Below are 57,671 nucleotides of genomic sequence, written 5' to 3'. Positions count from 1 at the left end.
GGCAGTTCTTAATGCCATCAACAGCCTTTATGCTTTTTCGGCAATGCAAACCGCTGTTGGCGCATTCTATTACGCTCCAGGCGGCACACGAGATAACCAAGGTGTTCTTCCAGTAGGTGAGGTCTCTATTGAAGATAATTTTTCAGTTTTAGCCGGTTTGCAGGTTTTAAAAGGGATATTGGAGAAAACCGAGCATACCGCAGAAGTAACGCATGCTCTGGATATGATTGATACGATGCTTAATGGTGGAATTACTGTAAATGGTTATGAAACATTAGGACTCTTAAGTTTTCTATACAATGGTGCCTTTGATGCCCAAAAAGGTGTCTTTTATACCCATGGGTCCATTGATATTCCTTCTTCTAAAACGGATTGGAATCCGGATACTTCCGAGGAATTAACAGGTATGGCTGTCGATGTTAATCTTTGGGGAATGTCTGCCTTGGGCATTGAAACAATGGATAATTGGTATGGCAATGGGACTGCACTTAACCTATGGCGAATAATTCGTAATCAAGGTGGTTATTTTGACAATGGCCAATTATGGGGTATCGGTTTCACCTTAAATAATCATACCGACATTGAGCCTGAAGACATTATGTCAGCGGAAAATACCGCGAGTGCCATTAATACAGTACGAGCTCTCATTGATCACTATTCTGGATTAGGAATGGATACGACAGAACTCGAAGCTGATTTACGTAGCATGCAAGATAATTTTAGTAACTTAAGAAATGACGAATATTTAAGTGCCAACTTTGTTGGGGCAACGCCAAAAGAATTTTATATTGATTTACCCATTGAAATAGGCAGAGCTTATCTTTACGCCAGTAGACGCTTCCCATTGCCGTTTCTATGGAATGCCAATACCTTGGCCAGCACAACCGCAACATCTTGGGTATTGATCAATCGCTTTGATTTTAATCCATTCCAATATACAGGAAAATTAGAAGGTGAGGATTATTCCATCCCTGTAAAAATAGATATATTCGATCATGATAATGAGCCTGATGGTGGGTCTTTACCAAAAACAGTAAGAGTAAAATATACTCGAGGCGATTTAGGGCCGGTAAAGAAATTGGTTATCAGTTACAATCTTGATGGTTCCCAGGTTAACTGGATTGTTGCTGCAAGTACCGCGCAACGCCAAGGTATTGCTTCCTTACCCAAAGGTGCGGAAGGAATCATGATTAGTTTTTTTGATAGCGGTTGGGTCAATGCTTGCCAAATTATCCCTGCAACTAAAATTTGCAAAGATCCAAGTTGTATGGGTGTTCACACTATTGCCGCACGTTGGAGTTCTAATGGAAAAGGAGAGTGCGATCTTCTTGATTAAGGTTGATGAAATAGTGTCATTTCCGCCTACGCGGAAAAGATATGAATTTAAAGCAACCGGCCAGAATGAGGGTATCAAGACATCAATAACCTGGTTGCCTTACTGGCGGTAACCAGGTTATTGCAAAATTTATTTAGCAGTAACTTCCATCACACTCGCTGCATTGTTGGCCTTCACCCCAGGGTTATACATAGACTCTGCAAAAATAGCTGGGACTTGATATTTTCCAGTATTAGTAGCCTTTATGCGGTAAACAAGTTCTTTGGCTGTGGAATCAACACTGGTAAAAAAGACAACTCTGTCTTCACGTACATCCGCATAATCCACATTTCCTGCATTGACAGAATCACGAACTATTTCAAAACCTCCAGGTAACAGATCGACAATGGCAACGTTTGATAAATATCGATCCTCTAACGCGCGGATTTGAATGTGAACTTCAATTTCATTACCTAAAGTCGTGCTCGTAATCACATTACCTTTCCTATCTCTATATTCACGATAAACTTCCAAGCCTTGACTCGTTGGTTTATCTGTCGGTTTTTTATCAAAACCAGCCTGAGTGAGTTGATAAAAATACAGTTCTTTATTGGGATTATTGAAAATAATCTTTTTGGCATCCTCATCAATTGTAGCTTTAGTAAAATTACTATCTGCTGTTGAGAGAATTTTTTGCGTATTGTCGCTCAATACTTCGCTAATTGAAAAAGCAGTCGTTTCAACTGGGGCAGCCGTTGCCTGACCATAAGCACTTAATGCCAAACTGGTATAGCCTGAGAGAATCGTATTAATTTCATCGCTATTCATTGCTGAAACTAATTGCATCACTAATTTATTACCAACACGTGGCAAGCGCTCGGGGAAATGACGGGCAATCAAATAGAGATACTGTGCATTTGCAATATTGCTATCATAAAAATCCGTAGCATTCATGTTTTGCGTTTGTATTTTATATCTATCAATTAATTGATTAGCATCTGCTAAACTTTTCAATAGTTGATAGGTCGCTGCAATATAAGCACCACTAATATCCTGCTGCCATTTTTGTGCTTGTTCCTTTTCCAAATAAAGCTGCAAATTGGTTAAATAATTCGTAGTGACAATTTCATTGCGTGTCAAAATATAAATAGCATAGGCTTGAATACGAGCCATCTCGAGACTAGAAGCATTTTGTGCTGCTAAATCTCTAAGATATCCCAAACCTGCACTAAACATATCATTCGGCACGTTATAGCCTTGCGCGCGAGCTTCGGTTAAAAAATGCATCGCATAGACGGATGCAAAATTATTGCTGTAACTGTCTCCAGAACCAGGCCAATAGGTAAAACCACCATTCGACATTTGCCTTTGTCCTATAAGCTGAATGGTCGTCGTTATTTTTTCATTAATGTTGTCTAAGTTTTTAGTAAACCAAGGTTGATTAACCATTGCTAATAGTGGCATGACTTTACTAGTCAACTGTTCAGTACAGCCATACGGAAAGTTATCGAGATATTGCTGTAATCCTGTAAGCAAGATCATAGGACTGGTTGAAAGTGCTGCCACAACATGACGATATTCAGGATAAAGTTCACGATCGATAGCAAGTAATTTGCTGGCATCTTTGCTATTTCCGCTGATTATCGATGTTTCAAAAGCACTGGCCGGTCTAACGCTGAGTGTTGTATCCATCGAACTTGATTTGTCACCCAGGCTTGCCACCAACGTTACTTTAGCAGAGCCTAAAGCTGATTTAGCCTTGAGTTTAAAGCGAACGGTTTGTTCATGACCTTCGTTAATAGCTAATGAAGCAGTAGCAGGGCCAACAATTTCAAGGTCAGGAGTCACATTCAATTGCACGTCTACTTTTGCATTCTCTCCTGAGCCCTGAACATTATTGGCGACACTTGCTGTAATTTCAAAAACATCACCTGGTGCGACAAACGTCGGCGCATTGGGATTGATTACAAAATTACCGCGAATGATGGATTCTTTTTCTGTTGACCCAACAGAATCAGTAGCTACGGCAACCGCCATAACCTTCAATGTCCCATTGAAATAATCTGGAATATTATAGGTAAGCTGACGAGGCGTGCTATCTGCATCCACAATGCCGGACCAGTAAGCAATTGGTAAATCCGTTTTGCGTTTAAAAGGATTTAAATGCTTCCCTAATAGTTCCTCACCATCATCTCCACCAACCGCAGAAAGCTCACGTTCTTTGATATACTGCGGTAAAATTTGGTCAACAGTTTGTTGAGTTAACACCTCTAATGCTCTTTTTTGGAAGAAAAAAGAAAGCGGATCGGGTGTCATGTAATTTGCGACTTGTAAAATACCTTCGTCTACAGCAAAAACAATGATCTTTCCAGGTTTATCGGTGCTGTAATTAATAGTAAATGGCTCTCCAGGTCGCCCTAATTCAGGCGTATCTAAAGTGATATGGACATTATGACTATCGTGATCGACATTAAAAGGCGTGACGCTGTAACTTAGTGGACTTATAAAAATGTCCGGAGAATTCCAATCACGAACAAATGCAACATTCACATAACCATTACCTTTAAAATCTTCTGGAATATGGATTTTTTGCACAGAGCTTGTGGTCCCTGTTTTAAACCATTGGATTGAATACACTTTGTCACGTTCAATGGTAATTAATCCAGCTCCGGTATAAGGCGCTGTAATTTGTAATTCGATATCTTCACCAGCTTTAAACTCATCTTTATTGAGTTTTACACTAAGCTCTGCATTTTTCGCTAGTGGTGTTTGGCTTGCTCCTACAATACTAAATTTCAAATGACTTAATTCAACATTATTTTGATCAATAATATTGAGCGCAAAATCACCAATTTCCTGAGTTGGCAAAGTGAAATCAGCACCTTTATCACTTATTGCAAAAGGAGTCGTGCGAACAATTGTTGATTGAATAATTGACTGGTATTGGTAGGTGCCATTGGGATTTTTAACCAAGGTAGTAACGGGATGCAATGACACAAGCTGCAGTTTTAAATCGCCCACTGCCTGCTGCTTTAATTGAGGATCTACTGCAATAAATTTCATGCTACGCTGGCTATTTTGCTTAATATAATTTAAATCGCCATCCGGTTTATAACCAACAAAATAGGGAAGTGGACTAACCAAGGCTGTTGACTGGGTGGCAACACTTCGGCCTCCCTCAGCTTCAAAACCTTCAGCAAAAAAAGTAAGTTGGTAAGTTGCCTTATCGAAACGCTCAAGATTTAAATTAAATTGCGCCTCACCTTTATCGTTTGTTTTTACATCAGCTAAGGTATCGGTAAATACTTTAGCGGGCTTGTCGGCATCCAGAAGTGGATCAAAGAAAATGTAATCAGGATATTTTTTAAATTCCACTCGTTTTGGTGATAGTAAAATTTTAGCTCCAACGCGGCGATTAGCTGCGGGTGCCCCATATAAATTCCATAGTTGAACTTTTGCTGTTAAGTTCACAGGCGAGATCCATCCCTCCGTTTGATTGGCTGAAAAATTGGAATGTATTCTCATGCGATCGGGTTGAAATTCAGCGACTCGAATTGATGTAGAGCCTAATAGGCTATCCGGATGTTGATCTTTCACAATATAAAGATTAACTAGATATTGTCCGGTAGGAGAGGCCGCATTTGTAGGCAGGTCAAACGTGACATAACCGCTTTCATCAAGAGTAAATTTCTCATCTCGGATAGTGGTTCCACGAGGATCGGTTACAGTTGCTTCAACCATTAAACCTGGCGGTTGCGATTGTGCATAGGCTTGTTTGACTATCACCCCAATATGAGCAGTATCTCCAGGACGATAGATCCCTCGATCTGAAAATAAATAGGCACTTAAACTATGTTGATCCTGGTAGTTAGTATAGAGTCCACCAATATCAAAGCGAGAAAAATTTAATTGCCGGTTAGGATTGTTATAGGGAATAAAAGAGACATCGCTCCCTAGGCTCGCCAAATATACAACAGGTTCCCGTTCATCGATAAAATCGGTCAATGTAGGGAAGTTGGCCCGTCCTTGTGCATCTGTCGCATAAGTGAGTAGCGGTAATCCATTTTTCCCTAAAACACTAACGTTGACATTTGCCAGAGGGATACCTTCAGTGATTGATTGCACGAAGATATCATGACTACCATCACGATTATCTTTAACAACCAATCCTAAATCAGTAATCAAAATTAAACGGCTTGCTTTTGCATCAAGAGGGGCATTATTTTGCATATCCCAGCCTGTTGCCTGCAACAAGAATAAGCCTTGCGGCCCTCCTGTATTCGTGGTTGCAGAAAGGTATCTAGAAAAATCCAAAGCGGTGTATTGCTGTTTGGTAAAATCTGACACATTAAACTGTTGAATTTCTGAAAAAATTTGACTGATATTTTGTTGATTGAAACTTTGATTAATAAAATAAGGGTTATTAAAATCACCTTGTGTTTGTGTGACAAGTTGATTCACATTTTCTGGTAATACACGTGCAAAGTTAAATTTAACCGCTGGTAATCCTCGCACCAAAACAGACAGCTTTTGTTCACTGTTTAAAGCAAGCAGTGCTCCTTTATGTAAAAAACTGATTTCCTTTGGGTACTCAGGCACCTTAATGATGGTTGCATAGTCATTGCTTAAAACAAAATCACCAAACCCGCGTGCTCCTTTATCAATTTTTACATAAATATATTGTGGAGTTTGGGCGGTAAATTTATAACTATGCAACGTAGCAAAATTGCGATCTGCTGGGATTGCCTGCAAAGGAAGAGGGGACGATAATTTTAAAATACTGGGCGAAACCTCTCCGGGATTTTGCCATTCATAATTTTTCTTTTCTTCCTCTGTTGCAGTTGCCGGATAATTTTGTGGCAGCAAGTATACGTGAAGGGATTTCTTAAGCTCTGCCTCCGTAACCCCCAATGAGGTATCTATTGTCAGTATTTGCTCTGGTCTATCTCGTTCATTTCGAATAATCGAAGCGCCCACCTCACTTACTTTAAAGTAGTTACTAACATCAGGAATCAACAGGTTTTTAGTAAGCGTTGCACTGGTTTCTCCTGAACCTGATGCCGATTTTAAACCCTCATGAATCGAGAGAATTAGATAACGTGATACCTCCGGTAAGGCGAGTGATTCAGAACGTAAATAAGCAACACGTTTATGGGCATCGTAAGTAACATTAAACTTATAATGCTGCGCATTAAGATCGAGTTTGCCTTTCTGCATCGCTTCAAGCATTAATGACGTTTTATTTTCAAAACTAGCCGGGTCAACTGGAAAATTAAAATTTACCGTAGCAATAGCTTGCCTTAATCTAGGATTAACTGGATCTTGATAAAATGAAAACTCTGTAATTTTTGCTGCAAAGGGTTGCGTCGAAAAGGAATAGTCATAACTCTCCATGGTCGCTTCAGGAGCAAAAAAATCTTTTGCAAAATGAATCTTATAGATCTGACCTGCAGACCAATCTTCTTCAGGCATAAATACTAAACGACTATCACTTTCCCACAACCATTTCCCTTTTATAGCAGGACTTATCTCAATGCCTTCATTGATTTCTTTACCAATTTGTTTGAGTGGTGCTACTGATTTAACAGTAAAATTATTCTCATCTTCATCAGACTCTGAGTCATCGTCTGAATCAGAACTGGCGTTTGCATTAGAATCGGCTTGCTGTTGCGAATTATCAATGCCGAAATCAATTACTAAATTATCTGGTACAAGTTGATCATCTTCTATGGTGCTGATTTTAGGGACGGCAATCGATGCAGTAATTAATTGAGGCTTAGGCAGATTTTTATACCAACAGTAACCATATGCAGCAGTTACAAATAATATTATAATGCCAGCCAGACTCGACCAAAATGTTTTTGGGTGAGATGTCGCTTGACGCCGCAACGAGATAAGCCAAGGTGGACTAGTCCAGTTTGGACGGCCAATTAAAAAAGTAAAAAAAGCGCCGACTGCAGCAAAAAATCGAGAAAATGAGTTTTTGTTCATATAATATCCAACTAGACATGGATGGCGGGGTGCCATAAGGAAGCAGTACTATTTTAAACAGGCTAAGGCCTCTTGACAATTGCTTTTATTAGGTAGCAGGGCAAAATTTGAGTCATTTCCACACCGGTGGGAATCTATCAGGCAAAGCTTAAACAAAGGGACTCAGCCTGCGCCGGAATGGCAGGATATAAGCAATTTACTCTGTTAAAGAGAATTAACTTTGAAACCATCAACAATGAAACGATTTTTTAAGTTACTCAGCATCATTCTTATAACGCTGTTTATCAGTGGATGGGCCGCAGTGTTTTTCTCTCCTAAACCACCACTTTTAGATGACATCAGTTTCTCAACAGCTATTTATGATAATAATAATCACTTACTAAGATTGACCTTGAGTCACGATGATAAATATCGTCGATTTACTCCCTTGTCCCAAATTTCTCCACAGTTAATTAAGACAACGATGCTGCAGGAAGACCAATATTTTTACTGGCATTATGGTATTAACCCTTTTGCGACTTTAAAGGCTGGTTGGCAAACCTACGTAGTAAAATCTCGACGTATGGGCGCATCAACCATCACCATGCAGGTAGCTCGTATTCGTTATCAGATTAATTCGAAAAAATTATCAGGAAAAATTTGGCAAATTATCCGTGCTCTTCAGCTTGAGAGACACTACAGCAAAAATCAAATTTTAGAAGCGTATTTAAACCTTGCTCCTTATGGCGGCAATATAGAAGGAGTAGGGGCAGCCAGTCTCATCTACTTTGATAAACAAGCTAGTAAGCTCAGCTTGCCTGAAGCATTGACGTTAAGCATTATTCCACAAAATCCTGGAAAAAGAACACCACATAACGAAAATCTCAAAGAAATCCGCAATAAGCTTTTTGCTCGCTGGATTAAAGAACATCCTGAAGATAAAAATCAAGAAGCCTTTATTAATCTACCATTAGATTTGCGAAATTTACGTAATATGCCTTTTATTGCACCGCACTTGGTCTACTCCGTACTGAACGATTTTTCTATAAAGAAGCATGATGTGGTTACTACTTTAGATATCGATTTACAAAACATTTTATCGAGAATAACGCGCCAATATGTCATGCGGAAAAAAAATCTTGGGGTTTATAATGCAGCAGTATTGCTTGTTGATACCCGTGATATGAGTGTGAAGGGATTGGTAGGATCTGTTGATTTTTTTAATAAGGAAATTGATGGGCAAATTAATGGCACAGAGGCGAAGCGTTCTCCAGGATCAACCCTTAAACCTTTTGTTTATGGTTTGGCTTTTGATCAAGGGTTAATTCATCCTAATACGGTTTTAAAGGATGTACCTCATAGTTTTGGTAGTTATAACCCTGAAAATTTCGATTACGACTTCATGGGTCCTATCAAAGCAAAAGATGCCTTGGTTCTTAGTCGTAATATTCCGGCGATTTATTTAGCTAACCAACTCGCCCCAGGCTTGCATCAATTTTTGCAGGATGCCCATGTTAGTAATTTAAAACCAGAATCTTATTATGGTTTAGCGTTAACTTTGGGTGGTGCCGAATTAAGCATGCAGGAATTAACAACACTCTACGCCATGCTTGTAAATAAGGGCATTTGGCGTCCTTTGCGAATGCATAAGGATGAACCTTTTGACAATGGACAGCAATTATTAAGTCCGGAAGCAAGTTTTTTAGTACTTGATATTCTAAAGGATACCCCTCATCCTGAGTTTAATTCTTTCTCAAAACTAAACCCACGTCTTCCGGTATCGTGGAAAACAGGCACATCTTCTGGTTATCGCGACGCCTGGTCTGTAGGTTCCTTTGGTCCTTATGTTTTAGCTGTGTGGATCGGTAATTTTAATAATAAAGGTAATCTAGCCTTTGTGGGCAAAAATATAGCTGCGCCTTTATTTTTTGAATTGATTGATGCCATTCAACAAGAGAAGAGCCCTTTACCGACCATTGAGCAACATCCGGAACATCTTCATTTAGAGCATGTTGCAGTTTGTAAAGCCTCAGGCATGTTGCCTACCCGCTATTGTCAGGATACGGAAATGACTTGGTTTATTCCGGGAAAGTCACCGATTAAATCAGATACAATTTATCGAGAAGTAGCCATTGATAAAAAGACGGGATTACGTAGCTGTCATTTTGATGAGGATACGCGTTTTGAGGTTTATGAATTTTGGCCGACCGACCTACTTAGAATATTCAAGAAGGCAGGTATTCAACGGCGAGTTCCGCCTGCATTTGATCCCACTTGTTCTACTATTGGGAACTTAAGTATGAGCCCTCAAATTACATCACCACAAACTGAACTAAGCTACATTGTTAGAGCTAATTCATCACAGAAAACTGAAATTCCTTTAACCGCAGTAACGGATGCAGACATTCGATCTATTCATTGGTTCGTGAATGAAACATTTATCGGTACAACGTCACCAGAGAAGCCTTTTTTCTGGACTGCAAAGGCAGGAAAATTTGTGATTAGGGTAGTGGATGATCATGGCTTATCAGATGCCCGTGAAATTATAATTCAGGTAAAATAGGAATCAGTAGTTAAAATCATCCAAAGCATTACTTGCTTTACTTACACTTAGGTCAGCACTCGAACTGGATGCTCCCACTGTCTCCTCTTTAAAAAAAGTTAAGTTAGTCCGAGTGGAATTTGTATAGTATTGCTGAGTCCAATAAGCCCAGTAATTGCAATGTGTCTCATACAGAGTTTTAGGGACATAAGCACAAAGACTTTGATAAGAAGGTACACAATTCGTTGTGCATTTCCCCCTAAAATTTTCATAACAAGACCAATTGTTATCGATTTTAAAAAAAGTACGAATTGGTGTATGAGCGAAGACTCCGGCATGTTCAAAGCCGATTGTTCCTACAGGATATGAAAGCTGGGCCCAGGGATCGCAAATCACTTTATTATCGAGAACTAGAAAAAAATGACCTGGTTTAGAATCACAATATTGGAGCTCAATACTTGGAAGATAGCACTCGGTTATTATTTTCTCTTTAATGAAAAGATCGAGAATTAAACATAAAGCAAGCATTGCTTTATGTTGGCAATTACCTGCCTCACCACGTTTTACGATTTTAGTGCAATCAAAAATACGTTGAAGCGGTGAAAGATTGTTGTCATTTAATATGAGATCGGTTTTACTTTGCACATAATAAACGAGTGCTTCATTAATTTTTTTTTCCTCTCCATCCATTTTAGGATAATTACTGGAGACAACTTTCAACTCGGTATTAATAATTGCTATTACGGAATTAGCTATATCTAATAACTTAGACACACTCACATCTAGTTGCTGGGTTTTTAATTTTTTCTCTATTTCAGCCTGTAGATGCGGGAAGGGATGTGGCATATAGTAGATATCCAAAAAAACACCAATCTAACATAAGTTCAAATTTAAGTCAACTTGATCTGCTTTAAATCGAGTTTTTTGGAGCGTTTAACTAAAGAATTATTCCTAATGTTATCTCCCGTTGTTCACTTAATAAGACATTGAAGGTGCGACAGGCAGCGCCGATAGACATGCATTCCAATCCAATTCCTTGTTTAGCAAGCATTTGCATAAGGGAAACAGGAACATACTGTCCTTGCTGCTGATGACCAATAATAATGATTTTGGGGTGATATCTTAAAAGAGGCCACAACGTTTCTTCATTAAGCTCATCCACAGCCTTAACAGACCAATCAGCAATAATTTCATGGCTACTGACAATAAAACTAGTCTGGTAAGCAATTGAATCAATTTTTACTTCTCGCTCATTATAAGCTTGAATGGTATGTTTATCGCTTGCTTCTAAGTTGATATGCATGGTGTTTAATCGAGCAATAATTTATACTATTTCCTCATTATATCACAAAGGCGAAAAACATGAGTCAGTTTCCCCGCATTAAACGCTTACCACCTTATGTATTCAACACGTTAACTCAGTTGAAATCTGAGGCGCGAGCGCGCGGTGAGGATATTATTGACTTTGGTATGGGCAACCCCGATCAGCCAACCCCCCAACATATCGTTGATAAACTAGTAGAAACAGCGCAGCGCCCTGATACACACCGTTATTCAATGTCAAAAGGCATTCCTCGTTTACGTCGTGCAATGGCCTCCTGGTATAAAAGAAATTACGATGTAACACTTAATAGCGAAACACAAGTTCTAACAACAATCGGTTCTAAAGAAGGGCTAGCTCATCTTGCTTTAGCCATCAGTGGTCCTGGTGATACTGTTATTGTTCCTGATCCGGCTTATCCTATTCATACTTACGGTTTTATCATTGCCGGCGCAAACGTTAAACAAGTTCCATTAATTAATGAAAATCAATTTCTTGAAGCAATTGAGGTCGCTATTGAACAAACCTGGCCAAGACCCAAGGCGCTAGTCATTAACTTCCCAGCCAATCCTAGTACGCATTGTGTTGATTATGAATTTTTCGAACGCGTAGTGGCTTTAGCAAAACGCCATGGCATTTGGATAATTCACGATTTGGCTTATGCCGATATCGTTTTTGATGGTTATAAGGCACCTTCGATTCTTCAAGTGCCCGGAGCTATCGATATTGCAATTGAGACTTACTCCATGTCTAAATCTTACAATATGCCTGGTTGGCGAGTCGGATTTGCCTGTGGTAATGAAGAGCTTGTTGCAGCATTGACACGCATTAAATCTTATCTTGATTATGGTACTTTTACGCCAATTCAAGTAGCAGCTATTGCAGCCCTTGAGGGTTCTGACAATTGTGTACATGAAATCAGAGAGCTATATGAGCAACGACGTAATGTCTTGTGTGATGGATTGCAGGAGTTGGGCTGGTTTGTAGAAAGACCCAAAGCAACGATGTTTGTCTGGGCTCCCATTCCCGCACGCTACAAACATATGGGATCACTTGAATTTTCCAAGTATTTACTTAAAGAGGCCTTTGTGGCTGTATCGCCAGGTATTGGATTTGGTCCTCAAGGTGATGATTATGTTCGTTTTGGTTTAATTGAGAACAACCAAAGAACTCGACAGGCATTACGAAACTTAAAAGCATTATTTAAACGAGATGGCTATTTGCAGGCAGTTTAAATAATGCAGATAGTGGTTAATGACCTAACCCAACCTTTGAGTGATAGTAAGCCATTATTCAATCATGGTAGTTATTACACCAATGTCTTAGGTTGCATGGGCTTTGATGCCTCTAATCCTCCCATAGCCGATTTACTACGTATTTATTATAAATTGGAAGGGAATTGGCTAGTTGCCTCTCCCATCCATTGGGAAGCTACTCATAACGATGCAATGATTACTGCAACAGACAGTAATCTGGTTTTGAGTGAAGAGGAATCTCGCTTATTGTTTGCAGATGTAGCCGAATTCCTCAGTCTCTATAATATTGATGCGTTCTATCATGATCCGTATACCTGGCTACTGAAAATCGACAATAAGCCAACAATTTCCAGCCAATCAGTCTATGCAATGTTGCATCAGTCACTCATGCCTGCTTTGAATAAACTTGATAAAGAGCTTTTTTGGCAACGTTTAATCACTGAATTACAAATGTTTCTTAGTTCACATCCGCTAAATATTAAACGTCAGCACCAATTACCTATCAATGGCTTATGGTTTTGGGGAGAAGGGGAATTTAAACCCAAAAGCAATAAGAAACTTATTACGGATGATGAAGTTCTTCTAGGGCTTATTCCAAAAATTGCTCAAATTAGTCCTTTATCATCATCTTTTACTTTTGATAAAAATAGTATGATTTTTATCAAATATCCCCAGCGAATTGATATCTCGTCTTTAAAAGAAAAAACTCAAAAATACACTGTCCACTGGTATTGGAATAACCTTGCTTACTCAAAGCAGCCTGCCAGATGGTGGTCAAGACTGTGGAGATCTTAATTTATGCGTATTAAAAAACGTGAAGTGCCTTCGTCGTTTTCTTCTTTGTCGGGTTATTCCAGCGTTCTGCAAAGAATTTATGCTTCACGTGGAATTCAAGAGATAAGCCAACTTGATAAAAGTTTACAGGCTTTATTACCTTTTAATTCTTTAATCGACATCGATAAAGCATCAGGGCGCCTGGAGCAGGCATTGCGAGCCAAAGAACGCATCTTAATCATTGGGGATTTTGATGCTGACGGAGCAACTTCCACGGCCTTGGCTATCGCTGCATTACGCGCGATGGGGGCTTCACAGGTGGAATTTTTAGTCCCTAATCGTTTCGATTTTGGTTATGGTTTGACTCCAGCTATTGTTGAAGTCGCCAAAAAATGGCAGCCTCATTTAATTATTACAGTAGACAATGGTATTGCCAGTATTGATGGTGTAGATGCCGCTAATGCTATTGGTATTGATGTGCTGGTTACTGATCATCATTTGCCGGCTGAAGTTTTGCCTGACGCTTGTGCTATTGTAAACCCTAATCAGCTGGGTGATTCGTTTCCCAGTAAATCAATTGCAGGTGTAGGCGTTATTTTTTATGTCATGCTTGCCTTACGACGCCAACTTATTAAAACGAACTGGTTCGAAGAGCAAAATTTGCCTGAACCCAATATGGCGCAGTTTCTTGATTTAGTTGCTCTTGGAACGGTGGCTGATGTTGTTCCCCTGGATCAAAATAATCGCATTATGGTAAATCAAGGCCTGGCTCGTATTCGTCAAGGACAGTGTCGTCCTGGCATTAAAGCATTAATAGAAATTTCTGGCCGCGACTGTTCTCGCTTGCGAGAAAGTGATTTAGGCTTTGCTGTAGCACCAAGACTCAATGCAGCGGGACGATTAGATGATATGTCGTTGGGCATTGAATGCTTATTAAGTGACAATGCTGAAAAAGCACGAACACTAGCCTCTCATTTGGATGAACTTAATCAGGAGCGGCGTGTTATTGAAGCTGAAATGAAAGAACAAGCCATGTTGGCCGTCGATAAATTAGCAAAAAAAATAGAAAACGCCCATCATTTGCCGGCAGCGTTGTGTTTGGTTGACTCATCTTGGCATCAAGGTGTCATTGGTATTCTTGCGGGACGATTAAAAGAACGCTATCACCGACCTGTCATTGCCTTTGCAAAAGTCAATGACAATGAGTTAAAAGGCTCAGCACGCTCAGTTGCTGGTTTAAATATTCGCGATATTCTTGCAGCAATTGATAAGGACAATCCGGGATTAATCATCAAATTTGGCGGTCATGCAATGGCAGCAGGATTAAGTTTGTCACCACAATCGTTTACAGATTTTCAACAAGCCTTAGTGACTGAGGTTAGCAAGCATATCGATGCAAGCCAATGTGAGGGAGAAATATGGACTGATGGTCCATTAGCGGCCGAGGAATTGAGTCTTGAAACAGCAATAATGCTTCAACAGGGTGGTCCCTGGGGACAACAGTTTCCAGAACCATGCTTTGACAATATTTTTGAAGTGCTTGAGCAACGTCTCGTAGGACAACATCACCTCAAGATGACCCTGGCTCATTCTGAGGGAGGTGTTTTTGACGCTATTGCTTTTAATATCGATATCAATCTCTGGCCCAACCATCGTGCTAAGCAAGTGCACGTAGCCTATAAACTGGATATCAATTCTTATCAGGGCAGAACCCGGCTACAGTTGTTGATCGAAGCCTTGCAAGTGTATAATTAATCCAATCAGAGCAAAATTGTATATTGGCTGTATTGTGTAGTATTAATGTCATTCCCGCATAGGCGGCGGGAATCCATGTCTATAGCAAGTCCTATCTGTTTGAATGGATAGATTCCCGTCTGAGCGGGATGACTAAATAAAGATTAATTTTTTTGTTTTCGGAAATTTGAATTGTCAGCTACAACATTAATATCACCCTTAGCTATTGCCCCCATGATTGATTGGACCTATACACATTTTCGTGTGTTTATGCGTCTTGTTGCACCTCATGCTCTTTTGTACACCGATATGCAGACACCCGGTGCGATTATTAATAATCCCATTCGTGCACTTTCTTTTGACTCTTGCGAACATCCTTTAGCATTGCAGTTGGGTGGTTCTGATAAAGATAAATTGGTTGAGTGTGCCAAGATAGCTCAAGAAAAAGGCTTTAATGAGATTAATCTTAATCTAGGTTGCCCTAGTGATAAAGTACAGGCGGGACGTTTTGGTGCTTGTTTAATGGCAGAGCCAGATCATGTGGCTGATTGTCTTTTCGCCATGAAATCAGCTGTATCTGTCCCCATAACAGCAAAAACGCGTATTGGTATCGATAATTTCGATAGCTATGATTTCTTTGCCAGCTTTGCCCATAAATTAGTTAAAGCCGGTTGTGATAAATTAATTGTCCATGCTAGAAAGGCATGGCTTCATGGTTTAAATCCCAAGCAAAATCGAACAATTCCTCCAGTAAATTACGATTTCGTCTATAAAATTAAGAAAGAATTACCTCAGTTACCCATTGTCATTAATGGTAATATCAACAGCATTGCTGAAATCCAGGATCATATGCAATTTGTCGATGGGGTTATGCTTGGCCGACTTGCCTGCAATAATCCCTATGCATTAGCGGCTATTCATCACTACTATTATCCCCATACCCCAGTTCCTACACGCCATTCTATTATTGATAGTTATGTAAATTACGTTGAATCAAAATTTTCTCAGGGAATTGCCTTAAGCATTTTACTAAAACCCTTATTTAATTTTGCCTATGGCCTGCCAGGTGCCAGACGATGGAAGGAACATCTAACAAAACTGCAACAAACTAAACAAATCTCCCTGATGCAAGATACAGTAGCCCTATTGGCAAATATGGAAGCAGAATCAACGACAGAATAAGCCTCTCAACACTCTCCTGCAGCAGCTCTTTTGGATTATTTTTTGTACAGATGTTATTATATATTCTCTTGACCATCCCCCAATTTTCAAAAAAAGGTAGATTGTTATGCGTTTCTCATTTAATCCTTTTGCAGGGATAACTGAATCCGAAGCTTACCCAGCCTCAAGAATCCAACGAAGAACATTTTGGGAAAAATTGAAGGACACCTTCTCAGTGATTGCCGGTCAGCGTGCGATTTCATTCACAATAAGTGCGGTATGGTTCAATGACAGGCGTAATAAAATCGAACGTCCAGGAATTCTTGATTACCTGACTTTTCAAATAACCAGAATAGCAAATAAGTTAGCTTGGTGGTCCGTTGAAAATTTTAAAAAAGAGCCCATTGCTTTATTAACGCTCATTCCGTCTGCAATTGCCTTTCTAGTTTTTAATACCGTACATTATTCTTTAGCTACTCTTTTAACGCTAATCGCCTCTCCTATTGTATTGGCAGTGCATGTTTATTCAGAATTTTCAGGTGCAAGGGAGCTTCAAGATAAGGCAGGTCAACTGCAAGGTGAGGTTGAAGCAGAATACGCCACAAGAAATGTCCAGGGAAACAGTTTGAGCGCTTTCATGAAGGGGACAGGACACACTTATAGTGATGTCATCTTTGATCTTAAGAAAGCAAGCGGGGGGAAGGACTATACTCATGATTTACTCGTCATGGAGGATAGTCATAAATTTGAATGTTGTATTGATGGCCATTGTCGTCACCAAAAAGGACACATTCAATTTCAGGCTCACCTTAATCTTGCGAAAATTTCTGAGCAAGACAAAGAATCCGTACGTGCACTAATTAAATTAAATGCTGGTTCTTTAAGAGATAACTTAATAGAAGATGGTGGACTTGAAGAAATTGAATCATTAGTTGCTACATCAATATAGAAATATAAAGATCTCTTAATTGTCAACAAAATGTTTTGTTTTATAATCAATTGGTTTATGGACTATAAAAAAAGGAATTTTTATGACAACATTTTTCGAAAAAATAAAAAATGCACTTAGCATGCAAGCGCCCTATAACTCTTCATCGAGTCATCGTAATGCCCAGCGAGGCAATGCCATGGCAGAAGTGGTTGGAGAAGGACTTGAAATGTTTAATCCGGTTGCGGTTGTACCAAGTCGAGTTGCACAAGTTTTAATTTCGGGTTATCAATTTTTTCGTCTTGATATTCAAGGCTGTGAAAGAGCAGCCCATCTCTTGCAAGCCGCCATCTCAGCAACGCACATGGGACTTGTAATCACCTTGTTTTTTCAAAGCGGCGAATGTGATGCAGCGCTTGCTGGTGACCTGTGTAAAGCAATTTTTCTGTGTAATCTCTTGTATAAAGGAACCTTGTTAGTAGGATGGGCTCCAAGCGAAATGTACCAAGAGCCTGCTTCACGTGCAGCAGAAAATCTTCAGGTTTAAAAAACAATATAAAAAAATCAAATAGGCGGTATAAAACAAGAGGGAGCGTATAATTCCTCCCTTTCAAATTATTTTTATCAATTCATCTAAAAATTCTATTAAGGATGCACCTATAATATAAAATGTATCAAAGCTTAATTAATTGCTGTTATTGTTTGAAAAGTTAATTTAAAGACGCCAATTTTTCCTTTTAATACCTCATACATCGTGGATTACTCGCGTTCTTTTGTTATTTCAATGAATCATTGAGCGCTTTACATGGCATTTTCAGCAAATTTCTAGTAAATTAAGCGGTTTTAAAGCTGGAATTGTCTAGAGGATTATCAAGGCTATGCTCAATACCCTGATGAAAAAAATGTTTGGTAGCCGCAATGAACGTACTTTGCGACGCATGGAAAAAACAGTGCAAGCGATTAATGGTTTTGAATCGCAGATGAAAGCGCTTTCAAATGAAGAATTGGCTGCTAGAACTGCCCAATTTAAATCACGCTTAGCCGAAGGTGAGACGTTGGATGAATTGCTGGCAGAAGCATTTGCAACAGTCCGTGAGGTTGCCATTCGCACGCTAGGGCTAAGACACTTTGATGTACAATTAATTGGTGGTATGGTCCTTCATGAAGGAAATATTGCTGAAATGCGTACAGGGGAAGGAAAAACCTTGGTAGCAACACTTCCTGCCTATTTAAATGCCTTGACTGGCCGTGGCGTACATATTGTTACCGTTAACGATTATCTTGCCAAACGTGACAGTCAATGGATGAAACCAATTTATGAGTTTTTAGGTTTAACAGTAGGGGTTATTTATCCCGATATGCCCCATCCTGAAAAACAGGCTGCCTATCGATGCGATATTGTTTATGGAACCAACAATGAATTTGGTTTTGACTACTTACGCGACAACATGGCTTTTAGTCTGGAAGATAAGGTTCAACGTGAACTAAATTTTGCTGTCGTTGATGAAGTGGATTCTATTCTCATCGATGAGGCTCGTACCCCATTAATCATTTCGGGCGCTGCAGAAGGTAGTTCTGAACTCTATAAGAAAGTTAATGAGTTGATTCCTCAACTGAAGAAACAGGAAGAAGAAGGCGATGGTGGCCATTATACTGTTGATGAAAAGCAAAAACAGGCTCATCTCACCGAAGCAGGTCATCAATACATCGAAGATTTACTTACTGAAAAGAATCTGCTTGATCCAGGCGAAAGCCTCTATCATGCAAGCAATATTATCCTGATGCATCATGTTAATGCTGCACTTAGAGCGCATGCGATGTTTCACCGTGATGTTGATTATATTGTTAAAGATAACCAAGTTGTTATTGTTGATGAGCACACTGGACGAACCATGCCTGGCCGTCGCTGGTCCGAAGGTTTGCATCAAGCCGTTGAAGCTAAAGAGCGCGTTGCTATTCAGCATGAAAACCAAACCTTGGCTTCTATTACCTTCCAGAATTACTTTAGGCTGTATAATAAACTGTCTGGAATGACAGGAACCGCTGATACTGAAGCATATGAATTTCAGCAAATTTATAATCTCGAAGTTGTTGTTATCCCAACTAATAAACCGATGTTGCGTCAGGATCAACCCGATTTGGTTTATTTGACTCAGCAAGATAAATATCAAGCGATTATTGAGGATGTAAAAGACTGTGTTGCACGTAAACAGCCGGTATTAGTTGGAACTGCATCCATTGAAGCGTCAGAATTGCTAAGTCATTTATTGAAAAAAGCTGGTGTTAAACATCAAGTCTTAAACGCTAAATTCCATGAAAAAGAGGCGCAAATTATTGCCGAGGCAGGAAGACCTGGAGCAGTTACAATTGCAACTAACATGGCAGGACGCGGAACAGATATCGTTTTAGGCGGCAGCCTATCAGCCGAACTCGCTCAACTGCCGGAAGAGGCTACTGAAGCAGAACGTCAAGCTATTAAAGCCGATTGGCAAAAAAGACACGAAGAAGTTCTACAAGCAGGTGGTTTGAGAATTATTGGTTCTGAACGTCATGAGTCCCGTCGAATTGATAACCAACTGCGTGGTCGTTCAGGGCGTCAAGGCGACCAGGGAAGCAGCCGGTTTTATCTGTCTTTAGATGATAACCTGATGCGAATTTTTGCATCAGAGCGGGTAGCTGCCATGATGCGTCGTTTAGGGATGAAGCCAGGTGAGCCTATTGAGCATAATTTAGTTACGCGAGCAATTGAAAATGCCCAGCGTAAATTAGAAGGCCATCATTTTGATGTTCGTAAGCAATTGCTTGATTATGACAATGTGGCAAATGAGCAGCGAAAAGTTATCTATACACAACGCGCAGGAATCATGGCAATGAAAGACCCGAAGGAAGTTGTGGAAGGGATGAGACAAGATGTTATTTATGGATTGGTTGATAATTTTATTCCACCACAAAGTTTGGAAGATCAATGGGATCTGCAAGGATTATCACAAGCACTTTCTGAGGACTTTAAAATAAAGGCAAATATCAGCGAATGGACGGAAGCTGATCATACGCTGCAACCAGAGCAAATTCGTGACAGAATTTATTCGCTATGTCTGGAGCGTTATCAGGAAAAAGAAAAATTAACAGGTCGTGAAATACTCTCTAACTTTGAAAAATCAGTTATTTTACAGACTCTTGATAATCAATGGCGTGAACATTTGGCTGCCATGGATCATTTACGTCAAGGAATTCACCTGCGCGGTTATGCTCAAAAAGATCCTAAACAAGAATATAAGCGTGAAGCGTTCTCATTATTCTCGATGATGCTTGATAATCTGAAGTATGACATTGTGCGTTTGCTTTCCTCTGTAGAAGTGCAAACAGCAGAAGATGTGGATGCTGTTGAAGAACAAAGACGTGCTGAGCAAGCCCAAAAAATGCAATTCCTTCATGAAGAAGATAGTGCAGCCGTCTCTGGAGAGGATGATACAGTAACGACTTTCAGACGAGTCGAGAAAAAAATTGGCCGCAACGATCCTTGTCCTTGCGGTTCTGGGAAAAAATACAAAGCTTGTCACGGAAGTTTAGTGTGAAAGTTGCGGTTGCTGTAATTTTTAATGAAGCAGGCGAGGTATTAATTACTCGCAGACCCTTACATGCCTCTCATGGGGGCATGTGGGAATTTCCAGGCGGGAAACTGGAGGTCGATGAATCCCCTCAAGATGCACTGATTCGAGAAGTAAAGGAGGAAATTGGTCTTCATGTGCTCTCGCATCAGTTTTTAGGGGAAATTACTCACTCCTACGGGGAAAAAACAGTTAACCTGCTTGTATTTAGCATTGATAAATACACCGGTGATGCGCGTTGTCTCGAATCCCAAATGGATCTTCACTGGGCAAATATTGATAGCTTATCTACTTATAATTTCCCTGAAGCTAACAATAAAATTATTGCATTGCTAAGGTAGATTTAATGAACTGATGTTATATTGACCCAGCTTAAACTGTAGTCGCCAATATAGTAACATTAAGCTGCTTACAGCCCCTAAAACCATTCCCCACCACAAACCAGTACCGCCGAGTTTTAAAGAAGTTGCCAAAAAATACCCTACTGGTAATGCAATGATCCAAAAGCTAATAATTGAGATTAGCAGAGTAAAACGCGTATCTTTCATGCCTCGTAAAGCACCAAATAAGGAAATTCGCATCGCCTCAACAATTTGGAATATTGCACTCACCAACAAAAACTGGGTAGCGAAAAAAACAATTTGTGAATTTTCAGGTTTATGAATATCAAAATCGATAGATATTAAAACATTGGGGAAGAACCAATAAATCAACGCCACAAAAAACATAAATAGAAATGATAGGATGATACCCGCATAGGCAGTCTGGCTGGCTGAATTTTTATCTCCACTTCCTAATAAATGCCCCATGCGTACAGTAATTGCTTGTGCAATCGAAAAAATTACTGACATTAATGTACCTAAATATTGTAAAGCCACTTGATTGGCAGCCATTAATTGGCTACCGAATATCCCCATTAGTAATGTTAAAGCAAAGAAAAAAGCCACCTCGACGCAATACATAAATCCCATAGGAGCTCCTATACGCAGCATCTCTAAAAGGTAAGAGGGTTTGCTCGTTGTGAACAGCAAATTAAAATAACCGCGATAACGTTTATTAAAGAACAAATAAATACTTAAAACGAAAGTGGTTATCCAACAACTAATTGTTATTCCCCAACCGGCACCCGCAATTCCCAAAGAAGGAAAGCCAAATTTTCCAAAAATTAGCACAAAACTAAAAGATACATTCAATAACACAGAAAGCAGAGTGAATTTCAAAATGAGATGGGTATGACCTAGACCAATAATCACCTCTAATAACACAATCATAATAAAATTGGGTAAAAGTCCCCAAGTTAAAGCATGTAAATAAGATTCAGCCAGCTTCGCCACCACAGGACTTTGACCAAGCAAAATAAAAATAGGGGACATGTTCCAAAATAAGATGAATGAAGGGATAACCAAAAAAAGAGCTAACCAGAATCCATCATGAACAACCAGTGAGATTCCTTGATGATCATTAGCACCGTATTTATGGGCAATTAAGACATTGATAGAACCCAAAACTCCAAAAATTATTACGGCAAAGGTACCAAATAACCAACTAACTAAAGCACCTGCTGCGAGTATATCTGTACTCAAATGAGCGAGAAAAAAAGTTTCAAAGAAAAAGACCCCGGATTGGAGCAAACCAGTCAAAGCGAGTGGTAATGCCATTTTGAGCAAAGGGGAAAAGTTACCCTGAAATAATTTCATAAAAATACTTCACTAACAATATAAAACGAAGATTATTCTAATACATGTTGTAACGCGCTTTATGATATTTGAAAAGAATTATTGACCGTTAAACAATAATAAATATGAAAAATTAGGCGATGGATCTGATTTGCTACCATACAACGCTTATCTGGCTGAATACGAGGACATCTCCTATGTAGAAAGGATTCAAGAAGTCATTTAAGTTTTCAGAAAATTAAATAGTTTCGAACACTAAATGGCAACGGCGTTTATTGAGTGCTTACAATGCCAATCACTCCCAGTCTCACTCCATTACAACAATAAATCTTATTATTTGCCAAATTTCATTGATTAATCCTTATCGTTCCTTCATCGGGTGTACGAAGAGGGTGCTTGATATCTTTAACTAAGATTTTGTTAATGTCTACTGGCTATAATTAATTCAATTTGACTTTTATTGAACTTTATGACCAATCCTTACAATGAAGAAGATACGCCTGCCGATGTCGCTATTGTTGGTTTAGGACCCGGAGGTTTAACAGCAGCGCTAGAATTGGCACAACAGGGCAAGAAGATTGTCGTTTTTCATAATAGAGACGCATACATCCGTGGACAACGTCTAGTGCTCTCACGGGATAGCATTACATTTCTAAAAAAACAACATGATAAAACTGATCTCCAGGATTCTAAATTTTGGGAAAAATATTACGCTGAAGGCACAGTACAAACTAAAGATATTGAAAAATATCTATACCGTAAACTACTTAAACTACCCAATGTTACCGTTGTTAAATCACTTCCTACAAGCGATAAAGCCATTGATTTAATTGAAAAGGGTACAGAGGGTCTTGCTGATTGCATTAAATTAAAAAATGGTGAGAAATATTATTTTCGTAACCTTTTAGGAGCGGATGGTATAAAACATTCCACAGCGAATTTGGTAGCAAACTGTTTTGGTGAATCAGTTGATTACAAACAGGCCGATACTCAAGTAAGATATCCTTATCATGCTGTCGTGCAATTACAGCTAAAATCGGGTGAGGCACCCTCTAAATTAAAAGCAAAGCGAGGCATTATGGAGGAAATGCAAACGGCTAGTCAGCAGGGTTGGAAAGAACCCTATCATCCCGAATGCTATATTTTTACAAACGCAGCTCAGAGCAAATTTTATTTTGCAGGTGAAATACCTAAACAAATTTTTGAGGCTTCAGAAGAAGAGCGCGCCGAATTATTAAAAAAATGGGCTTGCTTCAATATAGAGAAACACTATGGTCTTAAAGAAGAGCAGTTAGAATATAGAAAAAGTAAGAAAACACCAGCAAAAGACAAACTGCAAGTAACCATTTTTGAAATGCCGCTAGCGATTTGCCAAAAACCTGTTTTTGATTTGAGTAATGGCGTATTTGCCCAAATTGGTGATGCCAGACGGACACCCAATTACAATTTTGGTCATGGAGTAAACGATGCCATTATGGGAGGAATTGCATTTTCTCAAGCGATGTCTTCCGCACTCTTTGCTAAAGACACTTTCGCACAGGCAGTACAAAGGATGGATAAAATAATAGATGACAAGATGAAGATGTCAAAGCAAAATCGTGAGCAGGTTAAAGAAAGAGCAAAACGAAAATTACTAAAAGCTCTCGATGATTTAATTCAGCTTCTGGATAAAGATTCAGAAAAGACTCCTTTAACAACTGCAAAGTTAGAACGCGCTAAAGAGCTATTTGAAACAACTTCTGAACTGACGACGATGTACGAAGCATTAAGTGAAATAAAAACCATTGTCGAAGAGAAGAATAACAATATTTTTTATTGGGCTTATAATTTCATTAATTGCTGTGCAAATTTTGAATCAACAATGAAGCTGAATATTTTTGAAAAAATTATGGATAATCTGGACCTTTATTTGCGTGAGCAAATACCTGCAAATCTAAAAGCATAGCCTATTTTAATCGTATGGCAACTCACCAAGTGATATTGTGAAGGCATACGTCACTGCTAACTTCTTTATAACTGGCAAGAGTTTTGCAGAAAATAATTTAGTTCGCGCAGTTTTCCTAGATGTGAGAATATTACGAATAATAATAGGCATTAAACATTGGTTGCTACCAATGAGCAGGAGAGAAAGTAATGATGCAAACAACCGAAACCATATGGAGAAATGGCAAACTTATTCCTTGGGATGATGCCAAAATTCATGTATTGTCTCACACCTTGCATTATGGCGGAGGCGCTTTCGAAGGGATTCGATTTTATAGTACGTTAGAAGGACCTGCGATTTTCCGCTTAAATGATCATATCGATCGTCTTTTTTATTCAGCAAAAACTTTGAAAATGCCTTTATCCTTTACAAAGGAGGAAGTTATTGCGGCAGTTAAAGACATTGTTCGCCTTAATAAACTTGATGCCGGCTATATCCGCCCTATAGTTTTCTATGGTTATGGGAAAATGGGCGTCAATCCTGTCGGCAATCCCGTTGAATTAGTTATTGCATGTTGGCCTTGGGGAGCCTATCTTCCACATGATAGTGTGCAGGTAAAAACAAGTAGTTATATACGAATTCATCCAGACTCCACTGTAGTTGATGCCAAACTGTGTGGACATTACCTTAATAGCATCTTAGCTTCTTTGGAATTGCAAGGCACTCATTATCATGAAGCATTATTTCTCGATAGCAATGGCTATATTACTGAAGGAGTAGGCGAAAATTTTTTCATGGTGAAAGATGGGGTTATTTATACACCCAATTTAGGAGGAATTCTCTCAGGAATTACTCGTGATACGATAATTAAATTAGCCCGCACTTTCGATCTAAACGTAGTTGAAACCAATATTCGTCTTGATGAGGTCTATCAAGCTGATGAAGCCTTTTTTACAGGGACAGCGGCTGAAGTAACCGCCATACATTCCATTAATGATAAACCACTGGGAAAAGGTAGTCCGGGAGCTATAACTTCAAAAATCAAAGAAGCTTATCTCGATCTTGTTCATGGAAGGAATAATGAGTTTAAGAACTATTTAACCTATGTTAACGCTTATTGAAAAGCAACTATTCCATATCGCAGCCTGGTTGGCTGCTGTACGCCAACCAGGTTTTCCTCATAAAAAAGCCAGAGCTATTTTGTTTATTCAAAACGATGACTTAATAATGAAAGTAATGCCCCGCCGAGAAGTACAATAACACCCAATCCTTGAGTAATATTTATATGTTCTCCTAAAAGAAGAATGCCAAAAATAACGACAAATACTGGTTCTAAAACCGAAAGTATAGAGGCTTGCAATGAGCTTATATGTTTTAAACCGTGTAATAGAAAAACAATGGGCAAAGCTGTACAAATAATACCAATGCCACCAATATTAAACCAAACAGAAAAACCACCAGGGATAATAAACGTTTTATCTATGAATGCAGCAATTAAAGAAATTAGCATAGCACCAATAGAAACAAACAAGGTAGATACTAAAGCCGGGGCGGCAATCTTTTTACTTACAATCAAATAAAGAGCATATAAAACAGCCGACAATAAACTCAATCCGACGCCTATAAGATTGAAATTGAATTTACTTCCATTGATTAACAACAACATCCCAATAAAAATGACAACAAGCGCCACATAATAAATTTTACCGATTGTTTGTCTAAAAAAAACAAAATTTATTAACATTACGATAGCAGGGTAGGTAAAAAATATTACCATAGCCAAACCTGAACCAATGTATTGAGCAGCTAGGAAATACAGGATGGAGCAAGTCCCATAAAATGCTGCGCCATAAAACGTTATTTTAATTAATTCGATTCCATTGATGTTAAGGTTTTTTAATTGTGGAAGCAAAAGCACACACATAAATAAACTTGATACTAAAAAACGCCAAAACAACATATTATTAATAGAAACATTGGCATTGATTACGCTAACGCCAAAATAACCAATTAAACCAAAAAAAAGCCCTGATATGGCAGCAAAGAATGCACCATTATTCCGCAAAGACAAATGAATACCTCCTAAATTAGCTGAGCATAGTATGCCAGAATTCTTGAAATGACAGAAATGAGTCTTTGACGGGGAGTTCAGCTATTTTTCTATAACTGACAAATTGCTAAATCTAATTCGGCATTAGTTTCTCGCACTTCACGCATAGTACTAACTTCACATAATCGTAGATTTAATCCATGGTGCCCTAATTGTATACGAGGAACGACCCCAAATGACTTTTTAATTCGTAACAAAATGAGATGGCAAGAAGTTTTTGGTGGCAATGAACGCTGATAGAATCCGTTAAACATGTCAATTTTATCAAATTGCGCCGTATCACGTAATAATGATAGATAAAGCGAAACCGTAGAATACAATGCAGTTAAATTTTTTAGCCATTTACTTAAGTCATTTTGCCTAAGGGTAGGGTCCGATTCCAACCAAAGCAAAAGCTGCGGGGAATACATTTCACAATCATTGTTATGGTGTGACTGTGAAACTCGAATTGATTGGAGAAAAGGATTGTGGTGAATTTCACCACCAAATCGCCCAACCACATGAGTTAAAATTTGAATCTGCTGATAGAGATGACTATATAAAACTTCAGGAAGAATTGTATTTGTTTTATTTAATGCATGTTCGATTCGCATTAATTCCTTCAAAAATCGACTTTTAAGCTCAGGCTTTTCAATTAATTTGATTATATCAATCACATTTTTTAGAGCATAATGGTGAATAACAGGATGGGTTTCTTCACATCCTTCTTTAATGGTTTGGTAGAGAGACTCTAGTCGCAATGCGATTTTGGGCAAATAGTGAGTTGCTAACTGAAAAGTGATTATATCATCAGGCATAGAATATTTGCTGTCCTTAGCTGCGTTTTATTTTAGTGTATCATAAAACACCAATAATACAAAAATTGCAAGAAAATTAAAAAGTTACAGTCATTTTGGGGGAGTTATTTTTTCTGATGCCAACTGCAAATAACGTTCGTGTAAATTTTCAATTTTCTGGGCCAAATCAGTTAAAGACCCATTGTTAAAAACTATATCCTCTGCAATTTTTAGTCGTTTTAAGTCAGTTGGTTGAGTTGTAAGAATTGCTTCGGCATGCTCTCTGGAAATATTATCTCGCGTCATAACACGTTGAATCTGTTTTTTTGGATCTGCAAGCACGGCTAATACTCTATCAAGATAAGGATAGGTTTCGCGATCTTTCAATAAAGGGATTTCCACAACAGAATAGGGACTCGTACTTGCCATTAAAAGTTCAGTAATACGCTCTCTGATTAAGGGATGTAGTAATTGCTCTAGCCAGATGCGTTCATTGGGATCAGTGAAAATAATCTGACGCAATTTTGCGCGATTAAGCTCTCCCGACGCGCCGCTGACAACTTTGCCAAAATGAGCAATGATTTTCTGATATGCAGGTTTGCCAATACCACTTAATTCTCGAGCTAACTCATCAGCGCTAATAACGGTTATGTCTTTCTCTTTAAAGAAGGAAGCTACAGTGGATTTGCCACTGGCAATATTTCCTGTTAAACCAACACAATACATTAAAATTTCCGTATATTTAAATTTCTACAAGTAAATAAATAAACATAGCAGGTTTCAGGCAAGGCACTATTGGCTTGACAGTAAGCCTTCGCACCAAGCAATGCATCATCAGCGTGGTTATAAATATTACTCGGCCAGGGAATCGCAGCAAGATCAAGTGCAACACAACGCCACATGGCACGTGTAGTCTCCCCATTCACAATGGACTCACAATCTGCTTTTGAAGTTTTACAAGTTGAAGGAGCTCGACTTTGTTTTTTACAATCCTCCATGGCTCTATTAAGAGCTGTTAACTGATAGTCACTTTGTCCATACCACTCTCTATTTTCTGTATCAGAAGCTGTACATTTCCAATAATTTATATCGAGCACGGTAGCAGCATGAGATGCTTGCGATAAGAGAAAACAGCCCCCTAAAAAAAGAGTAAGTACTTTATTATTCATGTTTAATTCCATCAATTATTCTTATTAACTGTTCGTAGGGTACTGCTTTTTCAAAAAACCAGCCTTGCATAAATCTTACCTGATATTGACGTAAAAGCATAAATTGTTCTTTGGTTTCAACACCCTCAGCAATGATTTCAAGTTTTAAAGAATTTCCCATATGAATAATGGCCTGATTAAGGCTTTCCGTAATAGCACCCGTTCCAATGGCATGAATAAAAATTTTATCAATTTTTAAATAGTTAAACGGAAAATGCTGTAAATACTTTATGCTTGCATGCCCTGTACCAAAATCATCAATCGCTAATGAATGCCCTTTATCTCTTAATTCATGCATTTTAGCGATCAGCCCTTTATTATTCTGATCGAGTAATTCTCTCTCCGTTAATTCCAGCATAATCTGCTGAGGTTTCACTTTATAATGCTTACAGAGTCTATAAAATTCAATGAAAAAGTTTCTGTCATTAAAATGACTTGCTGAAATATTTAAGGCTAAATGAAATTCAGGATGTTCCTTTAGAAAATCATGAAACTCTTTCAATGCTTTTTTCAGCACTTGTAGTGTCATTGGCACAATAAGGCCTGATTGCTCAGCCTCTTCAATAAACGCCTCAGGCATTATTTCATTTTTATCCATTTGCCAGCGCAGGAGTATTTCAGCACCACAATATTTGTTTTGAGTACAGTCCATAATGGGCTGATAAACTGGCTGAAACCTATTGTTTTTTATTGCGGTATTTAGGGTGCTATTTAACGAGAAACGTTTATTTAATAGGCTTCGAATACGAAAATACAGAAGAAAAGAAGCCAAGAGAACAATGAATGTTGCCGCTAAAATGTGATAGATAAAACCTTTCTTAAAGTGTTCTGGATTCGTAGCCAATATAACCTTGAACAAATCAACAGTTTGTAACGGGGCTTCAGCCAGAAATGTGGAATCATAATTGTTACTCAATGGTTTAGCACCATTGGCTAAAACAAATTTTTTCTGTTTTCCGTCGTAGAGTCCAACAAAGATAACTTCCGGTGGTACTGATTTCAGGGCATTTAGAATAATACTTTTTATGATATAAATACCTAAATGATATTCGCCCAGTTTTTGTTGCAATAAAAAAGCATCCTGTCTTATATCATCAATTTTTAAAGGGCCAAAAAGAGCCAAATTTTCTGTGGCGGGCGAGGGTAGGTAATAGTTTTTCCCGAGCGTTGAGCAGATAACATTATTATTACTATCACTAATAACAAGGCCGGATATAAGAGGGCTATTAAACGATATACTTCTTAGTTGGAATAACAAATCATTTTGACAACCTCGAAACTCACGACCATAGAGAGGAAGGGAATAGGCTGCATTGAGGGCCCTTTCGATTAGATTATCAACTTGCACTCTAATGTTGTTTGCATTTGCTTGTATTTGTTTTTGTTCTTCAACTTGATAATGTGCCCATTGATAGTACATCGCTAATAGAAGAAAAATGACCGTCAATAACATCCATACAATATTTAACATTTGCTGGATAGTTGAAAAATTGTTATGGACGGATTTCTTCATTCATTTCAGCTATAGATTGCCTTTATAGAGTTTAGAGTAATATCAGCTAATTTCTCAATAATTTGTGGCTCAGAGTTTAATGGAGGTAACCAATATAAGGTTTTCCCTATAGGCCTTAGTAATGCTCCTCTTCGGACTGCTTCCATATATAATTCATAACCAATTCGCTTGTTTTTCATCTCATCTAAATCAGCAGCAACTACAGCCCCCATTGCTCTGACGTGACTTAATCTTCCCGTAATGACAGCAATTTCCTGTAACAATGAGTGCATCAAACGTCCCAGATGTTCAGCTTGCTGATTAATATTTTCAGCTTCCATTGTTTTAATTGTGGCCAATGCCGCACTTAATGCCAGGGCATTTCCACTATAGGTATGAGAGTGCAAAAATGATTTGCCTTTCTCATAGTCATCATAAAACAATTCATAAATTGAATTTTTAATCAAAACACAACTTAAAGGCAACGTCCCTGAGGTTAATCCTTTCGATAAACAAATTAAATCAGCATTTACATCTGCATGTTCACAAGCCAACCATTTTCCGGTTCTGCCTAGGCCGGTCATGATTTCATCAGCAATAAAATAGATATTATTTTGTTTTGCCCAGTTAGCTAATTTTTTTAAAAAATCAGCACTGTAACATAGCATTCCCCCCGCGCCTTGAAGAATAGGCTCCACGATAATGGCACAGGCATCATCCTTTATTTTTTCAAGTTGTAGAAGTACTCGTTGCCAAGCTTCATCCGAATTAAACCATAATGGGTCCGTGTTATCTGTTACATAAGGCAGTGGCTCAATGAAATGACAAGAGACGCCATAGCCATCATAAGATTTTTTATAGAGACCTAAATCACTGACACTTAAGGTACCTAGCGTTTCACCATGGTAGCTATTTTGCAAAGCAATAAATTTTGTTTTATGAATCTGGCCATTTAGCTGAGAAGCATGCAAGGCAAGCTTCATTGCGATTTCCACCGCACTCGAACCATCACTGGCAAAAAAAACATGTTCATTTTTACTGATGTCGGCTAGTTTTTCACCCAGTTCAGCAAGTAGTGGGTGAGTAGTATTAGCCCCGATTACATGTTCAAACGTGTCTAATTGTTTTTTTATGGCAGAAATAACCGCAGGGTGACCATGACCTAATGATTTGCACCACCAACTCGATAAACCGTCGATAAGAGGCCCCTTGTCAGTATACAGATAACTACCCTTGGCATGAGTCACTACCAGTGGAGGAAACATTTCAAAGTCCTTCATTTGAGTACAGGGATGCCAAATATATTTTAAATCTTTTTCAATAGTTTGGTGTATGTTAACCATCTATTCACTTTTTGGTTGACAATAAATGCGGTGACTTTATCATGTTCGGCATCTTGAGAGAAAGACACCTGATTATAAATAAATTGCATCTTTTTCAAAAATCAAACTGTTATTCTATTCGCCGAACAATATAAAAAGGGGAGAAAGTGAGTAAAAGCAACCGTTGGACCTTAAGCGAAATCACTACAATTTATGAACAGCCCTTCAATGACTTGATTGATACTGCCCATCGTGTTCACAAAGAATATCACTCAAAAAACACCATACAACTTGCAAAATTATTAAGCATAAAAACTGGTGCTTGTCCGGAAGATTGCGGTTATTGCTCACAAAGCGGTCACCATCAGACTCATGTAGAGAAAGAGAAATTGATGACTGTGGAACAAGTTTTGGCAAAGGCCGAGGAAGCCAAAGAAAATGGCGCCAAGCGATTTTGCATGGGAGCTGCATGGCGATGTCCTCCTGATAAGGCCATGCCGCAATTACAAGAAATGATAGCCGGGGTTAAGGCTATGGGACTGGAAACCTGCATGACCCTGGGGATGCTAACCGGTGAGCAAGCCAAAACCTTAAAAAATGCTGGCCTTGACTACTACAATCATAATATTGACACGTCACCCAGTTATTATAATAAAGTGGCAACTACCAGAACCTTTAACGACCGCCTGGAAACCATAGAGCATGTGCGTCAAGCAGGCATTAACGTTTGTTGCGGTGGTATCTTAGGGTTGGGTGAAACCAGAGAAGATCGCATAGAGTTTTTGTTTACTTTGGCAAACATGGAAATACCACCAGAGAGCGTACCCATTAACCGATTAATACCAGTTGAGGGGACGCCTCTTGCAAAATCACGACCCGTTGAAGGCATCGAATTAGTACGAACCATTGCCACTGCGCGTATATTGATGCCCAAGAGTATGATTCGTTTAACTGCTGGCCGCACCGAAATGAGTGATGAACTTCAAGCTCTTTGCTATTTTGCAGGGGCAAACTCAATTTTTATTGGTAATAAATTGCTTACCGAAGACAATCCTCAACAAGATAAAGATCAGCAATTATTTGAAAAACTTGGCTTAAGAGCATTTAACGAAGCATGATTGATGATTTACTAGAGGATTATTCAAGACAACTTCAGACGTCAGGCCTGCATCGTCAGCGTCGCTTGTTACCTTCGCTTTCGAAGCCCTCACTAAATTTCAGTTCAAATGATTATCTGTCTCTGACTGAGGATAAACGCATTAAAAATGCATTCCAACGAGGATTTCGTCTCTACCCATCGGGCAGTGGTGGTTCAATGGTTATTTGTGGCTATCATTCTATTCACAAAGAACTTGAAACGGCGTTTTCGCAAGCCTTGGAAGTTGATGATGCGCTTCTATTTTCTTCGGGATATGCGGCAAATCTAGGGGTTATTTCCTTGCTTGCTCGTGTAGGCGCGCACCTTTATATTGATAAAGGAATCCATGCTTCAGTTTATGATGGCATTCAACTTTGCAATGCGCGATATACTCGCTTTTTACATAATAATCTTGACGATTTACACATTAAACTGTTAGCAAACGATGCAAATGCCGTCTTACTTACAGAGGGTATCTTTAGTATGAGTGGACAAATTGCCCCCTTATCTGAAATCAAGACACTCAGCAGGCCTGTTCAAGCTAAAATTATTGTTGATGAAGCGCATGCCTTTGGTGTGTTAGGAGATCAAGGTCTTGGAGCTGTACCAGCGCATCAATTGACGCAAAATGACGTGCCTTTAAGGATAATTCCTTTTGGCAAAGCATTTGCTTCGCAAGGAGCGATTGTTGTTGGTAAAAAAATATGGATTGATGCGTTGTTGCAGGTTGCTCGCTCGCACATTTATTCAACTGCTGTAAGTCCGGCTATTGCCTATGGTTTATTAGAAACCTTTGCAGTGCTTAGAGAGTCCGGCGAGAAAAGAGAAAAATTATTTAAAATGATTGATTACTTTCATAAGGCTGCAACTCATTCCCCCTTGACTTGGCGACACTCCATAACACCTATTCAGCAACTACAATTAAGTTGTCCGCATAAAGCGCTTTATTATGCAGAACAATTAAGACAGCGAGGTATTTTTTGTCAGGCATTACGAAAACCTACTGTTAATAAAAAAGACACAGGACTTCGGGTTATTTTAAATTACCACCATACACCTGAAGATATTGATATTTTGTTTACCCAATTACATCACATTTATGAATCTGAACATTAAGATACGAGGGAAGGGGCCTGCTCTCGTTTTTTTTCATGGCTGGGGCTTTGATCACAAAATATGGTTAGGTTTAGCTCAAATCCTGGAAAATAGATATACGCTTTATTTAGTTGATCTTCCAGGATTCGGTCTTAGTTCGTTGATGGACTGGCCACAGTTTAAGTTGCTATTACTTGACAAACTACCTGATCATTTTGCGGTAATAGGGTGGTCACTTGGTGGCTTATATGCTTCAAAAATGGCCATCGAGTCGCCAGAACGAATTACGCATTTAATCAACGTGGCTTCATCACCACGATTTATTAAGGAGAAGGATTGGCCTGGAGTCGAGCAAAGGGTTTTTGATGGTTTTTTGCAAAACTTACTAGTTGATTCGCAACAAACTATCTCTGACTTTGTGGGTTTGCAATTAAAAAATCAAACCTACGAATACAATACTCACTTATTACCCGAAAGAGCGAGCTTAGAGGCTGGGTTAAGAATTCTCGCTGATTGGGATTTACGGGAGCCATTGCGACATTTTACAAAACCAACTGCTTATCTTTTTGGCCGTCTTGATGCGATTACACCACGGATAACAATGCCTGTGATGCAAAAAATTTATCCTAATTTCAATTTTACAATGTTTAATAAGGCGGCTCATATGCCTTTTTTATCTCATCAAAATGAGTTTATAAGTACGTTGGAGCATTTTTTAGAATGAAATCATTTTTTATTACCGGTACAGACACGAATTGTGGAAAAACCTATGTTACCTGCCAGCTACTTGATTATTTAAAGCAATCTAAAAAACGAAGTTTGGCTATAAAACCCATTGCCAGTGGCTGTATTGAGGACAATGGGCAGTTAATTAATGAAGACATTAGTAGTCTGGAAAAACATAATTCAAACTCTAGGTATCCGATTAATGGTTGGAAATTTCCTTCCCCAATATCGCCTCATCTTGCTGCCAAGGAAGTAAACGCTTATGTTTCAGCAAAAGAAATTGCTGCATTCTGCCAAAATGAGCAATATAAAACGCTCGAATATCTCCTCATTGAAGGAGCGGGCGGCCTTTTGGTCCCGTTAAATGATGAAGAGACCTGGTTGGATTTTTTAAAACTCTTAAATACTCCTATCATTTTGATCGTCGGCATGAAACTGGGTTGCATCAATCATGCTTTATTAACCGCTTCCGTATTGCAGCATCATAAACTTCATTGTATAGGATGGATAGCCAACTGCGTTGATAGGGAGATGTTGGCTTTGTCTGATAATATTGCCACGTTATCTCAAAAAATGCCCATGCCATTACTTGCTACAGTTCCCTTTGAAGGCAAATTGGTAATGCATCATTCATTTTTAAATTGTTAAAGAAAACTGCCTGTTTGCTCGATATAAAATGATTACTATTAGCACAACTTGACTTAAGCATTAACTTTTTGGCATTATGTAGAAGATGATGATTTGAAGATAAGTTATTCTTAATGAATAACTCCCAGTGTTTCATCACTAAAGTCTTTTTCCAGCAAATAAAACAGGCTTTAATACCGTTGTCCATAATCATCTTGTTAGCTATAATTCAATACTATTTCTAAAACAAGCTAAAAAATAGCGTGAATGGTCAATTTATGGAGATTAATTGATGCCAATTTACGAATACGAATGTAAAAATTGCCATCATCATTTCGATTTGATGCAAAAAATTAGTGACGCACCGGCGAAACAGTGTCCGCAATGTTTTCAAGATACCGCTGTGCGTTTGGTTTCTGCCGCCGGTTTTCAATTAAAAGGCACAGGTTGGTATGTAACTGATTTTAAAAATAAAGGTAGCAAAACAGAGACCAAATCAGATTCATCAACAACAGCACCGGAAAATAAACCGGCAGAATCTACCGCCACCAAAAGCGAGAAAAAAGGTGATAAAGATTGAAGTCTAAAGTTTTTCGCCGCTACCTTTTTGCAGGCTTGGTAGTTTGGTTACCAATCGTTGTGACTTTTATTGTTTTGCGTTTCATTATTGAAATGCTTGATAAAACAATGTCATTGCTTCCAGGTAGTTATCATCCTGATAAAGTATTAGGTATCCACATTCCAGGGCTGGGCGTTATTCTTTCTCTTGTAATCATTTTAGTGACAGGAATTATTGCAACCAATTATTTTGGGCAGCGTTTGGTTGATTTTGGTGAAAAAATACTGGCAAAAATTCCCTTGGTTCGCTCAATTTATAATGCTGCCAAACAGGTTATCAGTGCGCTATTTGCTACCAATAGCCAAGCGTTTCGAAAAGTATTATTAATAGAATATCCGCGAAAAGGCATTTGGAGTCTGGCTTTTCTGACTGGAAGCACTAATGGCTCACTGATTTCACAACATACGGGTGAAGAAATGCTTTCTCTCTTCGTACCCACGACACCGAATCCTACTTCAGGTTTTTTAATGATGATTCCTAAGCGGGATGCGATTGAAATATCCATGACAGTCGATGAAGCGTTAAAATTCATTATCTCTCTGGGAGTGATGCAGGCTCCGGCAACTGCAACTCCAGAATTAAAAAATTTAATTATATAATAACAGGCGGCCCCTATGAGATCACATTACTGCACAAGTATTCAGGAATCAATGATTGGACAATCAGTTAGTGTTTGCGGTTGGGTGCATAATCGTCGTGATCATGGTGGTGTCATTTTTTTAGATATTCGTGATCGTTCAGGGTTAGTTCAGGTTGTTTATGAACCTGAATTTGAAACAATATTTGCTGTTGCTGAAAAATTACGACATGAATATGTTGTTCGTGTTACAGGAACTGTACGTCGTCGCCCCGAAGGAATGATCAATGACAGAATGGCGACAGGGCGCATCGAAGTTCTTGGTACTGAATTGGAAATATTGAATCAGTCAAAAACGCCTCCATTTTTGCCAGACGAACATCAAATAGTAAATGAAGATCTACGTTACCGCTATCGATACTTAGATTTAAGACGTAGTGATATGCAACATAACTTATCGCTTCGTCATAATTTAATTCGCTCTATACGTGAATACCTCAATGCGCAAGGTTTCCTTGATATAGAAACGCCCATGCTTACCAAAGCAACGCCAGAAGGTGCAAGAGACTATCTCGTTCCATCACGTGTACATCCCGGTCAATTCTATGCTTTACCGCAATCACCTCAGCTTTTCAAACAATTATTAATGATGTCCGGATTTGATAAGTACTATCAAATTGTACGCTGTTTTAGAGATGAGGATTTACGTGCAGATAGACAGCCTGAATTTACGCAATTAGATATCGAAATGAGCTTCATTAATGAAAGCCATATCCAACATCTAATTGAAGGAATGCTAAAAAAAGTATTCAAAGAAATATTGCAAGTTGAGCTACCAGAGAAACTGCCCAAGATGACTTATGCAGAAGCAATGCGTCGTTTTGGTAGCGACAAACCTGATTTGCGTATTCCATTAGAACTTGTTGACGTAGACGATTTGGTAAGGGATTGTGACTTTAAAGTATTTTCAGCTGCTGCCAAGAATCCAGACGGAAGAGTTGTGGCCTTAAGATTACCAAATGGTTGTGAATTAAGCCGTAAAGCGCTTGATGATTATGGTTCCTTCGTTGGTATATACGGTGCTAAGGGATTAGCCTATATTAAAGTTAATGATCTGGGGCAGGGGATGCAGGGATTACAATCTCCCATCCTTAAGTTCCTTTCGGAAGATTGTGTAAAAGCTATTCTTGATCGTGTTAACGCACAAACAGGTGATGTGATTTTCTTTGGTGCAGACCATGCGCAAATCGTCAATGAATCTATGGGGGCCCTACGGGTAAAACTAGGGCATGATAATAATCTGGTTGAGCAAGGTTGGCGCTTATTATGGGTTGTTAATTGGCCTATGTTTGAGATTGATATCAAGACAAATCAATTACAATCGATGCATCACCCATTTACTTCGCCCCAAGAATTATCTGTAGAGGCTTTAAAGGAAAATCCAACCCAAACCTTGGCAAAAGCTTATGATATTGTTATTAATGGTTTTGAAATTGGTGGTGGCTCTATTCGTATCCATCAACCCAAATTACAACAAACCGTATTTGATTTATTAGGAATAGGTGAGCAGGAAGCCAATGAGAAATTTGGCTTCTTATTGGATGCACTGGAATATGGCTGTCCCCCGCATGGTGGTATAGCTTTAGGTATTGACCGGTTGGCAATGCTATTAACTTATTCCAGTTCAATTCGTGATGTCATTGCATTCCCTAAAACACAGTCAGCTTCTTGTCTTTTGACAAACGCACCCACGGCTGTTGGCAATGCACAACTTAATGAGTTAGGAATTCGTCTTGCACCCACAGCGACAAAATAAACAAATTAAAACCAGTCTTCTCTCTGTGAGATACTGGTTTTCCTTTCTGTTATGTCTGGTTACCTTTTGGCTACCATTACAGCCAGTGCTTGCCAAAACTCAAAATGGCGCTACTAATAAATTAATTGAATACCTTGCCCAGGAAAAAATTAAACTAACACTTTCTATTAATGAAATAAAATTAATTGCTCCGCCTGTTGATCAGAATAGCTATCTTAAGCAGAGAAAAGAAAATGACGCAATGATAGCTCTCAATCACGCCAAGGTGACAAGTTTTGAAAGCTTTTTAGCAAATCAAAGGCAGCTTCAACAAGATTTTTCCCAACGCCTGAAACAGTTGCAGCAAACTTCATTATCAGAGTCAATGCAAATAAGTTCACAAGAGCGAATTAGCAAAATTAACACACTGAATGATATCAACAAAAAAACGATTGATTTAATTAATGAAGATTTAGCCCTGGCAAATCGTTATCAAGAAGCTTTATTGCTGCATAAACAACAATTAGATTTGTGGTATTCCAAATCGCAAATGGAAGAGCAATTGCAAAAACTTCGGACTCAGGAAGACAAGTATAATGAATCACTTGGCCGCTTGTATGAAAACACAATCAAGTTACAACAGGACATTAAAACAGACAGTGGGTTTCCATCCAGTTACATCGCCGAAGCAAGATTATTACTTAATAATCAGGTTATCAATTTAACTCAATATAAAATAGCTGAGCTTGATCTGCAAAAAGAATTGGTTAAGGCAGATTACTTACTACTAAAAGATCCCAATATAAGAACCCTGCAAAAAATTACCGAAACGTATAAAGAGGCCATTACGCAATTATCAGAAATGGAGCAGTCTTTAAAGAAAATGGTCGCCATGCTAACTGAAGAGCAAACCCATTTACCAAATGAAAATTTAAAGCAACAATTTACTGCGCTATTGCGCATTGTGAATGCCAGGATAGAAGGCATTATTATTCAACAGCAAACTTTACAAGAAGATCTTGAAAATCATCAAGAAGAATTAAAAAAGCAATTATCTGTAAGGCAAAGTTTATCTGAGTATCGCCTAGATAGTTGGCCAGTTATCATTCAACAATTAGCTCATGTCCCAACGCAGCTATATAACTACCTAAAATCATTAACTTTGAAAGTTAAGGACAATTATTTATGGCAAGATTTTGTTCCCGCAGCCTTATTATGGGGATTACTTGGCCTTATTGCTTTGAGCGCCTACGGGTTGCATAAATTATTAAAAAAAATAACTCGCGATAAGGAACGTTCAAGATTATCAGGTCACCTCTATGACGGGGCTTTAATTTTGTTAGGTCGCAATATTCCTCATCTGACAGTAATCGCTTCTGTACTCGTTTTGCTGTATTTAAATCACATTCTTTTTTCTAATTATCAGTTGCTATTAAATTTATTTTTTGTCTGGCTTAGTTTCCGCGTATTAATTTTAATTGCTCGATTAGTATTACTAGAAAGAGTAAGTGATTCATCAGGAACTGATGTACGTTTGTATTATCGTCTTAAATGGCTTTTATTAACTGGTGGCTGGACAACTGCCTTGATGGTTATTAGTCATTTATTGCCTCTGTCGATGCTTCTTCAAGATATTTTTAATCGTTTATTCATGCTTTTCTTACTTGCCGTCTCTATCCTGGTGTGGAAAAGTAGAGAAGCCATTACTCATTTATTAGACCCTGTATTACAAACAAAGAAACGATATTTTCGTAATGCGGTAATGTTATTAGTTGTATTAATTCCATTAACTCTATTTACAACAGCGGTTATTGGCCAAATTGGTTATATTAATCTTGCCTGGACAATGAGTCGTTATGAAATTCAAATTTTACTTATTCTTACATCCTACGTGGTAACGCGAGGTTTACTGATTGATGTTTTAGACCTTCTATCGGAATGGATGATTTCTTCTATGAATAATGGTTGGTTATGGATTGAAGTATTTTTGAAACCTCTCGATAAAATTCTCCGTATTTTTCTGATTATTTTTAGTTTGTTTGTTTTATGCCAATTGTTTGGTTGGTATTCGGATTCAGTTGTTATTGCAAGCTTAATAAAATTTGGGGAATACCCTCTGGTTAATTTGTCAGGCGTTTATATTACACCCATTAGTATCATTGAGTTTCTAATTTTATTATCGGTCTTTTTCTGGGCAGCAAAATGGACCCGTGAATTTTGCTACCGCTGGCTCTATCGTGATGCACGAGATGCCGGTATTCGTAATAGCCTCTCAGTCTTTACCCAATACGCCGTAATTCTGATCGGAGGTTTTATTGCCTTACGCGTTCTAGGATTGGATTTCAGTGGTATGTCCATGGTCATTGGTGGTCTTGCCGTCGGTATGGGATTTGGTTTACGTGATTTTGCATCAAACATAGTCGGTGGTTTAATGCTACTCATTGAACGCCCCGTACGCGAGGGTGATTTAATTACGCTCGGGAATTACGAGGGACGGGTCTCTCATATCGGTATTCGTTCAATGAGAGTCTCTTCATGGGATAATATGGAAATCTTGATTCCCAATGCGGAAACATTTAATAAGCCATTTACCAATTGGACCCACCAGGATAATATCGTGCGTACCGTTGTGCCAATCAAAGTGAGTCGAGCCGATGACCCCATCATGGTTCAACAAATAATCATGGATGTATTAGCAGTTATTCCGGAAATTGTTTCGGATCCACCATCCCAAGTGTTTTTAAAGCAAATTGACGATGCCCTTATTGAGTTTGAAATTCGGTATTTTATTAATGTGCAATTGCATACTCGTTTTGAGATCCGCTCAAAGGTTTTATTTGCAATTACTGCACAGTTTAAGGCCGCAGGAATAAAAGCGCCTATTCCTCCCATTAGCGTGGAACTGAAAGAGAGTGAGCATGTCTCTGCTTTTGCCAAAAAAACCATTGAAGAATGAATCGGAGCTTCTAGAACGCTGCAACATCATTGAAGGCTTAAGTTTTTTACAGTTAGCTAACTTATTACAAATTAGCATTCCGCAAGAAAATTTAAAACGCAAAGGTTGGACCGGCCTTGCTATAGAGTTAGCCTTAGGTACAACAGCAGGAACAAAATCTATTCCCGATTTCGTCCATCTCGGTATAGAACTTAAAACATTGCCTCTTAATAACAGTGGAGCCCCATCAGAATCCACTTTTGTGACCAGCATTCCCTTGCTTACTATCCACCAGCAACAATGGCTAACTTCGCAATGTTACGCCAAATTAAAACGAGTTCTTTGGATACCCATAGAAGGCGCACGAGAAATTCCCTTTGAACAACGACGAATAGGGCGTGGATTTTTATGGTCTCCAGATAAAGTAGACGAATCAATACTTGCTAATGATTGGCAAGAATTAACCTTTATGTTAAGCAGTGGCCGTTTAGAAGAGGTGAATGCAACAATTGGTCGATATTTACAAGTAAGACCTAAAGCCGCAAATGCTAAATCGCTTTGCTATGGTTTCGATGAAGAGGGAAATAAAATTTTAACGCTTCCGCGAGGATTTTATTTGCGAAGCTGCTTTACAAAAAAGATATTAGAATCAGCTTCGCAAAATTTTCTTTAAAACATATTCATTACTTTCAACGCAATTTGGTTTTTAGAAAAACAACCAAACTTTTCACGTAAATTCTCGAAATGTCTTTCTATTGTACGTCTAGAAACATTTAATAAGCTTGCAGTTTCATCAGACGTTTTTCCTTTGATATACCAAAATAATATCTCTTTTTCACGAGGAGTAATTTGTATTCTCGCATCCTGTGAGTAAAAATCAGTAGGGAGCGCTTTGACCGGATTACTTTCATTTAATGAGGCATTAAATAAATTTTCAAACTCTGGATAATCTAAATTTTTAATTTGATTTAGATATATTTCACCGCGTATGCCAGCAATTTTATCTTCAAAATAGTTATTAAATTTTTTTAATAATTCTAGATTATTTATATAGATATGATTTATCTCATGTTTTTCTAATGGTGCATCGAATGAATATAATTTTACAGAATGCTCCGGAGTAATCTCTAAGATTCTAAAGGAATGCCCATAATCAAAATGATTAAGCAGTTGGAATACAGGTAAACTGAATTGCTTATATTCTTCCTGATAAAGATCAATTAAATAAAAACCTGCTTTTGGATAGGTTTTCAAAATGCTTACAGGCGCAATAGCAACGAGATCTTGATTAATACACTTTTCTAAATAATCACTATCACTGCCTAACCAAAAAAATTGGCCTTGTTTATTGACTTCTACATAACTGAAATGATTAATTCCAGTCGCATTAAAAAGATTTTTGCAGGTTTGATTAACAAAACCAGTATAGTTTATTAATTCCTGAGCATTATAAAGATTCATGTAAGTTTCATTCTCTAAAACATAATAAAACTGTTCAATAATTTAACATATTGTTGCTGTATGATCAATAGCTCTGTATAAATAAAACTTATTTTGGCGTTCAAAACTTGCAATCATTATAAAAATCATTAAAGTAGAAGTGAACATTTTTCTTCTATAATCAAGGGAATTAACTATGAATAAGGTCGGACTTTTCTTAATCTCTTTTATTGCTTTTGTAAATTCCTATGCAGCAGCCCCGGCGACACAATTAACTGGAACACCAGATCAACAAATACAACAATTAAATAGTCAGCTACAAACTCAATTAAAACAACTGCAAACACAACAGCAACAACAAATTGATAATTTAAGTAATCAGCTGCAGAGCCAAATGAAACAAATACAGAGCCAGCTTCAAACCCAAATCCAAACAGTAAATTCGCAAACTCAAAATCAAATGAAACAGATACAGGCTGATCTGCAGCAGCAAATTAAGCAAGTGCAACAACAAGCTGTTCAATCTAAAGGTTAAACCACTATAAAAGTAAATGAACTTTTGTCAAAAGTTCATTTACCACCTCGGTGAATATGATTTGCTGAGGCTTGCACTGTAGGCATGATTGTCATTTCTGCGACATCAACATGAGCGGGTCTGGTTACACAGAAATATGCTGCATCGGCAATATCTGCTGCTAACAAAGGATTGAAATCTTGATAAAATGCCTTTGCTTTCTGCTTATCAGCCCATCGTACCTCACTAAACTCTGTTTCCACCGCACCCGGAGCAATTTCCGTCACGCGAATAGGGCTGCCCAGTAAATCCAGACGCATTGATTTTGTAATGGCTCTCACCGCATGCTTCGTCGCACAATAAACATTTCCCGCAGGGTAGCATTCTTGACCAGCTATGGAGCCTATATTGATAACATGCCCTTGAGCACGCTGTATCATCCCTGGTAATACGCTACGACTTACATAAAGCAGTCCTTTCACATTGGTATCGATCATGGTATCCCAATTTTCAAGAGAACCTATCTGAATAGGATCGCTCGATAAAGCAAGTCCAGCATTGTTAATTAGTACATCAATTGCTTGCCAGTCAGCAGGTAAAGAACCAATAACGGTTTTCACATCCTCCTTGTTGCGAACATCAAGCTGTAGAGGTAGACATGCCGTGCGATATAAATCACTTAACTCTTGTGCAAGGCACTCAACGCGTTCTTTTCTGCGCGCAGCAAGGATAATTTTGGCACCATTGGCCGCAAAAAGACGAGCACAGGCTTCACCAATTCCACTGGATGCTCCTGTTATTAAAATTATTTTATTCGTTATGGACTGCATTGAAATCCTTGATGAGAAAATGAATTGAATTGTAGCATCCTCTATAAAAAAACATTAGCATGTGCTGACTTTAAAATAGAAAACTCGCTTGACCTTTCCGTTACGTAATCCCTTATCGTGTGCTCTTATCACCCAGAGGAAGAAATCTTATGCCATACACGGTAAAAAAATTAGCTAAAATTTCTGGTATCAGCCCGAGAACGCTTCGTTTTTATGATGAGATTGGATTATTAAAGCCTGCTTACTATGGTGATAATCACTATCGTTATTACGAAGAAGAGCAACTTCTGATGTTGCAGCAAATTTTATTTTTCCGTGAGCTTGGTTTACCTCTGAGTGAAATACAGAGGATTATTAGTAGTCATGATTTCGATAAACTCGAAGCTTTAAATACTCACAAAATTGTCCTCCAAAAAAGTCTTGAGAAAACAGAAACACTTCTTAAGACAATTGATAAAACCATTGCACATATAAAAGGAAAAATCATGATGCGCGACACTGAAATGTATGACGGCTTTGATGCAGTTAAACAGCAAGAATATGAATCTTATTTACTAAACAAAGGAACAATAACCCAACAGCAAATTAATGAAAGTTGGCAGCGAGCACGTAATTGGAAGAAAAGTGATTGGGAAACTTTTCAACAGGAAGGGGATAGACTCAATAAAGAATTTGCTAAAGTACTCAGAAATCAATTGAAGCCTGATGCCGCGGAGGTACAAGTCCTCGTACGTCAGCATTATTTATGGGTAACTAACTTTTGGACTCCTACGAAAACCAGCTATCTCGGATTAGGGAAAATGTATCTTGAACATCCTGATTTTAGAGAGTTTTATAATACCTACCATCCCAATTTAGTAGAATTTCTCGTAGAAGCAATGCAATTTTTTGCGAATCATAAACTTACATAACCATCAGCCATTATAAACATGCGAAGAGGTCGCTGGACCTCTTCAAAATAGATAGGATTAAGGAGTAACTACTCGTACACAGCGTACACCGCGCTGTTCATATTTGTCATCCGACCCTTGAAGGTTTCCCACTCCTGGATTATACAATTGAACCCATGCAGCGTCCCCAAGAGGAATTGTTGTGCTTTCGGTCGAACTCCAGTAAGGCCCCAAAAAGCCACCAATATTGTTATTAACCAAATTCGACTCAATATTATTTGCAACCGGTATACCCGAACTGCAGCCACTACCGGCAGAGGCAGTATCGTAACCCATTTCGCAAATTGATGGTAAATACCAATTACTATACCCTCCATCTGTAGAACTCCTACAGAGTCCAGCGGCATAAAAAGCCAAGTTCACTGCAGGATTCGTAACAGGTGGTGAATAATAGGCAACAATTACGCCTGTGTTACAACTACCATCACTATTTCCAGTGCAAGGAGGCGCAATTGAATTTTCATAAATGCCAGGAATATTATCCGATACTGCGAAAGGCGAGGTCGATCCGCTTCCATCAGAACTCCAGATAACGCCAATTGCCGGCGAACTCCGATCGCTTAATGCAGCAACTTTCCCCCCAATGCTGCCACTATTGGGTGTACTGTCGTTAATATCAAATAAAAATCCTGATTGATAGACACTACCATAAGTAAGAATATTGATGCTGGGTGTTAATAAATTTGTATTATTTCCTTTAATAGTGAGCGTTATCGGCAACGGGTTAACATTACCAGGCGCTGCACTGGGATTAACACCGGGAATAATCACCAACACACAACGACCGCCGGGAAGAATAGTGCCACAACTGGCAGGGAGAATGCGCGTGCCAGAGGGCAAAGCGGGAGAGGGCGTGTACGTTACATTGAACGCCGCATCAACACCTCTATTAGTAACGGTTATAACTCTTGCCACACCGCCAGCTTGCAATGCTAATGTCGTTACACTGCTGGTAAGCGTTGTATTACCAGGAACAGGTAATACCGTAATTTTTAATATATTCTCAGAAGCAGGACGATAACATAAGTTTGGATTAGCCTGCTCGCAGAGCTCAGGCCCTCCTACAATATTACCTTGTAAATTCCGCGCATTAATTTGCAGAGTCAAGGTGCAACTCTCATCATGAGCCAATCTGAGTGGACTCTGACAATTTCCAACTGTCGTTACTTGATTAATACCCGCCACTCGAGCCAAATATAGTGTGTGAAAATGAGATGAGTGATTTGTCACTGTATACTGAACAATTGCAGAACCTGTAGCTGGTATTGAGAATTCTGTCTCAGTCAATGGCTCAAAGGTCCATACAGGATGAAAAGCCTGTACTGTTGGGATGAAGAGAAAATTGATTGCTCCAATAAGTAGCGTATAGATTAACTTTGAAATCCTGTTCATTATTATCCCTAAGAAAGATGGTATTCATTGTGAATGCAATATTCTGGATTAAATTGATATAAAAGCAATTGTTTAAAAACTTACTAAACACTTAGACAGAAAAAAAATGTAGCACTAGTTGTTTATTACAAAATCTTGTGTGTTATCTTGCTTCTTATAATCTGGAATTTAGTCATTACAAGGAGAGATAATGCCACAAGATCAAATCCAAGTAAAAGCAGCAAAAACTGTGCGCCTCATGTCCTTACTAAATCTCAGCATACTTTCCTTAGCCCCTATAGATAGCAGGTTATGCTTGGGTACTATAGTGGTTATAAATGCTGCTGTTGTTTATTATCTGAATGAATTGGGCAAGAACAGGCGCTTTGGCTCAAACATCCTTCATAAAGTAGACACTTTTTTTTCGTCACCAGATGAAGCGAGGGCAGCTGATTTTAACAACACAATAAGAAATATTATTAATGGCGGCGCAGCCTTATACGATAGACTGCCCGAGCCTTTCAAATAAGACCAAACAATTTGGCCAATACATCTACGGGAGTTCTACATGCCATGTATAAAGCATGGCATGTAGACAAAATGAAACTTTCAGAAGAGATTTTCGTTTGAATCGTCAGAGCGATCACTGATTGCAACTTTAAGATCCGGAGCAATAGAGCTTCCCGGAATTTTTCGCGTTTCGCGAGCCCATTCACCTAAGTCAATTAACTTACACCGATCTGAGCAAAATGGCCTGAATGAGTTTTCGGAGTGCCAAGTATTTTGTTTTCCGCAAGTGGGACAAACGATTTTTTGCGAGTTATTCATGATAATTTTCATTAATTCTATTAAGGCTGAGTATGGAATACAAACGAATAGTTTTCAATTAATTTAGTAAAAATACAGTTTAGCCCACCATTTACTTTCAGCAACTATAATTATTCTAAATCAAAAAATTTTCTAAGGTTCATGCTATGGCTAGAAACATTGAAAAGAGCAGTGAAATATCGCATAGAGCGCTTAATTTTAAAGAAGCAATTGCAAATTTAGCTTATAAATTATCAGGGGGAATTTCGACTGCTTTAATTGCCATTGTTGAATTTAAGTCACTGATTGATAGCGTAACAGATAACGACTTAAAAAGTAAAATTTTAGATTTACGTATTGAGATAAGAAATGAAATTGTAACTTTAAATGATGTTTTATCAATAATGAATAAAGATATCTGTGTCAAAAAGTTAGCTCAGCAAACAACAAAAATTCTTAACGAAAATATAGCCAATCAGATACTAGAGAGTAATTTGAATTCTGTCAGTCAAAATGAACGTAATCCATGTTTAATTCTATTTACAATTGTACAGAATGTGGAGGAGGGTTTAAAGGGTATAAAAAAATATCTACTTCCCCTATCACAGGAAGAACTTTTAAACGTTATAAAAGAAAGAAATCATGATCAAAATTCTTTATTGCATATCGCAGCAAGAGATTCTAATGATAATCGCCGCTTATTAGCTATTTTAACTCTGATTTACCCAAGACATAGAGCAGAAGTTGCTCTGGAGCAAAATTGTAATGGTGACCCTTTAATTCATCTTTTAGCGGATAAAAATGATAAATTCGCGTCATTAAAGGAGTTTTTATCACTTGTTCCTCCTGAAGATAGATTACAAGCAATTAATGCAAAAGATCGTTTAAATGGCAACCCAATACTTCATAATCTCGCAACGTTACGAGACTCTCCTGAAGGTATAGTAATTACTCTTGAAAGCCTGCCGACTGAAATGCGGTTAGAAGCTATTAGAACAAAAAATGATGATGGGTACTCATTAGTAGATATCCTTGTAAAAAATTCAAATGAAAAAATTTTACAAGCTGTTTCAGATCTTGTGCCAGAAGCTAAAACCGAAATAGAAGAATTAATGCAACGTAAGAAAATGAATGCATCGGAATATTCAGCTTCCTTTATTAACACAATGGGTAAAACGAACAATGCATCCGAAGAGAATCTATCAAAGAATAATCCAGATAAAACAGCAACAGCAGACAGTGAATCTAAAAAACGCTGGGTTATGCCACAAAGAAGAAAATTTTAAATAACTTAATGCAAATAAGAAATTTGATAACAAGGCCAATTTAAATTAACGTTAATAACATCCCCCAAACGAGCTTGCTTGAGGATATTATTAATGAACCGCTCATTGCTAATTATCTTTTTTTGTTTACATATCACTATCGGGAATACTACCAGCCAAATACTGGTTCTTTCTGGTGGGGATAATCCTGGACTTAATCATTATTCGCAGTATTTACAAACTAAAACTCTTTATGAGTTTCTCGTCAATCAATATGGTAAAAACAGAGTGAGCCTTTATTTCGGAGCAGGGAACAATGAACTTCACCAGCCAATACCTTTGGACGTTCATAAAAAAATTAATACAAAGCAGAATAAACAGGATAAAACAGATGAAATGTTGACTGGTATTATTCCCAATAATCAAAGTGCAACTAAAAGGCAAGTTAATAATTATTTTTTATCTCCCCAAACCCGCTCCTTAAAGCCCAATGATAACTTATTCCTTTTTGTTAGTGACCATGGAATGCCTTATGGCTTTTTTGAAGATAAAGATACCAATCCCTACAGTAATAATTGCATTGACTTATGGCACTATAAAAAACCATTTATCAATAATTTTACTAATGAAAAAAACTTTACTAAAGCTTGCTTATCTAAAAATGAACTTGGTTCACTGCTTGAACAAGTACCAAGTCAGCATATAGTGTTCGCTATGTCACAATGTTATTCCGGCGGCTTTCACCAATTATCAGTCAAATTAAAGAATGGTTATCCCAGTGCTAATCCCAGAATCTGTGGGTTTACTGCGACAACCCCAGATCATTATGCTTCAGGTTGCACCGCCGATGCTGATGGGGCTACCTATCAAGGTTATGAACGGTCGTTTACAGAAGCGTATACAGGAACCAGTATAGTGAACGGTCAGAAATTAAATGCTCCCTCAAAAGATATATTTACTGCCCATCAACAAGCAATATTAGACGACATGACAGTGGATATTCCCATAAGTACCTCTGATTATTATCTATTATTATGGGCCGATTACTTTATGAAAGATCAGTTTGCTTCTCGCAATGCGAATCTTAATCAACAAGCAATTCAAAAAAAATTTAATAATTACAGGGATGAACTTAAGTCAATTGATAACCCAGATTTAAAACAATTTGCTAATTTAAGCAAAGCTAATGAAAATAAAATTATCTCTATAATTCCTGAAGCGAAAGAATTCGCACAGCTCTCTCTAGCAGTGCAAACAAAGGAAATAACTGAATTAGAACAACAAATTAAAGAACAGGGGGATGAACTGGAGTCAATTTGGGATGGCATGATGAATCTTTACAGCAATACAATCAATGCACAATGGCGTGAAAGCTTAAAACAACATCAAACTGCCAATTTAAACCCCAAGATCTATCAATTTGAACAGGAGTTTTATCAAGTCATTATTAAGCAGGGATTATATAAACATCCTTTTCAACTCGACATGTATTATTTGCAATATTTATCAGCAAAAAACAATGATAAGGATTTAATCGATTATCAAAAAAACAGATTAGAAACCATTAAAAAATGGGCTATGGAAAAACATAATCCCACTTTAGTTTATGCAATAGATTACTATCAAACTTTGGACAAAAGACAACAGCAATTGCAAGATACGATCGCTGAAAAGGAAAAAAATAAACAATTACTCAAACGAATCTTAACGTACAACAAAATTATTGCTGCCTGGGTTACGTTAATTAAAATTAACGACAAAATTGCTTTGGATGAATTGCAGGGATTATTAGACTGCGAACATTCCGAGATGAAATAAGATACAGGGAAAAGTTCTTTTTCTACTCGAAATCATAATTAAGCAAAAGGAAGACTCTACGTAGCCCTAGACCACAATAAAATTAATGTTATTATGTAAAAGCAAAAATAGTTATTAAATACAATTGACAGGAGTATAAAAATAATGACTTACGGACGTATTCCTAAAGCATGCTTTTTAGGATTGACTTTAGCTACTAATGCAGGTATTTCTTTTGCCGGTGCTATGGGAGATGTACAGGATGACAGCAGACGTTTTTTCTTTAGTGCGTCAGCTATATATGGTGCCATTACTGATGACTCTCTAGACAAGTTTGATTATGCCGATACCCAAAGTCCTACTGGTAATGTCGTAACTCATTTATCTGATGTTGATCCACGTTGGGGATATGCTTTAAGTCTGGGATATCAATTTGGCCCTCAATACAGCAATGATGTAGTCTTAAGCTATACAAACCTGAGAAATCGTGGCACCCAGTTTGCTGGGAACTCAGAAGCGGGCGCAGTCATGAAGAATACCACGAGTCTGGTGATGGGAAATTTTGATAACAATCCTACATTAATTGGTCCATCTCTAGCATCTATAAGCAGTTATTTTAAATATCAAAGCGGTGAATTGGTTACTCACAATAATGTTCAAAGTACTTTTGCACCCCAAATCCGTTTTTCCAGATTTTACGGAATTAAAGCAACAGAATTTAAAAAAGGTTTCAGTACGACATACAACGGTACGACTACCGATATTTTTGGCGAACCATTTCCTCAATCAGATTATGTTCAATACGAAGCTAAATATTGGGCTATTGGGCCCAAAGCAGGAGCGGGAGCTTATTGGGATTTTAACCGCTATTTTAATATAGGTGGCGATTTGTCACTGGCAGTTCTTGGTGGTTCACGAAAGGCACAAATAAATGAGTATCTTACAACAGGAGTGCCGGTTCCCAATTTGCCACTAAGCAATTTTTACACCTATCACAGAGGCTATGATTCTACTTTATGGGTTGTTCCTGTGTTAGGTGCCAATCTTGTAGCTGCTGCCAATTATGACTTTGCCGGTGGTAGTCGATTAGGACTTGAAGTTGGTTTAAATACAGAGCTCTACTGGTCGGAAATAGCTTCTGAACGCTATCGTCGTGTAGAAGGTGCGAATAGATTGACTATAGATCAGCGCTTTTCTATACGTAATGTATTCTTGAAAGCTACTTATTATTGCTAATCGAGTAGTATGCATGGCCTGAAGTCTATGAGGCCATGCAATTCCTATTTTAGAATCCACGTTTCACCCCTGCACACTAAGTCTGATTATCAAAATAATCAGACTTATTAAAAAAATTAATTGAAAACACCCTTAGGGTGTTTTATCAGACAAGTTTGTTGAACTGATTTCATTTTTTTGCTCATCCTGATGAGGCTTTTCTTGCTCTACCTGTTCTTTTAAATAAGTAAATGAGTCCTTGCTCTGATCGACTTTTTCTTGAACTCTCTGGACATCTTGATCCATTGGATATCCTCTTTTTTGCAACAGAAGAAAATATTTCAAACTTTTATCTAAATTTTTTAAGGAAGTACAGTCCACATAACCATGTCTATAATAATGATATTTGTAACCTTTCTCATAGTTTAATGCCAATGTATAAGCGGCAGCGTCATCTCCATTAAAGGCCATGGCTTCTAATTTTTTAAGATGGTTATCTAATTCATTTTTTGGTGATAACAAAAACAAGGGTTTAGTATCGACCCTAGATACATAGCCATTGCCTGTTTTAATTGGGAACCAAATATATTTCTCAGGCTGGCTCTGTATAAACTCCTTAAGACTATCCACGTTTTTCGCACTAGAAAAGAGAGCGTATCTATTTAGGTTAGATGACTTTTCTTTCATTTCTATATTATCTTGTTCTTCTGACTCACCTATGTAGTCTTCAGTGTCCTCAGGTAAACCGCTTTCAATTTGCTCTAAATCAAGTTCACTTAATTTGACCATTTCTTTAAGCTCATCAACGGAGGGTTCATATTGGCTAAATTTCTCCTCAGCGTTGACTCTATCACTCTCTACTAGGTCCCCTTTTTCAACGCCACTATCAATTTCTTCTAAGTCAAGCTCTCCTGCTTCTAAAACTTCTCTATAAATATCAAATGAGGTTTTATTTTGGTCGATTTTTTCCTGAACTCTTTGAATATCTTTTTCAACAGGGTAACCTTTTTCAAAGAGGAGATTAAAATATTTTAAACTTTTATCTAAATCATAAAAATTAGACTCTCCAACATAGTTACCTAATAGAAAGTAATGTTTATAACCTTTCTCATAATTTATTGCTAAAGCGTAGGCTGCAGCATAGTCTCCTTCAAGAGCCATGAACTCTAATTTCTTAAGAAAGCCGTCTAAATTCTCTTTGGTGTAATCACCACGAGAAGTAATAGGAAGCGATGATACAATACCATGTTCTGTAACGACCGGTGCCCATATATATATTTCAGGGTTTTCTTGTATAACCCTCTGCAGATAATCAATCTTTTTATTATTAAGAGAAAGAAAATATCTATTGTAAAAATTAGATGATGTTTTCTTCAATTCCCATTTATTTGGGTTAGAGTTTGAATTATCAATGTAGTTTTCTGGCCTTTTTGATAGCATGATATCGGTATTGCTCAAAGCCGACTCCATTGATTTTACCCAAGGCTCTATGCCGGCGATTTGAATCGTTTTTAGTTTAGGACATAACTCTAACAATTGGTCAACTTCATGAGATCTTAAATAAGATAATCCTAAATCGATACTAATAATTTTACTCAAATCTGCTTTAGGATATTTTTCAAGTAAACTTAAAGGATGTGCATGAAGGGATAAATCCAGATGATTATTTTTTATTTTTGGTAAGTAACTTGGATTTGGAGTGAGTATATAAATTCCTGCTAACTCAAAATCTGAACGGGGCACAAGATCACAATTCCATCCCACTTTTTTTGCTATACGTCTTGTTACTAAAGGTTCTGTTTTACCCCCTATCACAACAAGATCAGCCCCCCCTCTTAGTAGCTGTTGAAGGATCGTATGGGCTTCGAGCGTATTATTTAAAACCTCCCTTGTTAAAGAGCCACTCGCGGTAATAATGGTATATGGTTCACTCGATAATGGTAATGTCCGATTTAAAAAAGCCTCCACATTTTTTGAGTCCTCCTTAATAAAAAGATAATTTTTAGCAGAGAAACGTTTATTTGCGGTCGTAATGTTAGCTTCACTAGTATCTATACCAATTGACCTAATTGACTTGCCAAGTTCATGTAAGGAGGTCGTTGTTACATCTAAACAATCTCCTAGACCCGTGCCTATATCAATAAGTACGATTTCATCTGAATTCGGGTCTATATTTTTTAAAACATTCATTGAAATATTTTGACGAATGACCTGATACAATTTTTCGGTTTCTTCATCGTATTTTTTTAGATTATCCCATTCCTGATCACTTAGAGAAGGAACTCGCGGCCTCAAAAAAGCCAAATCAGGAGGAATCCCTGCGTCTTTTAAAGCTTTAAGCAGTTCAGCTTCTTTACCTGCTTTAATTTTGTATAAACTCTTCTCATTTTTTGTGTTCGTTATTTGTAAAATCGGTAAGTTAGAACCAAAACTCAAAAAAACGTCTATCTTTCTTATTAACGAGCTTGGCTCTGGCTTAGCCGTATAGATCATTAGACGGCTTTCATCAATAAACATATAGGGGATTTCATCTAACTCTTCCATTTTCTCTGAATTATTCTTAATGAGATCAACAAGCTGGGAAAGGGAATCTGATTTCATGAAAATTCTCGTTAATTCTGAGCCATAACTTAAATTATAGTTAAAATTTGTACACTGAAAATTAAGATGGGTAGGCCTGACCTAGGTTTTATAACCTTTATTCGGTAAGCATAAGATAGTTATTTAAAATGAACTTTGATTAATGCACAGAGTTTGGGAACTCCAATTTAGGTTAAATTTGATATTTTTGATAGGCCAGTGGAAGGGGTTTACAACCAATCTTTGGTTCGGTCTGATTCTAGGATTCATCAGACTTAGCAAATTACACTTACCCTCCAACACCTACATTGTCTTGAGCACAATCATTTTAATTTAGAACACTAAAGTCCATACTAAATAGATGTAATTTATAATGTAGAGTGAGTGGAAATCATGAGAGTAAATAACATTTTATACAAATATAAACCTATAAATAAATATACGGAAAATTTAATCGTTAATGGGGATTTATATTTTTCAAAATTCAGCGAACAAAACGATCCAGTAGAGTTTTACCAAGCGAGATTAACCAAATTCATATCAAATTGAACTTGTTAAATTAAAATAAGAGGATTTGCCCTCATCCCAAATAATGATTCATCTTCCTGAGCTGCTCTTTTTAGATAGTGATCTAAGTACACCCTACTCTCTTGTGGCAGAGGAATTTTTTGACTGATTGCGCTTTGACATATGGCGTAGTACGTCACATAGTCCTTTTTGTCGATACTGACACACATTAATGAAACTACTTCTGACTCACGAAGTCCTGTCCCTAACAATAAATATACGTTGCTCACAAGCAGACTTTAGTCTCATTAATTGACGTGAAGTAAGTCCGTTCCAATCTGGAGCATAGGTTTGTAAATCTTTAACTTGCGCTAAGGGGTCGCCTGCTAATAAAGGACGTTGTTGATAAAGCCATCGACCCAAATGACGAATTGTTGCCATGGTGCGATTAATTGAAGTTGCTTTATATGGCTTGCTGGTTTTTTCGGAAATGGTTTTGCATAAATGCTTCTGAAAGTGCTTACTAACAGCCGGTGTCCAACTATCCACCAAATCATGCCCTACTTCCATCTGAAAGAAATTTATAAATTTCGCCAAATCCTTCATTTTGGCTTGTTCAGTTTTTTCAGGAGCGCCCTCCACATGCACTGAGTAATAATAAGTCAACCACGGAGAAAGTGAATTGGTGTCAAAATGTAGAATCCACTCCCAAAAAAGTCAATTTTTTATCTTTTGAATATATTTTAATCAATTTAACTGTTAATATGCTTTTAACTCTGTAGAACAAAATAGTTCTAACGATACTGTCTCAATTTGTCACATAAGGGTGAATTAGTCCTTGAAGTTGTAATCAGTTGTTTAAAAATAACTTTTCATTTAATAACCTAAGCTTGGGAGCCTTAAAAGTTATTTATTCATTTTCTAAACTGATTGATACCTTCTTTTGCAGCTTCGGTGAGTTTGCTTTCCTCTTTGGGGCCGAGCTTATCGTTATTCCTCGCAATAAAGAAGGAGGCTGTATTAAATAATGATGGGGTGGATGCCTGAAATCCAAGGCGTATATAAGTATTGGCATCGGCTCTACTTAAAGATGGGTTTAATGGTTCATTATCATATTCATCAGCTAAAATAATTTGCTCTGCTCTAGGAAAGCGTGTTTGAATGGCTTGGCGTTGTTCTGGGCTCATCACCTTTAATTCGCGAGTCATTAAAGAGACTGTTTCAATATTTTGAGGTATTGCTTGGAAAATAAGCCTCAAATCTTCTGCTGATTTACCTCTTAGCCCATTCCCGATCAAATCAAGATGGGTAATTCCCGAATCCTTGAAGACGCTAAATAGTGCTATCAGCCCCTCTCTGGTCTTTTGCCCAAGATTATTCTCGCTCAAATCAAGATGGGTAATTCCAGAATCTTTGAGGACGCTCAATAGTGCTACCAGCTCTTCTTTGGTCTTTTGCCCAATATTATTCCTGCTCAAATCAAGATGGGTAATTCCTGAATCTTTGAGGACGCTCAATAGAGCTACCAGCTCTTCTGCGGTTTTTTCCCCAAGTTCATTCCCGCTCAAATTAAGATGAGTGATTCCCGAATCCTTGAGGACGCTCAATAGAGCTACCAGCTCTTCTCCGCTCTTTTGCCCAAGTTCATTCGTGCTCAAATTAAGATGAGTGATTCCCGAATCCTTGAGGACGCTCAATAGAGCTACCAGCTCTTCTCCGCTCTTTTGCCCAAGTTCATTCGTGCTCAAATTAAGATGAGTGATTCCCGAATTCTTAAAGAGACCCAATATTGCTACCAGCTCTTCTCTGGTCTTTTGCCCAAGATTATTCCTACTCAAATCAAGATGCGTAATTCCCGAACCTTTGAGGGGGCCCAATATAGCTATAAGCTCTTCTCCGGTCTTTTGCCCAAGTTCACTCTCGCTCAAACCAAGATGGGTGACCCCCGATCCCATAATTAAAACATCAATTTTTTTCTCAGCAATAACGGAGGGAATAAGTTCCGTTGGACTCCCTTTTAAATAATGGATCGTAAGAGTTACGAATTACTCGTTGAATAATACGAATATCAGGCGTAGTTCCCCACTCAATATCTAATTTAATTAATTTTGGTTTAAGCATATTCAAGTCTATTTTTGTTTTTTCAATGTTTTGTGCCATTCTTTCTAAAAGAAAAGTTTCATAAGAATTTTTATATTCAGCAAGACTATTCTCTAATGGTGGGCATACCATCAAAACATTCAATTCATTATTACTTCAACTAATTTTATTGCGTGTTTTAAGGCTTTAACTTCTTCTTTAGTAACATCACTTACAAATAAAATATTTTGAAATTGCTTCATCCATATTCTCTCTAAATAAAAATCTAAGTCGAATTTCTATCACATAATATCTGATTTAATATTCCTATTAGTAATTAGCTCTTCAATTGAGATATGATTTTTCTCATGAAGTGACAGTCCCTATCTTCAACCCACTTAGATATAGTACCAATACATTCAAACCCTAATTTTTCATAAAAAGGTCTTGCCTGAAAGTCAAACGTATCCAGTTGAATATAGCGGCATCCTTTTGTTTTACTGAATTCTTCCAATTTCAAAATCAACTTTCTACCTAGCCCTTGATTACGAAATTCATTATGAACCCAAAATAAATCTACACGCGCATATTTCTCTCTGTAAAAACCTGTAAGACCTGCAATAACATTTGATTTGAAATCCTTGACATAAATAGTGAAAGGCAGTGAAGAGGTCGAACCAAAAAATGGGGCGTTATAGTCAATTATCCCCTTTTTTATGATAGCGTTTATTGCTGAATTCTCTGTTTCATCAATAAAAATATCATTTTCTACCAAATTTTCCATTCGCGTCTCCACTAACAATCGCTTAATCTTACTCAGTAAACTGGGTTTGCTTTTCAAGACAGTATCTACGCTGACGGGATTAGATAAAAAGCTTCCTTATATTCTTGTTAACGGAGGCTCCCAAGCATCAACTCCTTTGTCAATTATCTCATTCAAATTATCTTCTTGCAAAACACCAGAAGTTAATAGAGGAGCAAAAGAAACTTTCCACGCTTTAGCTATATTTTCTTTCTGTTCATTCTTATAAGCTTGTGGATCATTATTGTATTTTTGTCTTGTCGATCTAACAATCAGTTTATATGAAGAGGTAAAAGGACGATCTAATGCGGTTTTTAAGGCAAGAGTTAGATTCGCTGGGCTTGGATCAGCTGCCCTATATTCAGAGTTAGGCATTTTTTCCTGCTCATCGCAAATAACTCTTACGAGCAGACCTATCGCACCGCTGGGGCATTCAGGCATATCAAGTCCTTTTCCACCATTAACTATATTAAAACCTCTTTGTATTTGGAAAAGTGTCCAAATTAACTTTTCTTTTAAAGAATTATTATTTTGCTCATTTGGGCATTCATTTTTTATTGCAAGCCAAATATAATTTAATACCGTAGTGGGAGTGCATTGAAATTGACCACTCAAGTCAGGAGCTGTCTTTTCATTTTTTATAAAATAGTCAACACATCGTTGTGCTGACTGTATTGCTTCAAGCTCATCTTGAGCACTTTGCAATTTCCCCGTTCTTGTATCATCACTGGAAGGTAAATGGCTTAATTCTTCAGCTTTGAGCTTGGCCTCTTTAAGCTTTGAAACTAGATAGCTATTAATTTCACTTGAGATTTGTGAAGATTGCTCACGTGCAATTAACTCATATTTTTGTTTGAGGATACTTAAATTTTTCTCTGTAAAATA

At 37.9% G+C, this 57,671-nt stretch carries 47 protein-coding genes (2 of these 47 only partly in view); 27 read left to right on the top strand and 20 right to left on the bottom strand.

What is annotated here, in order from left to right; translation table 11 throughout:
- Positions 1 to 1,336, top strand: the 3' portion of a protein-coding gene (locus tag PXX05_RS05915; protein WP_275090138.1) for a hypothetical protein. Its footprint begins 845 nt before the window's first position; 1,336 of the gene's 2,181 nt are visible here — the last part of the coding sequence; its start codon lies off the left edge, out of view; the stop codon is at positions 1,334 to 1,336.
- A gap of 129 nt (positions 1,337 to 1,465) precedes the next feature.
- On the opposite strand, the gene PXX05_RS05910 is transcribed toward PXX05_RS05915, so the two are convergent.
- Positions 1,466 to 7,306, bottom strand: coding sequence for an alpha-2-macroglobulin family protein (locus PXX05_RS05910; protein ID WP_275090137.1), 5,841 nt, complete (start codon positions 7,304 to 7,306; stop codon positions 1,466 to 1,468).
- A 235-nt stretch (positions 7,307 to 7,541) separates the two neighbouring features.
- Between PXX05_RS05910 and pbpC the strand changes: the two genes are divergently transcribed.
- Positions 7,542 to 9,848, top strand: a complete 2,307-nt coding sequence (gene pbpC / locus PXX05_RS05905) for a penicillin-binding protein 1C (RefSeq protein ID WP_275090136.1) — start codon at positions 7,542 to 7,544, stop codon at positions 9,846 to 9,848.
- A 3-nt stretch (positions 9,849 to 9,851) separates the two neighbouring features.
- On the opposite strand, the gene ceg10 is transcribed toward pbpC, so the two are convergent.
- Both ceg10 and PXX05_RS05895 read right to left on the bottom strand, forming a co-directional pair.
- On the bottom strand, positions 9,852 to 10,673 hold the full coding sequence (gene ceg10 / locus PXX05_RS05900) for a Ceg14 family Dot/Icm T4SS effector (protein WP_275090135.1): 822 nt from the start codon (positions 10,671 to 10,673) through the stop codon (positions 9,852 to 9,854).
- A 91-nt stretch (positions 10,674 to 10,764) separates the two neighbouring features.
- Positions 10,765 to 11,130, bottom strand: coding sequence for an Mth938-like domain-containing protein (locus tag PXX05_RS05895; RefSeq protein ID WP_275090134.1), 366 nt, complete (start codon positions 11,128 to 11,130; stop codon positions 10,765 to 10,767).
- A gap of 59 nt (positions 11,131 to 11,189) precedes the next feature.
- Between PXX05_RS05895 and alaC the strand changes: the two genes are divergently transcribed.
- The 8 genes from alaC to mutT all read left to right on the top strand — a co-directional run bounded on the left by alaC (position 11,190) and on the right by mutT (position 20,950).
- Positions 11,190 to 12,383, top strand: coding sequence for an alanine transaminase (gene alaC, locus PXX05_RS05890; protein ID WP_275090133.1), 1,194 nt, complete (start codon positions 11,190 to 11,192; stop codon positions 12,381 to 12,383).
- Between the two features lie 3 nt (positions 12,384 to 12,386).
- Positions 12,387 to 13,199 (top strand): hypothetical protein, encoded by an 813-nt coding sequence (locus PXX05_RS05885; protein WP_275090132.1) that lies wholly within the window; start codon positions 12,387 to 12,389, stop codon positions 13,197 to 13,199.
- Between the two features lie 3 nt (positions 13,200 to 13,202).
- A complete protein-coding gene (recJ, locus tag PXX05_RS05880; RefSeq protein WP_275090131.1) occupies positions 13,203 to 14,933 on the top strand; it encodes a single-stranded-DNA-specific exonuclease RecJ in 1,731 nt (576 codons plus the stop codon).
- Positions 14,934 to 15,146: 213 nt separating this feature from the next.
- Positions 15,147 to 16,094 (top strand): tRNA dihydrouridine(20/20a) synthase DusA, encoded by a 948-nt coding sequence (gene dusA, locus PXX05_RS05875; RefSeq protein ID WP_275090470.1) that lies wholly within the window; start codon positions 15,147 to 15,149, stop codon positions 16,092 to 16,094.
- Positions 16,095 to 16,200: 106 nt separating this feature from the next.
- Positions 16,201 to 17,022 carry a hypothetical protein gene (locus tag PXX05_RS05870; RefSeq protein WP_275090130.1) on the top strand — a complete coding sequence of 274 codons (822 nt, stop codon included), beginning with the start codon at positions 16,201 to 16,203 and terminating at the stop codon, positions 17,020 to 17,022.
- A gap of 82 nt (positions 17,023 to 17,104) precedes the next feature.
- Positions 17,105 to 17,548, top strand: a complete 444-nt coding sequence (locus PXX05_RS05865; RefSeq protein ID WP_275090129.1) for a hypothetical protein — start codon at positions 17,105 to 17,107, stop codon at positions 17,546 to 17,548.
- 331 nt (positions 17,549 to 17,879) lie between these two features.
- Complete coding sequence (gene secA / locus PXX05_RS05860) at positions 17,880 to 20,576, top strand: preprotein translocase subunit SecA (protein WP_275090128.1); 2,697 nt, start codon at positions 17,880 to 17,882, stop codon at positions 20,574 to 20,576.
- Positions 20,573 to 20,950: an 8-oxo-dGTP diphosphatase MutT gene (gene mutT, locus PXX05_RS05855; RefSeq protein WP_275090127.1), complete on the top strand. Its 378-nt coding sequence runs from the start codon at positions 20,573 to 20,575 to the stop codon at positions 20,948 to 20,950. Before secA ends, mutT begins: the two co-directional genes overlap by 4 nt.
- Here the strand turns inward: mutT and PXX05_RS05850 are convergent.
- Positions 20,942 to 22,306 (bottom strand): MATE family efflux transporter, encoded by a 1,365-nt coding sequence (locus PXX05_RS05850; protein WP_275090126.1) that lies wholly within the window; start codon positions 22,304 to 22,306, stop codon positions 20,942 to 20,944. The genes mutT and PXX05_RS05850 overlap by 9 nt on opposite strands.
- A gap of 448 nt (positions 22,307 to 22,754) precedes the next feature.
- Between PXX05_RS05850 and PXX05_RS05845 the strand changes: the two genes are divergently transcribed.
- On the top strand, positions 22,755 to 24,230 hold the full coding sequence (locus PXX05_RS05845) for an FAD-dependent oxidoreductase (protein WP_275090125.1): 1,476 nt from the start codon (positions 22,755 to 22,757) through the stop codon (positions 24,228 to 24,230).
- Positions 24,231 to 24,418: 188 nt separating this feature from the next.
- Positions 24,419 to 25,330: a branched-chain amino acid transaminase gene (locus PXX05_RS05840; RefSeq protein WP_275090124.1), complete on the top strand. Its 912-nt coding sequence runs from the start codon at positions 24,419 to 24,421 to the stop codon at positions 25,328 to 25,330.
- Between the two features lie 83 nt (positions 25,331 to 25,413).
- On the opposite strand, the gene PXX05_RS05835 is transcribed toward PXX05_RS05840, so the two are convergent.
- The 6 genes from PXX05_RS05835 to bioA all read right to left on the bottom strand — a co-directional run bounded on the left by PXX05_RS05835 (position 25,414) and on the right by bioA (position 31,138).
- A complete protein-coding gene (locus PXX05_RS05835) occupies positions 25,414 to 26,280 on the bottom strand; it encodes a DMT family transporter (protein WP_275090123.1) in 867 nt (288 codons plus the stop codon).
- A gap of 89 nt (positions 26,281 to 26,369) precedes the next feature.
- Positions 26,370 to 27,116, bottom strand: coding sequence for a cell division protein ZapD (gene zapD, locus PXX05_RS05830; RefSeq protein WP_275090122.1), 747 nt, complete (start codon positions 27,114 to 27,116; stop codon positions 26,370 to 26,372).
- A 90-nt stretch (positions 27,117 to 27,206) separates the two neighbouring features.
- Positions 27,207 to 27,821, bottom strand: a complete 615-nt coding sequence (coaE, locus tag PXX05_RS05825) for a dephospho-CoA kinase (protein WP_275090121.1) — start codon at positions 27,819 to 27,821, stop codon at positions 27,207 to 27,209.
- The gene (locus PXX05_RS05820) at positions 27,821 to 28,264 is read right to left on the bottom strand and encodes a hypothetical protein (RefSeq protein WP_275090120.1); all 444 of its coding nucleotides are present in this window, start codon (positions 28,262 to 28,264) and stop codon (positions 27,821 to 27,823) included. The genes coaE and PXX05_RS05820 overlap by 1 nt, the downstream gene beginning before the upstream one ends.
- Complete coding sequence (locus PXX05_RS05815) at positions 28,257 to 29,816, bottom strand: EAL domain-containing protein (RefSeq protein ID WP_275090119.1); 1,560 nt, start codon at positions 29,814 to 29,816, stop codon at positions 28,257 to 28,259. Before PXX05_RS05815 ends, PXX05_RS05820 begins: the two co-directional genes overlap by 8 nt.
- Before the next feature lie 5 nt (positions 29,817 to 29,821).
- Complete coding sequence (gene bioA, locus PXX05_RS05810) at positions 29,822 to 31,138, bottom strand: adenosylmethionine--8-amino-7-oxononanoate transaminase (RefSeq protein ID WP_275090118.1); 1,317 nt, start codon at positions 31,136 to 31,138, stop codon at positions 29,822 to 29,824.
- Positions 31,139 to 31,284: 146 nt separating this feature from the next.
- Here bioA and bioB point away from each other — a divergent pair, with 146 nt between their 5' ends.
- The 9 genes from bioB to mutH all read left to right on the top strand — a co-directional run bounded on the left by bioB (position 31,285) and on the right by mutH (position 41,302).
- Positions 31,285 to 32,235 carry a biotin synthase BioB gene (gene bioB / locus PXX05_RS05805; protein ID WP_275090117.1) on the top strand — a complete coding sequence of 317 codons (951 nt, stop codon included), beginning with the start codon at positions 31,285 to 31,287 and terminating at the stop codon, positions 32,233 to 32,235.
- Positions 32,232 to 33,371: an aminotransferase class I/II-fold pyridoxal phosphate-dependent enzyme gene (locus PXX05_RS05800; RefSeq protein ID WP_275090116.1), complete on the top strand. Its 1,140-nt coding sequence runs from the start codon at positions 32,232 to 32,234 to the stop codon at positions 33,369 to 33,371. The genes bioB and PXX05_RS05800 overlap by 4 nt, the downstream gene beginning before the upstream one ends.
- Positions 33,355 to 34,074: an alpha/beta fold hydrolase gene (locus PXX05_RS05795; protein ID WP_275090115.1), complete on the top strand. Its 720-nt coding sequence runs from the start codon at positions 33,355 to 33,357 to the stop codon at positions 34,072 to 34,074. Before PXX05_RS05800 ends, PXX05_RS05795 begins: the two co-directional genes overlap by 17 nt.
- Positions 34,071 to 34,724, top strand: a complete 654-nt coding sequence (gene bioD, locus PXX05_RS05790; protein WP_275090114.1) for a dethiobiotin synthase — start codon at positions 34,071 to 34,073, stop codon at positions 34,722 to 34,724. The genes PXX05_RS05795 and bioD overlap by 4 nt, the downstream gene beginning before the upstream one ends.
- 271 nt (positions 34,725 to 34,995) lie before the next feature.
- A complete protein-coding gene (locus PXX05_RS05785; RefSeq protein WP_275090113.1) occupies positions 34,996 to 35,283 on the top strand; it encodes an FmdB family zinc ribbon protein in 288 nt (95 codons plus the stop codon).
- A complete protein-coding gene (locus PXX05_RS05780) occupies positions 35,280 to 35,921 on the top strand; it encodes a DUF502 domain-containing protein (protein WP_275090112.1) in 642 nt (213 codons plus the stop codon). Before PXX05_RS05785 ends, PXX05_RS05780 begins: the two co-directional genes overlap by 4 nt.
- A 15-nt stretch (positions 35,922 to 35,936) precedes the next feature.
- Positions 35,937 to 37,715 carry an aspartate--tRNA ligase gene (aspS, locus tag PXX05_RS05775; RefSeq protein WP_275090111.1) on the top strand — a complete coding sequence of 593 codons (1,779 nt, stop codon included), beginning with the start codon at positions 35,937 to 35,939 and terminating at the stop codon, positions 37,713 to 37,715.
- Positions 37,693 to 40,650: a mechanosensitive ion channel domain-containing protein gene (locus PXX05_RS05770; RefSeq protein ID WP_275090110.1), complete on the top strand. Its 2,958-nt coding sequence runs from the start codon at positions 37,693 to 37,695 to the stop codon at positions 40,648 to 40,650. The genes aspS and PXX05_RS05770 overlap by 23 nt, the downstream gene beginning before the upstream one ends.
- Complete coding sequence (mutH, locus tag PXX05_RS05765; protein WP_275090109.1) at positions 40,613 to 41,302, top strand: DNA mismatch repair endonuclease MutH; 690 nt, start codon at positions 40,613 to 40,615, stop codon at positions 41,300 to 41,302. Before PXX05_RS05770 ends, mutH begins: the two co-directional genes overlap by 38 nt.
- Here the strand turns inward: mutH and PXX05_RS05760 are convergent.
- Positions 41,299 to 42,090 carry a helix-turn-helix transcriptional regulator gene (locus tag PXX05_RS05760; protein WP_275090108.1) on the bottom strand — a complete coding sequence of 264 codons (792 nt, stop codon included), beginning with the start codon at positions 42,088 to 42,090 and terminating at the stop codon, positions 41,299 to 41,301. The two genes, mutH and PXX05_RS05760, sit on opposite strands and share 4 nt — an antisense overlap.
- Positions 42,091 to 42,265: 175 nt before the next feature.
- Between PXX05_RS05760 and PXX05_RS05755 the strand changes: the two genes are divergently transcribed.
- Complete coding sequence (locus PXX05_RS05755; protein WP_275090107.1) at positions 42,266 to 42,604, top strand: hypothetical protein; 339 nt, start codon at positions 42,266 to 42,268, stop codon at positions 42,602 to 42,604.
- Positions 42,605 to 42,639: 35 nt separating this feature from the next.
- Here PXX05_RS05755 and PXX05_RS05750 read toward each other — a convergent pair whose 3' ends face one another.
- A complete protein-coding gene (locus tag PXX05_RS05750; RefSeq protein WP_275090106.1) occupies positions 42,640 to 43,413 on the bottom strand; it encodes an SDR family NAD(P)-dependent oxidoreductase in 774 nt (257 codons plus the stop codon).
- A 149-nt stretch (positions 43,414 to 43,562) separates the two neighbouring features.
- Here PXX05_RS05750 and PXX05_RS05745 point away from each other — a divergent pair, with 149 nt between their 5' ends.
- Entirely contained in the window at positions 43,563 to 44,324 is a 762-nt protein-coding gene (locus tag PXX05_RS05745; protein WP_275090105.1) for a MerR family transcriptional regulator, read from the top strand.
- Positions 44,325 to 44,381: 57 nt separating this feature from the next.
- On the opposite strand, the gene PXX05_RS05740 is transcribed toward PXX05_RS05745, so the two are convergent.
- Positions 44,382 to 45,755, bottom strand: a complete 1,374-nt coding sequence (locus PXX05_RS05740; RefSeq protein ID WP_275090104.1) for an Lcl C-terminal domain-containing protein — start codon at positions 45,753 to 45,755, stop codon at positions 44,382 to 44,384.
- A gap of 190 nt (positions 45,756 to 45,945) precedes the next feature.
- Here PXX05_RS05740 and PXX05_RS05735 point away from each other — a divergent pair, with 190 nt between their 5' ends.
- Entirely contained in the window at positions 45,946 to 46,263 is a 318-nt protein-coding gene (locus PXX05_RS05735; RefSeq protein WP_275090103.1) for a hypothetical protein, read from the top strand.
- Between the two features lie 80 nt (positions 46,264 to 46,343).
- Here the strand turns inward: PXX05_RS05735 and yacG are convergent, their stop codons facing one another.
- Positions 46,344 to 46,562, bottom strand: coding sequence for a DNA gyrase inhibitor YacG (gene yacG / locus PXX05_RS05730; RefSeq protein ID WP_275090102.1), 219 nt, complete (start codon positions 46,560 to 46,562; stop codon positions 46,344 to 46,346).
- Between the two features lie 146 nt (positions 46,563 to 46,708).
- Between yacG and PXX05_RS05725 the strand changes: the two genes are divergently transcribed.
- The 3 genes from PXX05_RS05725 (at position 46,709) to PXX05_RS05715 (ending at position 50,839) form a co-directional block, all read left to right on the top strand.
- Entirely contained in the window at positions 46,709 to 47,827 is a 1,119-nt protein-coding gene (locus PXX05_RS05725; RefSeq protein WP_275090101.1) for a hypothetical protein, read from the top strand.
- Positions 47,828 to 47,920: 93 nt separating this feature from the next.
- The gene (locus PXX05_RS05720) at positions 47,921 to 49,624 is read left to right on the top strand and encodes a hypothetical protein (RefSeq protein ID WP_275090100.1); all 1,704 of its coding nucleotides are present in this window, start codon (positions 47,921 to 47,923) and stop codon (positions 49,622 to 49,624) included.
- Positions 49,625 to 49,768: 144 nt separating this feature from the next.
- Positions 49,769 to 50,839, top strand: coding sequence for an Lpg1974 family pore-forming outer membrane protein (locus PXX05_RS05715; RefSeq protein WP_275090099.1), 1,071 nt, complete (start codon positions 49,769 to 49,771; stop codon positions 50,837 to 50,839).
- A 132-nt stretch (positions 50,840 to 50,971) separates the two neighbouring features.
- On the opposite strand, the gene PXX05_RS05710 is transcribed toward PXX05_RS05715, so the two are convergent.
- From PXX05_RS05710 to PXX05_RS05685, 6 genes are all read right to left on the bottom strand, one after another.
- A complete protein-coding gene (locus tag PXX05_RS05710) occupies positions 50,972 to 53,419 on the bottom strand; it encodes a class I SAM-dependent methyltransferase (RefSeq protein ID WP_275090098.1) in 2,448 nt (815 codons plus the stop codon).
- 735 nt (positions 53,420 to 54,154) lie between these two features.
- Positions 54,155 to 54,511: a site-specific integrase gene (locus PXX05_RS05705; RefSeq protein ID WP_275090097.1), complete on the bottom strand. Its 357-nt coding sequence runs from the start codon at positions 54,509 to 54,511 to the stop codon at positions 54,155 to 54,157.
- Positions 54,512 to 54,819: 308 nt separating this feature from the next.
- A complete protein-coding gene (locus PXX05_RS05700; protein WP_275090096.1) occupies positions 54,820 to 55,860 on the bottom strand; it encodes a leucine-rich repeat domain-containing protein in 1,041 nt (346 codons plus the stop codon).
- Positions 55,861 to 55,882: 22 nt separating this feature from the next.
- Entirely contained in the window at positions 55,883 to 56,137 is a 255-nt protein-coding gene (locus tag PXX05_RS05695; protein WP_275090095.1) for a hypothetical protein, read from the bottom strand.
- Positions 56,138 to 56,321: 184 nt separating this feature from the next.
- On the bottom strand, positions 56,322 to 56,768 hold the full coding sequence (locus PXX05_RS05690; RefSeq protein WP_275090094.1) for a GNAT family N-acetyltransferase: 447 nt from the start codon (positions 56,766 to 56,768) through the stop codon (positions 56,322 to 56,324).
- 96 nt (positions 56,769 to 56,864) lie between these two features.
- A protein-coding gene (locus PXX05_RS05685; RefSeq protein ID WP_275090093.1) for a hypothetical protein crosses the window boundary here: on the bottom strand, positions 56,865 to 57,671 show its 3' portion. 486 nt of this gene lie beyond the right edge of the window; 807 of the gene's 1,293 nt are visible here — the last part of the coding sequence; its start codon lies beyond the right edge, outside the window — the gene reads right to left on this strand; the stop codon is at positions 56,865 to 56,867.

This window comes from Legionella cardiaca, from assembly GCF_029026145.1.
In the GTDB taxonomy this organism is placed as follows: Bacteria; Pseudomonadota; Gammaproteobacteria; order Legionellales; family Legionellaceae; genus Tatlockia; species Tatlockia cardiaca.
This window is presented reverse-complemented; position numbering and strand designations above follow the sequence as displayed.

Coding starts and splice junctions, on each gene's coding strand:
- PXX05_RS05720 (WP_275090100.1), top strand. CDS start 47,921: ATGAACCGCTCATTGCTAATTATCTTTTTTTGTTTACATATCACTATC.
- recJ (WP_275090131.1), top strand. CDS start 13,203: ATGCGTATTAAAAAACGTGAAGTGCCTTCGTCGTTTTCTTCTTTGTCG.
- PXX05_RS05795 (WP_275090115.1), top strand. CDS start 33,355: ATGAATCTGAACATTAAGATACGAGGGAAGGGGCCTGCTCTCGTTTTT.
- PXX05_RS05690 (WP_275090094.1), bottom strand. CDS start 56,768: ATGGAAAATTTGGTAGAAAATGATATTTTTATTGATGAAACAGAGAAT.
- mutH (WP_275090109.1), top strand. CDS start 40,613: ATGTCTCTGCTTTTGCCAAAAAAACCATTGAAGAATGAATCGGAGCTT.
- PXX05_RS05870 (WP_275090130.1), top strand. CDS start 16,201: ATGCGTTTCTCATTTAATCCTTTTGCAGGGATAACTGAATCCGAAGCT.
- zapD (WP_275090122.1), bottom strand. CDS start 27,116: ATGCCTGATGATATAATCACTTTTCAGTTAGCAACTCACTATTTGCCC.
- PXX05_RS05745 (WP_275090105.1), top strand. CDS start 43,563: ATGCCATACACGGTAAAAAAATTAGCTAAAATTTCTGGTATCAGCCCG.
- PXX05_RS05755 (WP_275090107.1), top strand. CDS start 42,266: ATGAATAAGGTCGGACTTTTCTTAATCTCTTTTATTGCTTTTGTAAAT.
- PXX05_RS05845 (WP_275090125.1), top strand. CDS start 22,755: ATGACCAATCCTTACAATGAAGAAGATACGCCTGCCGATGTCGCTATT.
- PXX05_RS05740 (WP_275090104.1), bottom strand. CDS start 45,755: ATGAACAGGATTTCAAAGTTAATCTATACGCTACTTATTGGAGCAATC.
- coaE (WP_275090121.1), bottom strand. CDS start 27,821: ATGTATTGTGTTGGTTTAACAGGAAATATTGCCAGTGGCAAATCCACT.
- PXX05_RS05715 (WP_275090099.1), top strand. CDS start 49,769: ATGACTTACGGACGTATTCCTAAAGCATGCTTTTTAGGATTGACTTTA.
- PXX05_RS05895 (WP_275090134.1), bottom strand. CDS start 11,130: ATGCATATCAACTTAGAAGCAAGCGATAAACATACCATTCAAGCTTAT.
- PXX05_RS05750 (WP_275090106.1), bottom strand. CDS start 43,413: ATGCAGTCCATAACGAATAAAATAATTTTAATAACAGGAGCATCCAGT.
- bioD (WP_275090114.1), top strand. CDS start 34,071: ATGAAATCATTTTTTATTACCGGTACAGACACGAATTGTGGAAAAACC.
- PXX05_RS05885 (WP_275090132.1), top strand. CDS start 12,387: ATGCAGATAGTGGTTAATGACCTAACCCAACCTTTGAGTGATAGTAAG.
- PXX05_RS05840 (WP_275090124.1), top strand. CDS start 24,419: ATGATGCAAACAACCGAAACCATATGGAGAAATGGCAAACTTATTCCT.
- bioA (WP_275090118.1), bottom strand. CDS start 31,138: ATGGTTAACATACACCAAACTATTGAAAAAGATTTAAAATATATTTGG.
- PXX05_RS05815 (WP_275090119.1), bottom strand. CDS start 29,816: ATGAAGAAATCCGTCCATAACAATTTTTCAACTATCCAGCAAATGTTA.
- PXX05_RS05710 (WP_275090098.1), bottom strand. CDS start 53,419: ATGAAATCAGATTCCCTTTCCCAGCTTGTTGATCTCATTAAGAATAAT.
- pbpC (WP_275090136.1), top strand. CDS start 7,542: ATGAAACGATTTTTTAAGTTACTCAGCATCATTCTTATAACGCTGTTT.
- dusA (WP_275090470.1), top strand. CDS start 15,147: ATGATTGATTGGACCTATACACATTTTCGTGTGTTTATGCGTCTTGTT.
- PXX05_RS05865 (WP_275090129.1), top strand. CDS start 17,105: ATGACAACATTTTTCGAAAAAATAAAAAATGCACTTAGCATGCAAGCG.
- secA (WP_275090128.1), top strand. CDS start 17,880: ATGCTCAATACCCTGATGAAAAAAATGTTTGGTAGCCGCAATGAACGT.
- PXX05_RS05705 (WP_275090097.1), bottom strand. CDS start 54,511: ATGAAGGATTTGGCGAAATTTATAAATTTCTTTCAGATGGAAGTAGGG.
- PXX05_RS05725 (WP_275090101.1), top strand. CDS start 46,709: ATGGCTAGAAACATTGAAAAGAGCAGTGAAATATCGCATAGAGCGCTT.
- PXX05_RS05910 (WP_275090137.1), bottom strand. CDS start 7,306: ATGAACAAAAACTCATTTTCTCGATTTTTTGCTGCAGTCGGCGCTTTT.
- PXX05_RS05850 (WP_275090126.1), bottom strand. CDS start 22,306: ATGAAATTATTTCAGGGTAACTTTTCCCCTTTGCTCAAAATGGCATTA.
- aspS (WP_275090111.1), top strand. CDS start 35,937: ATGAGATCACATTACTGCACAAGTATTCAGGAATCAATGATTGGACAA.
- yacG (WP_275090102.1), bottom strand. CDS start 46,562: ATGAATAACTCGCAAAAAATCGTTTGTCCCACTTGCGGAAAACAAAAT.
- PXX05_RS05695 (WP_275090095.1), bottom strand. CDS start 56,137: ATGGTATGCCCACCATTAGAGAATAGTCTTGCTGAATATAAAAATTCT.
- PXX05_RS05760 (WP_275090108.1), bottom strand. CDS start 42,090: ATGAATCTTTATAATGCTCAGGAATTAATAAACTATACTGGTTTTGTT.
- ceg10 (WP_275090135.1), bottom strand. CDS start 10,673: ATGCCACATCCCTTCCCGCATCTACAGGCTGAAATAGAGAAAAAATTA.
- alaC (WP_275090133.1), top strand. CDS start 11,190: ATGAGTCAGTTTCCCCGCATTAAACGCTTACCACCTTATGTATTCAAC.
- PXX05_RS05785 (WP_275090113.1), top strand. CDS start 34,996: ATGCCAATTTACGAATACGAATGTAAAAATTGCCATCATCATTTCGAT.
- PXX05_RS05735 (WP_275090103.1), top strand. CDS start 45,946: ATGCCACAAGATCAAATCCAAGTAAAAGCAGCAAAAACTGTGCGCCTC.
- PXX05_RS05700 (WP_275090096.1), bottom strand. CDS start 55,860: ATGGGATCGGGGGTCACCCATCTTGGTTTGAGCGAGAGTGAACTTGGG.
- PXX05_RS05820 (WP_275090120.1), bottom strand. CDS start 28,264: ATGAATAATAAAGTACTTACTCTTTTTTTAGGGGGCTGTTTTCTCTTA.
- PXX05_RS05800 (WP_275090116.1), top strand. CDS start 32,232: ATGATTGATGATTTACTAGAGGATTATTCAAGACAACTTCAGACGTCA.